Here is a 57,671-nt window from a genome sequence, read left to right on the forward strand (position 1 = left end):
CAGCAATAATTAACACATCTTGATGCGGAACAGCCACTACCATATCACCTGAAATTTTTTCACGCATAGATTGTAAGAACGATTCATTTAAAATACGACTCGCATCATAACCATCATTTGTGTTCAAGAAATAAAATGTGTTTCCAGCAACTTGATCTTGTTTAAACTCATAATTTAATGAACGAACATTAAATAATGCCATTTCACGCACTTGCTGTTCTGTTAGTCCTAATTTTTGTAACAAACGTTCATCTATTAAACGGTATGTTTTATTGGAATCTAATGCGTAATAAATGCGTGTTTCGGCTGTATGCTCTGTCATAATAAATGGATTTCCTTCTTCCGCTTCTTTCGGGAAAGAAGTGGACCGAATGACCGGAAATATTTTCCCTGATTGACTCTCTTCTTTATGCATAGCAAGCAACGCTTCTGTTACGTAATATACAACATCTTCAATTGCGGCTTCTTTTTTCACTTCCCATTTTGCGACAACTCCTGGAAGTGAAACGTTAATCCCTTTTTTCGTATCTTTTTGCTCAATTCGTAGCACATGTTTTTCACTATCATAATGAAAATCCCACTCTGGGCGAGCTAACCTTTCCATTAACTCTTCTTTCATCTTCTTATTTGTCATTTTCATTTCGCTTTCCTCCCTTCCAAAAAAATAACCTCCCCGCGAAGGTAGAGGTTATTTCACAATTTTATTAACAGATTGCTTTATTTTAACCCTTCAATAAACGCTTCGATTTGCTCTTGTGTTTTTCGATCTTTATTCACATAGCGACCAATCTCTTCGCCTTTATTGTACGCTACAAAGCTTGGAATGCCAAATACGTCTAATTTCACGCAAAGATCGATAAATTCATCACGATCTACATAATAAAATGAAAAGTTACTGTATGTCTCTTCTACTTCTGGCATAAATGGATCAATAAAACGGCAGTCTGGACACCAATCTGCTGAGAACATAAAAATAACGTTTTCCTCATTTTTTAACTCTTGAAATTGCTCCATACTTTCTAATGACTTCATCTATATTTCCTCCTCTAACGAAGTGTATCGTTTCATACTATAATCTTTCTTTTATACTACCATACATCGTGTGCTGTGCAAGGTTTATGCTTGCTTTTCATTATACTTATATTGTCCAATTAATAGCTTTACAACATGAACAAATAACGCTGTACGATCCACGTAATGGTCTGTAAAAATTCCGATTGCTCCTTCATGGCTTCGAATATCTTTTCGCTTCACAAATTCTTCCATCACTTCACTTAATTCTTTTCCTGCTTCAAGTGGTGCAAGGAAATCATCCGGCAGCTTAATCCGAGCGCCTCCTGCAACAAACACTTTCCCCGTACTCGTCGCTAAAGCACCCCAGTTACATAAAAACAATCCGTGCTCCGTTTTCATCACGCCGCCTTCTAATCCAAAGCCGATATCTGCTTGGACTACCTCTACTGCTCGCTTCGCTCTATTCATTGCCCCTTGCATCGTTTCCTCATCAGAAAAGGGCTGCGGCGCTACTCCCGACGGAACAGAAATGGCGATAATGTCCGCATCTTTCCATACTTCCTCTACAGCTCCTACTTTTGTTTGATTTTTCGATCCAACTGCTATTTTCATCTCTTCCACCTCTATCTCTATATACCCCTTTGCTCGAGTGAAACATCGTATGATTTGCCTTACAATTCATACTCCCATCTATGACGACATTCCGTCAGCATATATTGCCCTGTATCTCTTTCTAAATCCTGCTTATAATATATATATCCGCATTGCTCTGGTGAAGAAATCACATTAACGGGGTTATCCGCGGATTGTTTAAATTGGCTCAAATCAGGTATGACTTCAATCCAACTTTCCTTCGTTTTTTTATCATACTGCGCTTTCAAATGATAAATTACCAAGCTATCTGCTTCTTTAAGTGCATTGCTGGCTAAATAAGATTTCCCTCCATAATATCGATGAACTACAGTAATTTCACCATATTTTCCTTGCTTCATATCTTCCATAAATTGTACGATTTTATGAATATCTGCACCCTTTATTTCTTCTTCTTCAAAAATATTGAGATTCACTAAAAATAGTATACCGATAATGGATGCGACAATTCCAATTATTATCCATATTTTCGACATATAGTTCCTCCACTATTCATTTCTTATAGCACCTACCTTCCTTACTTCTCTCTGCATTTTGAGGCGGGAGTCTTACTACCTTAAAATAACAGGATAAAGTGAAACTTTAATCAGTGGGGGTTTTCTTCATCCCCCACTGATTATGAGCCCTCACCAATCGGGCTGTTACGGGCAGCCCTACTCCCACCTATCTTCCTTGCTTTTCTCTGCATCTTGAGGTGGGAGTCTTACTGCCCTAAAATAGCGGGATAAATTGTCCTCTATCACAAACTAGTTATATATTCATGTTATTTTTCAAACACCTGCGTCACGGTTATAAAAAATGAATGTATGTCAGTTTTTTCATTTGTATATATACGAAAAGAAAAGGCCAAAACTGGCCCTTTCTTTTAAGCATTATTTTTAATTGTTTCCAGCGTCATTTTATCTGTCGCTTTAACAAGCTTCGTCAATAATTCTTTTGCCGCCGCATAATCATCAACATGTAAAATGGAAGCATGTGTATGAATATAACGAGCACAAACACCGATTACTGCTGATGGAATACCGGAGTTGCTTGTATGTACACGTCCTGCATCTGTGCCACCTTGTGAAATAAAATATTGATACGGAATATTATGTGTTTCTGCTGTATCTAAAATAAATTCACGCATCCCGCGATGCGTTACCATTGTGCGGTCATAAATACGAAGAAGCGTCCCTTTTCCTAATTGACCGAACTGCTCTTTATCGCCAGATGCATCATTTGCTGGACTTGCATCAAGCGCATAGAAAATATCCGGCTGAATCATATTCGCAGCTGTTTGTGCACCACGAAGTCCTACTTCTTCTTGCACAGTTGCACCAGCATATAATGTATTTGGCAAAGTTTCATCTTTTAATTCTTTTAATAATTCAATAGCCAAACCACAACCATAACGGTTGTCCCAAGCTTTCGCCATAATTTTCTTTTCATTTGCCATCGGTGTAAACGGACAAATTGGAACAATTTGTTGCCCTGGTTTCACACCGATTTCAAGTGCTTCTTCATAGCTGTCAGCACCAATATCAATTAACATATTCTTAATATCCATTGGTTTTGCACGCTGCGCGTCACTTAATAAATGCGGTGGAATAGAGCCAATCACCCCAACAATAGGGCCATTTTTTGTCATAATCTGTACACGCTGAGCTAGTAATACTTGGCTCCACCAACCACCTAATGTTTGAAAACGAATCATCCCGTTTTTCGTAATTTGTGTTACCATGAAGCCAACTTCATCCATATGACCTGCTACCAGTACACGGGGACCATTCTCGTCTCCTTTTTTCAATCCAAATATACTACCTAAACCATCCTGAACAATCTCATCTGCATATTTGCTTAATTCTTGCTTCATAAAGCGACGTACATCATGCTCAAAGCCTGATGCTCCTTGTAATTCTGTTAATGTACGAAATAGCTCTAATGTCTCTTTATTCATGAAGTTCCCTTCTTTCAACCCTTAGTAGAATACCTTATTTATTGTAACGAAATTTTCAAAATGTTTCTAGTTTCTTCTTTTTTCATTAAAATTGAATTATAATTATCATTAATACACTATTTTATAGAATTGAGGTGAGCATATGAACTGGAAAGGTTTAATAGCTGGTCTTGGCGTTGGTTTTGCAGCTGGTTATCTTGTTGCAAACAAAGTTCAAGAACAATCCCATATCTCTTCCGAAAAAGCATTGAAAATGGTGAAGCAAGCATTACGTCATAAAGGTGAAGTTACTGGCTCTTGGGTACATATGGTTCCAGAGACGTTTGAAAAATATGATGTCGCATACGAAGTGTATCGCGGTGGTCTCACAACCATTTTAAACGATATACAAGAACGATTTGAATTTTTAGTAGATGCGAAAACGGGTACAATTTTAGAAGTCACTGCTGCCTAAGTATGTGATGAAATTCTATCATTTTTTCATGTATAAAAAAGAGAGGATTCAACGAAAAGACTTTGCCCCCTCTCTTTTCTACTATATTTATGCTTCAATACTCTCTTTTCTATCTAACTTTTGAACGATCTTTCCTTCCTCATCCCATTTCACAGCGCGATAATAGGCATCATGGTAAAAAGTAAACCACGCATTTCTCTCCGTTCCATACTTCATCCATTTTTGCTTCTGTTCAATCGACGTCATTGGGTAATCATCATACGCCATGACCCAAAGGACATTTTGATGCGCGTGAGTCGGTAATAAATCCGCTAAATGAAGCATCGTCTCTCCCATACTTTCTAAAACAATAACAGCATGACCATCACTATGTCCGCCAGTGTGAATCATTTGTATCTCACTTGTAATTTGGATTTCTTCTTTAAAAGTAACGACTTGCTTTGCAATTGGCTCCCAATTTTCCTTCCAATATGTATTTCGCGATCTTATATTTGGACTTCTCATTTCATTCCACTCTATATCCGACACATAAATTTTAGCGTTTGGAAACATTGGAACAAGCTGCCCGTTTTCCCACTTTGTCAGCCCAGACGCATGGTCAAAATGAAGGTGCGTCATTAAAATATAATGAATATCTTCCGGATAAAGCCCAGTACGTACTAACGACTCATGAACAGATGACTCTTCTGTTACCCCTTGATTTCGCTTCATTTTTTCACTCATTTTTTCGTTTCCAATTCCTGAATCAATAAGAATATTCCCTTCTTTCGTTTGTACAAGTAACGGATCCGTTCGCAAATAAATTTGGTTTGTTTCATTATGCTCATATTTGCGAGACCAAAGCACTTTCGGGACGACTCCAAACATTGCCCCGCCATCTAAATGAGTATTTCCACCACGCAACCAAGTTACTTTTATGTTTCCAATTCGTAAAACTTCCATTGCACTTCCTCCTTTTCTTATTTCATTTTAACATAAAATTCAGACTATTTCTCTTTCAAAAAAAACCTGTGCTTTACTGCACAGGCTCCGTACGATATTTTGCTTCTACTCGATAAATACGATGACCTTTACTAGAGAATTTTTCTTCATACTCTGTCATAATATTTCCTTCAAAGTCACTATTATGAAGGTCGAGACTTAAGAATGTAAATAACATGCCGTATTCAGCCATACTCATAAGAGAGTATTCGAATAAAGCTTGGTTATCTGTTTTAAAGTGAATTTCTCCATCCTTGACTAACACTTCTTCATAATTGCGTAAAAATGTTTTATATGTTAAACGACGCTTTGCATGACGTTTCTTCGGCCATGGGTCAGAGAAATTTAAATACACGCGATCAATTTCACCTTTTGTAAAGAAAACTGTTAAATCTTCCGCATCCTTATTAATTAACTTTAAATTTGGTAATTCTTCTTCAATTAACTTATCAAGCGCATCTACAATGACACTAGTAAACTTTTCAATTCCGATGTAGTTAATATCCGGATTCGCTTTTGCCATTTCATAAACAAAGCGTCCGCGTCCTGTCCCTACTTCAATATGAATCGGATGATCATTTCCAAACACTTCTTTCCAATTACCGCGATGCTCCTCAGGGTTTCCAATTACAAATTGTGAATATTCTTTAATGCGATCCATTGCATACGGTTTATGTCTTAAACGCATAGATGTTTCCCTCTCTTTATTAGACTATTTTTTTCCTTCTTTCTTTTTTCAGTAGACTGTCAAATAAAAAACCAAGTACGTACGAGCACTCGGTCCGTTTCTTTCAAGTATAAGATGTGCCATTTTGACAAAAACTATATAGAGCATAAACGAAACAGTGCTTTCTTTAATTTGTTCAAACAAGAACAACAATCGAAAGGATGGTCCGATCATGCCGATTAATCAACAACATCAGTTAGAAATTTTAAAAGATATTTTAATCAATCATCAAAGTGATTGCTGCGGAACAGTTGCAGAGTGTGAACAGTTAGAACGTCTCATTCAATCATTGCTTGCAAATGACAACATCAGCGCAGATGCAAAAGCAATGCTAAACGATGTATATTATTATAGTCAATCGGGTAAATATTCTTCTGATTTGGACAATCATATTTCCAATAATCAAGCACAACTTACGGAGTGGATTGCTGGAATGGACAATTTTTCTTAATTCTTTACTATTCAGCAAGTAGTTGCTGTAAATATTGATGCCAATATTCAGCTTCTGCTTGCTGTTTTTTTGCTATATGCCATTGAATAGATAAAATAGTTTGTGCTACTACATACCACTTCATACGTCGAAGTAACGAATCCGTCTTTTCAATGCCATAGTAGGCTAACCATTCCTCCCATTGTTCGCGCGGCACATACCAATATAATAGCATTCCAAGATCGAGAGCAGGATCTGCAATAACAGCCCCATCCCAATCAATTAAGAATAACTCATCTTCATCCGATAATAGCCAATTATTATGATTCACATCACAATGACATACGACAAACTCATCGTATTCAATGTCATATAATGAGACTTTCAAATATTGAAGCCCCGCTTTAATTGTTTGGCTTTCCTTTATATCTCCTCTTAAAACAAAATACAATTGCTGCAATAACTCCTGCGCATGAAGCGGCTGTTTCCCAAGCCGTTGGATCATCTGTACAAGCGCTTTGGAGGAATGTATTTTCTTTAAAAGCTTTGCAACACGTTCCAGTTTCATATCCTCTGGCTCTAACTTTTTCCCTGGTAGCCACTTTTGAGCTGAAATTACATCACCGTTCGTTATCCTTCTTGTCCAAAGTAATTTTGGAACAATTCCCTCTGCTGATAATACCGCTAAAAAGGGCGATGTATTCCGCTTTAAAAACAGCTTTTGTTGTCCATTTTGCGCAATATACGCATCGCCTGTTACTCCACCAGCCGGTATAAGACTCCACTCTTTTCCTAATAATTGTTCCAACCATTCCATATCCATTACCCGTTAACAAATCCTTATCTTTTATAATTATGAAAAGAAAAACCGCAACATTTTCACATGTTGTGGATTCATATATTGTACTGTAGTTGAATGCAAGAAAAAGAAAACTTGGCATGAGCCAAGATACGGACAAACCGTTTATTCTTTTACTTTATTTTACAAAACCTATATAAGAATGACAACTCATTCAAATCGTTACCTTTGTCAATTCTACATTTATTACATTCTCATCGTCAAGTAGCGATTTGTCACATTTTCACCAATATATACGTGCTAATAGGCGCCATTTGTAGTTCACTTCCTTCAAATGAAGAAATTGCTTGTACTTTTGCTTCATTCTCGTTTACGAATACGTGCCATCTTTCTTGTTTTGGGAGTATAACCTTTTCTGTTTGTAGACCATTATGAAATAAAACGATAATCTCTTCCCATGGCCCAAATGATTCTACTTTTTGTAACTGATAAGCAATGACAGAAGAAGGTGTTGGAAAGAATTTCATATGTTTTTGAATGAAGTCAGCTGATTGAAAACGAAATGCACCATGTTCTTTCCTGATTGCGATTAATCCTTTGATATAATCAACAGTCGCTAATTCTTTCTCTTTTTGAGCCCAATCTATTTGATTAATCTCGTCCGGAGCATTATAACTGTTTTCATTTCCTTCTTTCGAACGATAAAATTCTTGCCCTGCATGTAAAAACGGAATCCCTTGTGAGAAAAGAACCATTGCTGTGGCTAAACGATGGCGACGCTTTAAAATCACTTCCGCTTCTTGATTACTGCGTACGAGTTTATCCCACATCGTCATATTATCATGACATTCCACATAGTTTACAGTTTGAGTCGGTTCCAAAAAAAGCCCTTGTTCTTTTACACTGGACAGACTCCCTTGTAGTACATATTGCAAGTCCCTTTCTCCTACTTGTCCTCCAAATGCAAAACCTCTTTTCTTTACGTCGAAAGTGCTCCCTTTTATCCAATCACGAAATTGATCATTAAATTGTGCAATATGCGGAAGTTTACTAGCATTACGTAACATCGCTTTTTCTTCTACTGCAAGCGGTGTTTCTAAATCCCAACCCTCGCCTAACAAGATTGCATCTTGTTTCTTTTTTCGCACTTCCTGTTCAATTTGATTCATCGTTTCTACATCTAAAATTCCCATTAAATCAAAACGAAACCCGTCAACATTATATTCAGTTAACCAATATAAAACAGAATCTACAATAAATTTCCTCATCATTTTTCGCTCAGATGCTAAGTCATTTCCAACTCCAGTTCCATTTGACGGCATTCCATTTTTATCGTGCCGAAAATAATAACCTGGTACAAGCTTTTCAAACGATGATGTTTCCCTTTTATATACATGGTTGTATACAACATCAATAATTACGCGAATCCCATGCTTATGAAATGTTTCAATTAATTGTTTACACTCTAACATGCGATTATAGGGATCAGACGGATTTGTTGCATATACTCCTGTCGGAACATTGTAATAGAGAGGATTATATCCCCAATTATATGCAGCAAAAGGGGCCATCTCATCTACACCTGCAAAATGATGTAATGGCAATATTTCCACATGCGTAACACCTAAATCTTTCACATGAGCGAAAGCCGTTGGCGTTCCGTGTTTTCCTTTTGTATTTTCTTCCATAAGACCTTTATACATCCCTTTTCTCTTTACGCCACTATTTGGATGCATAGTCATATCGCGAATATGCATTTCGTATAGTATGGCATCTACAGAAGAAGGTAACTTAGGCAATGTATATTTTGTGACAGAGACTTTTTCCATATTAATAACAATTCCATATTGTCCATTTGCCGATACTGATTTTGCATACGGATCCACCGCTTCATTCCATACTAAGTTAATACAAACGAGAAATGTATACTGCGCTCCTTCTAAGTCTCCTTGAAGAATACAAGACCAAACTCCCTGATCTCCTCGGTTCATTTCATAATCTGTATACTCTGCATTCTCTTTATAAATTCGAACCTTAGCAAACCTCGCTGTTGGAGCCCATACTTTAAAAACTGTTTCTTCCTTTTTATAATTCGCTCCTAAATCTGTTCCTTCGTAAAAATATGTTTCATCAAAAGCAGCTGTGCGAATCACGGCTCCAATTTGCAAATCAGTTTCCGTATCCCGTTCATCCCGCACTGTATAATATTTTCCTACATCTAATACTTCTTCTGTATAACATTCATATTTCGTTGCATTAGGAAGCAAAGTTGTTTTAAAAATGGAGAGCTCTCTCATTTCATTTTCTTCCTTTAAAGAAAAAGTCTGGCTTGTTCCATATGTGTGCGGGAGTAAAATTGTAATCTTATTCATTTCATCTAAATAAGCTTCAAACGGACGTGCTACTCTCAACATAAAAAATCACCATCATTCTCCAAATTAAAGATTCATCTATTGAGTAATCATGCATACACCAATTCATTCATTTCTATAAGTATATTCACCTGCTAAAAAAACGTTTTCATACATTACATTTCTGTAATTTTATTTCTGTAATTTTATTTCTGTAACGGGATGATATTTAGGTGTATCTTTTACATTCGATCTGTATAGTGTCACAGTATCCACTGGAAATGATACCGGTTTTAATTCCTTTATATCCTCTATATGAAACATCGCCTCTCCTATCCATTTACGCGCAATCGTAATATGCGGGTGAAAGGGCCGCGTTTCAAGTGAAAAACCACTACGTTCACAAATGCTATGCACTTTCTTTTGTAAATGAAGCAACGCTTTACTTTCTTCTAATCCAGCCCAAAATATACGTGGACGTTCTGGAATACCAAAGGTAGAAAATCCTTGTAATAAAAGCGAAAATTCCTGTTCATTTTTAAGAAGATGCAATCCCTCTTTTATCTCTTGTAACTGCTCTTGCGTTGCACTGCCTAAAAAGGCCAGTGTAATATGATAGTCTTCTTTATGCACCCATGAGCGAAATGGTAACGTATCGTTCATTTCTTCCTTATAATTTGCCAATCGTTCTTTTATATCATGCGGTAACGTAACTGCTATAAAATAATGTGGTACCATATTATATCTTCTCCTTTTTATTATTGTTGCTCTTCTTTCCTATCTCATTCAATTATTAAAAAGAAGCCCGCCCTCCAAATGAAGGGCGGATACCTCGTAAGACTACAACTTGTTTTATTTTGCCAATTCATAAATAGCTTGTGCATAAATGGCTGTTGCTTTTAATAAATCTTCAATTTCAATATACTCATCTTTTTGATGGGCAAGATCTTCTTTTCCAGGGAATAGCGGTCCAAACGCTACACCAGCTTGCAATGCGCGGGCATATGTACCGCCACCAATCGCTAATAGTTCAGCCTTTTCACCTGTTTGTTCCTCATATACGCGCTGTAATGTACGAATTAATACATGATCTTTATCAACATGATGCGGATGAGAATTCGAATAGTTTGCTACTTTAAATCCTTTTGTACGTACATATTCTTTTAATCGATCAATTGTCTCTTCAAATTGGGTTGTGACAGGATAACGTATATTTATTCCTAAAGTCCCGCCCTCTTCTTCCGCAAACGAAAAACGACCGACGTTCACTGTTAAAGGTCCGCTAATTTCATCTTCATAGGCAATTCCTGCTTTTTCTCCCCGTGTATCATCGATAAATGTTTCTGCAATAAAAGAAATAAAAGAAGCTCCTTTTTCAGCAAGTTCTATCGTTTGTAAAAATTGAGCTAGTAACAGCCCTGCATTCTCTCCTTTTTCAGGAGTAGAACCGTGAGCTGATACACCCTCTATTTGTAATGTGACAATATTTCCTTCCATCGACTTCTTACCTATTTTTTGAACCGATTGTAAATATTGTTCATAATCTTCTACAAGTGTACTTCCTGTTTCAGTCTTAATTTTCGCTTCAGCAAAATCAGGTACCATATTTAAACGGCGACCAGCAGAGAATGAAATAAGCTCATACTCTCCCCCTTTTGCTTTCTCAACATTTTGTACAACTTGTATATCAGAAATTCCTTTTTCAGCATTAATAATTGGGAAATCCGCATCTGGAACAAAACTAATTGTCGGCATTTCTTCCTTCTTAAAATAATGATCTACACATTTCCAATCGCTTTCTTCATCTGTTCCTAAAATCATACGAACGCGCTTAGAAAGCGGTAATCCTAGCTCTTTCACAATTTTCATTGCATAGTAAGCTGCCATTGTTGGACCCTTATCATCAATGGCCCCGCGTGCAAAAATCTTGCCATCACGAATATCAGCGCTATACGCAGGAGTTGTCCAGCCATCTCCTTCCGGCACAACATCAACATGACATAGAATACCAACTAACTCTTTCCCTTGTCCCATTTCCAGATGACCTGCATATCCTTCTACATTTTTCGAAGTAAATCCTTCTTCTTCTCCCTTATGTAACATGAAAGATAGTGCCTTCGCTACACCTTCACCAAACGGCGCGCCTTCTCTCGCACTTTCTTCATCTAAAACACTTTTGATTTGCAAGAATTGCTGCGTATCACGAATTAAGTCATTCTTGCGTTTCTCAACTTCTTTCATCCAATGAATTGCTGACATTACGTCTTCACCTTCTTCTCTATTCTTTCTTTCATCATAGCAAACACAAATCTCTTATATCAATAAAGAGAGAATGAATAACGAACAATTGTAATATTTCAGATATTTCTCATTAGTTTTTCTTTTATTTTTCTAAAAAAATTTGCAGGAATTTGACGTTTTACGTAGAAAGTTATTGGTAGTTGACCATAGAGATATAGAATGTCAACTACCAATATTTTTCTATTTTATTATTTGTTAAACTTTTGTAAAATTTAAGTAAGTTAAAGCATGAATTTTGTCATGTGGAGTACAATGGTAGTAACGACCTTCTTTCCTGAATGGGGTCAAAAAAACTAGTAGAGGAGTGGTTTTCTCTTGAAACCTACAACTACTCGTATGCTAACACGCATTAAATCGATTTATATGTACATCAATGAAAATGGTACGGTAACGACGAAAGACCTTGTAGATGAGTTCGGGATTACACCGCGAACTATACAACGCGATCTGAACGTGTTGCAGTTTAATGAACTCGTGTATAGCCCTTGCCGCGGTAAGTGGACAACGACAGGAAAGAAAGTGAGAATGACCTCATAACGAAAACAATTATATGTAAAATAAATACATACCCCTTTCTATTCATTTAGAAAGGGGTTCTTTCTGCACCTTGAAATCGGTATCACTCTTGATTTTCGTGTTGCACTTGATACATTTTTAACATTTCAACCTCTTCATCTGTTAACTCACGGTATTGCCCAAGTTCTAATTCCTCATCTAGCATTAAAGGTCCCATCTCTACTCTCTTCAAGTAGACAACTTTTTTTCCAACAGCTTCAAACATGCGCTTTACTTGATGGAATTTACCTTCTGTAATTACAAGCTCAATTTCAGATATATCATCGCTGTTTAAAATTATTAGTTCGCCAGGCTTTGTTTCATAGCCATCATCTAAAATAACACCTTTTGCAAAGTCTTCCACATCTTTTTCTGTAACTACCCCTTCTATATGTGCATAATATTTTTTCGGCACATGCTTTTTCGGTGATAGGAGCTGATGCGTCAACTTTCCGTCATTTGTTAATAACAGCAAACCTTCTGTATCAATATCAAGTCTTCCAACTGGAAACGGATTAAAGATTGCATCTTCAAATTCCAGTAGATCAACAACCGTTTCATGATGGTCATCTTCTGTTGCAGAAATGACCCCTTGTGGTTTATGCATCATTAAATAAACAAACTCTTTATATTCAACAACTTCACCATAAATTGTAACTTCTTGCTTTTCTATATTCACATGAAACTTTGCATCTTTGACTGGTTTTCCGTCAATCTTTACGACGCCGTCTTTCAATAATTTTTTTACTTCTTTCCTACTCCCATATCCCATATTTGCTAATAATTTATCTAATCGCATTCAATCACCTTCTTTATTTATCATAGAAAAAGGACGCTACTTACGCCCCTTTTGATTTCATTTTTATTTTTAATTTACTGCCAAGTTTACGCTGAATCTTTTCTAATGCTTCCCCACCAAATACTCTTTCAAGTACACCTGTACGAATTGCTAAATATCCATAAACAAGTCCGCCAATGCACGCACAAATTATGGTAGTAACAAGCGCTCCCATACGACTTTCAGATGAAATGATAAAGGAGAGAATTCCTTGTGATAGTTTCACAACAACAACCATCACAAGTGTTAACACTGCAATTTGAAACGTTCTTTTATAAACAACGTCAAATGAGTAATGTGCATATCTTCGAATTTGTTTGTTTGTATACCAAATGGAAGCTAAGAATCCTACACCTGTTGCTAAAATAGCTCCAACGGTTCCGAAGTAGCGAATAAAAATGACATTGCATAAAAACTTCAAGATAACCCCCATCACAAGGGCAATAATTGCATGTTTTTGTTGGTTAATCCCTTGCAGAATCGCTGCCGTTACTGTAAATAAAGCAAAAAGTAATGCAACTGGTGCGTACCACATTAACACTTGTCCACCAAGCGGGTCTGCCTCATAAAATGCAGTGTAAATCGGATATGCCAGTATCGAAATTCCTACAACTGCCGGTAATGTCAAAAACATGTTTGCTTGAAATGTTTGTGTAATCTGTAATTTTAAATAGCGGAATTGTTTTTCTGTAAATGATTTCGTAATTGCCGGCACAAGCGTTAAGCTAAAAGCTGTCGCAAGTGAAACAGGGATCATAATTAATTTGTGCGTCCACATTGTAAAAATCCCAAGTGCTCGCTCTGCAATATCTCCTTGTCCAATTGCTTGCATAATCGCATTAAATGTCAACGTATCAATTTGTTGATATAAAGGAATTGTTAAACCAATGACGACATATGGAATTGCATAAGCAAATAACTCTTTAAACAATTGAACCGTACTTACCGTTGATTCCGGCACTGTTTGTTCGATTAAATATTGATCAAGATGCTTTTTACGTTTCAACCAGTACCATATGAGTACACCAAGCGCTCCAACAGCGGAAACAAATGCTGCAAAAGTCGCTACACCAACCGCTGTCGCCACAGATCCACCTATTATTTTAATAACAATGAAACTACCCACTAATAAGAAAACGATGCGGATAATTTGTTCAATAATTTGCGAAATTGTCGTTGGCCCCATTGATTGATGCCCTTGAAAATAACCACGAATTAAACTTGCTGCTGGTACAACAATGAGCGCAAAACTTACAAGACGAATAATCATTGTAACCTCTTCTACACTACTGTGTATACTTTGTTTACCAAGCATTGCTTCGGCAAATAAAGGTGCGCTTATATAGAGAACTAAGAACGAAAGCAGGCCTGTTACAATCATCATAACCATTCCCGAGCGGAACATTCGTCTACTTGTTTTATAATCGCCAAGCGCATTGTATTTGGAAACAAATTTTGAAACTGCAAGCGGCACCCCTGCCGTTGCGATACTTAAAAAGATTGTATATGGAATGTATCCATATGTATAGAGCGTTCCGCCTTCTGTGCCTACTAATGCATGAAATGGAAAGACATAAATCATGCCTAAGAACTTTACGAGAAATGTCCCTAACGTCACAATAAGCGTTCCGCGCAGAAATTTTGAATCGGACATAAATAAATCCTCCTACATATGATAACGCTGAACTCTAACCTTTGTATTGTACCACAATCTTCGTTGAAACATCATCTCACTGTATTTTTCTTTTCTTTAAAAACATGCTATTCTTTTAGGCAGGAAATGTAGAAAATGAGGTCGATTATTATGCATTATGATGTTATTGTCATCGGAGGAGGCCCTTCCGGACTGATGGCGGCAATTGGCGCTGCTGAAGAAGGCGCACGCGTCCTACTTCTTGATAAAGGAAATAAATTAGGGCGCAAACTTGCAATTTCTGGCGGTGGACGTTGCAATGTAACAAACCGTTTGCCACTTGATGAAATTGTTAAGCATATTCCAGGAAACGGACGCTTTTTATACAGTGCTTTTTCTATCTTTAATAATGAAGATATTATTACATTCTTCGAAAATCTTGGCGTCAAACTGAAAGAAGAAGATCACGGACGCATGTTCCCTGCCTCCAATAAAGCGCAGTCTGTTGTCGATGCTTTATTAGCACGATTAAAAGAATTAGGTGTGAAAACTCGTACAGATACACCTGTTGAAACCGTTGAATATGAAAATAGTCAAACGAAAGCTGTCGTTCTGAAAACAGGAGAAATTTTAGAAACAAATCATGTTGTTATTGCTGTGGGCGGAAAATCCGTTCCTCATACCGGCTCAACTGGAGATGGGTACGCTTGGGCCAATAAAGCAGGACATACTATTACCGAACTCTTTCCAACAGAAGTACCTATTCTTTCAAATGAACCATTCATTCAGGATCGTACGCTGCAAGGTCTTGCACTTCGCGATGTCAACCTTAGCGTTTTAAATCCGAAAGGAAAGACAATTATCTCTCATAAAATGGATATGTTATTTACACATTTCGGTATCTCTGGACCGGCCGCTCTTCGCTGTAGCCAGTTTGTTGTAAAAGCACTGAAAAAATTTAAAACAAATCACATTCAAATGAGCATCGATGCATTACCTGATGAAAATAATGAACAACTCTTCCAGCGCATGATGAAACAAATTAAGGAAGAACCGAAAAAGGGCATCAAAAATGTGCTAAAAGGTTTCGTACCAGAACGATACTTCTTATTTTTATTAGAGCGCAATGAAATTGATGGGAGTCAGCAAGCAGGGCAAGTATCTCACGAAAAAATCCGAGCACTTGCAAAAGAATTTAAAGAGTTCACCTTTACAGTAAATGGGACGCAACCTATTGAAAAAGCATTTGTGACAGGTGGTGGTGTTTCCGTTAAAGAAATTTATCCGAAAGAAATGGCTTCAAAATTAATGAACGGTCTTTATTTTTGCGGAGAAATTCTTGATATTCACGGATATACAGGTGGCTACAATATTACATCTGCCCTCGTTACCGGTCGAATTGCTGGAATGACAGCAGGACAACGCGCCATTCTAGAAAGAAACATGCATTAAGGAACGCCGTCTTTTATCATCAAGTACACGGATATTCTTTGTCAAATTACCGATAAGCTAGCTCTCTTCAGCAAAAAAGAAACAGACTTCCTGTTTCTTTTTTGTTGCTTTCTATAGCTTAGTACCTTTATATTTTATAATGTTGAATAATTGTAACAAAGGGGAAAACATATGAGAAAAAAAGTCATGATATCTTTAATGTTAATGACGTTTCTTTCCGCTGTGGAAGGAACGATTGTCAGTACAGCTATCCCCCGCATAACAAGCGACTTATCCGGCGTCGAACTTGTTAGCTGGGTATATGCCATTTATATGTTAGCAACAGCAGTTTCCACGCCAATTTACGGAAAGCTAGCAGACTTATTTGGTAGAAAGAAAGTACTTCTTATTGGTGCAACAATTTTCTTAATCGGTTCTGCGCTTTGCGGAATTGTTACATCAATGGAACAATTAATTATTTTTCGTGCGCTTCAAGGTATCGGAGCTGGCGCCGTTATGCCAATTACGATGACAATTATTGGAGACTTATATAGTGAGGCAAAAGAGCGTGCAAAAGCACAAGGTTGGATGAGTGCTGTTTGGGGCGTTTCTGGTGTTGTTGGGCCATTAGTGGGAGGCTTTTTAGTAGATTCCCTTTCTTGGCGCTATATTTTCTTCTTAAATGTGCCATTTGGAATTCTTGCCTGCTTCATGATTGTAATTTCCTACAAAGAATCTGTTCAATCAGCAAAACATCATATCGATTACGCTGGGGCAACGATTTTTTCACTAGGTACAATCGCTTTACTATACGCACTTTTAACAGGAAGTAGTAAGCAAAACTGGGGAGATATCACGATTATCGGCCTACTAATCGGTGCCGCTATTGCATTTATTCTTTTCTTATTTGTGGAAAAGAAATCTCCTGAACCATTAATTCCTTTAACACTTTTTTCGAACCGCACATTATCAACTGTAAACCTATTAACACTTATTGCAGGTGCAATGATTATTAGTATTACGATGTACCTTCCGATTTGGAGCCAAGGTGTATTAGGAAAAAATGCAACAGAAGCTGGACTTATTTTAATGCCAATTCCTGTTTTATGGACATTTGGCTCCATTTTTTCTGGCAATTTAGTTGGTAAGTTACAAACGAAACAAATCATTTTAATTGGAGCTAGCATCTTATCCGTTGCTACATTCCTATTATTTACGTTATCAACTCACTCACCATCATTTCTTATTTATATAGCAGTAGGGCTGTTCGGTTTAGGAATGGGACTTATTACACCGATTTATATGGTCACAATCCAAGCAGCAGTTCCTGCCCGTACACGAGGTACAGCAGTTGGTTTAAATACATTCATCAATACATTTAGCCAAACATTAGGAGCCGCTATCTTTGGAACTATTTTTAATACAATGATCCATAAACAAGGAATGCAAAGCGTTAATCTCGTCTCAGGTGGACACGGGGGAGCAACAAATATAATAACAAAGTCACAGGAAGCATTAGCTTCTAGTGTACACGTTATTTATATGGGCACTTTCATATTGGCGGTGTTTACATTCATTATTGGTTGGCTTCTATTAAAACCAGCTCCGCAAACAAGTGAATAATAAAGCGAGGATGACCTTCCGCGGTCATCCTCTTTTTTTACTCTTCATTTTCAACTATATATTTCAGCATGGACAATTTGTTATTCCAAAATTGTTCATAATACGAGAGCCATTCACGTATTTCAGCTAACGGTTCCGGATGCAAACAATATATTTTTTCTCGTCCGCTCTTCCTTCCACTTACTAAATTTGCCTCTGAAAGAATATGAAGATGCTTTACCACAGCTGTTCGGCTTATCGAAAAGTGAGCAGCTATTTTCGAAATTGACAACTCTTCTTCAGTTAGTAAACGAAGGACTTCTCGGCGTGTTGGGTCAGCAATTGCTTGAAATACATCATATTTTACCGCTGAGGAAGACATCTATCCCTCAACAACCTTTTTCAGTTTTTCATTTACAATCGCTACCCAGCCACCAGCCATTCTATCACGAATAACAGATACTTTTTCATTTGCTTTTGCAATTGTCTCCTCAGGTTGTTTCCATCCACTATGAATAAGAGTAAATTCTGTTTTATCTCCTAAGTCTTTCAAAATAAACGAAACAATCCAACCATCTGTATCCCATGAAAAAATGAAACGATTCGGTTCATCAATTTCTAATACTTTACACGGTGATGGTCCAAAAGGCGATTGTACATGAAATTCATGTTCTACCTTTGGTTCAAGGTTATTTGGCATAAACCAAGCGGCAACCCCTTCAGCAGTCGATACTTTATCCCATACTTTTTGAATTGGCGCATGAAAAATAGCGGTCTGTACAATATCTTGTACCATATCTTTTTGTTTCATTTTCTCTCTCCTTTATGTAACTCCAAAATGTAACACCTTTTGGTTTCATTTTATACAATATAACACTTTTTGGTTTCATGTCAACAATATGCATTTTAGACTGTTGAGAAACTCTCAACATTTTTTCAACAGGACAAACACACTCTCAACATTTCCTCATAATATGCTCACAAAGGTAAATAAAAAAGAAAAACCTCACGCATCATTTACGATGCGTGAATGATCAATCTACCTTACTTGCTTTTAGTCTCTCCTCCTTCCCATGGGATTAATAAGCAAACAAATATAATTGTGAAGGTACGCCCACAACTTATATTGCTCTATGAACAGGTAGTACTTCCTCAACATTTTGAACACGACAATTTGGCGAGAATCTGCATCTACTACTTGTTCTTTTTTTCAATCAGCTATAAAAATTCACTATAAAATAAAGGAGAGGAAAGTTATGTACTACTGCATTAGTTGTTCTGAAATCCATCTAAAAAAAAGTAACAATGATAAAATATTTAAAAATGGTTTTTACATCGATCCTTTTTTAGGTGAACGTTATCACCTAGGTATGTGTAAAAACGTACATGATGCCAAAACTGAGGAAGTTGTTTTACCAGAAGCAAACACTAAAGCAACTCCATCTATTATGAATACTTTACCCACACATGTCGTCCCTACTTAAAAACATAAAAAAGAGCTGGAAAACTCCAGCTCTTTTTTATGTTTTATAGACGATCATTGCAGAAAAACAATAAATTTGATTTTCATCATCATTAATTGAAACCCCAACTTGATATTTAATATCTATCAGTTGTTCATCATTCAATTTCTTTAAAAAAACATTCACAGCATCTTCTAAATCTTTTTCATGACTTTCATCAAATACTTTCACGCGAATCATTTGAACACCGTCCTAGATCGCAGCTCTCCGCCACTAAATGATTGCCACGGTGCGTATCTATGATGCGATAAAATTTTCCACCTTCATGTACATATCCGTCTTCTAACACATACTGTTTCTCTTCAGTATTGACATAAAATTTACCTATCATAAATTTATTTGTATATAATTCCAAGTAATCTGCTTTAAATTTAGCTACTACATGATTTGTAATATCGATTTTAATTGTGCGTCTCACCTTTTCTCCCTCCTTTAATAAAGAACGGATTTAGGTATATTGTATTAACGATTTTACATTTTATGCTTCCTTTTAAGTGGATATGCCTTGTATTTACTCCATCATATCCTCCCTCTATCTCTTCGTTCTTCCTCAAAAAAGCCACCTTCCTATTGACCAACAACTAATCAATATGGTATTATATAAAATTTGACTTTTTAAAAACATTTATGTTATACTAAAACTAGTTACAACATCTGGAGGTGGATGATTTGTTTCAAATTGGTGATAAAATTGTTTACCCTATGCATGGAGCTGGAATCATTGAGGCGATTGAAGATAAAGAAGTGTTAGGTACGACACGTCAATATTGCGTTATACACATGGTGATTAGCGATATGCAAGTAATGATTCCTATGGATAAAGTTCAAGATTCTGGCATACGTTATGTCGTGGATCAAACAACATTAAGTCACGCTTTAGTTGACGTTCATAACGGAGAACCAGACGAATCACTCTCATGGAAACAAAGATATACATTAAATATGGAAAAGATGAAGAGCGGTGATTTTGTAGACGGAGCTGAAGTCGTACGTGATTTACTCCACCGCAATAAAGAACGAACATTAAACGCGAGTGAAAAACAAATGTTAGACAATGCACGCAGAATCTTAATTAGTGAAGTCGCACTTGTTCAAGATGTTTCCGAAAATCAAGCAACCGATTTCTTACGAAATACGATTAATCATTAATAAAATACACATCTACAACGCAAACATAGTCAAACGCTTTTTTTTTTGCGCAAAAATTATTGCTAATCATAAATATCCTAAAGTTTCAACTTAGAAAAAAAGAAGAGACGCTCATCTAAGCGTCTCTTCTTTTTTTCTAAGTTTATACATGATTTACATTTCATAAGACGTTACGTTTCCAACCTAATAATTGATGAAAAATATTGAGCAGTTTCAGTATACCATCACGATCAATCATAGCCTTATGCAATGTTACATATAAAGCGAAACTTGAATCAGTGGGGGTTTGATCATGTTTACGTTTATTCCGATTTCATAATATTACCAATACACTTCTTACCCTTTTGCAATTCCTAGCATAATTCCAGCTGCAATAATGAAAAGAATCCCAATGATAATTGCAATAAATTGACGCTTTGTCTTCTTTTCACCTAATATAAAAATTCCACCTAAAGTTGAAATCACAATTCCCATTTGTGAAAGAGAAAAACTAGTTGCTACTCCTACGCGTGGTTGTGAAATAAATAAAAACATATTTCCAGCTGCCCAAATTAGGCCTGGAATGATATTTCGAATTGCATATTTATTAAATGGCTTATGCCGAAATGTTAGTAAAATACCGCCTATTACCATTCCAATTGCTTGCGGCAATAAAGCCGACCATCCATTTACATGAAATAAGCGTATAACTACGACATATACTAAGTAACCGAAAGTTGAAACGAGTAAAATTATAATTCCTTTTTTAAAATTTCCTGCATGCGCTTCATTCTTTTCTTCTTCACTTTGAAGTGATGTCAAAACAATCCCAACAATGATACAAATGATTGCAAGAATACCTAATACAATAGATACGGTTGTTGACCATTCACGAAAAATTAAAACTCCAAATAAAGTTGTCGCGACTAATTGCATCCCTGTTGAAATCGGCATTGTTTTCGAAACGCCCAGCAAATCAATACTTTTTAATTGATTCGCTTGCCCGAGCGCCCAAAATAATCCCGATACAATTCCTACACCAATCACTACCGGTGTTAGCACTGGTTGTACAAAGATATAAATACCTATCGAAAAAATAAGTGCGCCTAATGTTGTTCCGAGCGTTTGACTATATGGGCCTCCGCCAAGTTTCACATTAAAAAGTACAATACTTCCCCAAAATAACGCAGGTAAAATCGCTAAAAAGATATCCATTTTCCCAAACCTTTCTATGCTAAAATCTATAACATTTTGTATCCTTTATATTCCCCTCAATCTTTTAAAACAATACAAAAAACAGCAGGCTTCTAGTTTTTCAACTGAAACCATGCTGCTCTCTTTTTCAAACAATGGAATTATTTATGATTTAACATAAGCAATAACTTTTCTTGACTATACATCCAAACTGTAATAATGAGACAAGCAAGTGCTACTTCTGAAAGTGCCATAAATCCAATTGCATAATGACCTGTTAATTGGAACAGTACTGTTAAAATAAGCGGAGGGAAAAATCCACCTAATCCACCTAATGCTGCCACAAGTCCATTTACAACCCCTGCTTGCTTAGAAAAATACATCGGTACAAGTTTAAAGACTGTACCATTTCCAATTCCTGCACAAAATGCAACGAGTAAACAACCAAATGTATAGACATTCATGCTTGGCATAAATGATAAAATAATACCCGATAATGTCAATCCAATAAATACAAAGATTAAAATTTTAAATGGATTAAACTTATCACCAAGCCAACCACCTATCGGGCGCATAATTGTTGCTAATACAATAAATCCAGCTGTTCTCATACCTGCATCGACTTTTTCTAATCCAAAGTGAGACACTAAAAAGTTTGGTAAGTACACTGTAAAGGCAACAAATGATCCAAACGTTAAGAAATAGAAAATACATAAGAACCAAAGTTTCTCGTTTTTATACACACCTTTTAATTGTTCCAGTAATGGTGTATTCACTTTTCTTTCGTTGCGATCCCCTAATAAGAAATTTAATAACGCAAATAATGCTAATAAAATTAAAAATGACTGTACAGTTGCTCTCCAACCAAATGAACTTGCAATGACTGGTGCTAAAAAAGAAGTAACTGCTGTTCCTGCATTTCCTGCCCCATAAATACCATTTACAAAACCGTGACGTTCTTTCGGATAATATTTCGGTAATGACGTCACACCTACAGAAAATACAGCGCCACCAATCCCTACGAATAGGCCACCAATAATTAAGTCCATCATAGAGTTTGCAATACTAACATAAAAAACAGGGAATAGTAAAATAATAAAACTGATAAAGAATAATTTTCTTGCTCCATATCGGTTTGTCCAATACCCAATTGGTATTCGAAGCACCGATCCTAAAATAACAGGTACTGCTGTTACAAGGGAGATTTGTCCTGCCGTTAACGTAATATCTGTTTTAATAAATGGCATTAACGAAGATAAAATCACCCATACCATAAAACCAATAATAAGATTAGAAGTTTGTAATCCTAACTGAAAATTCGGACTTCTCATCTTTTCCGCCTCCTAATTTGTTCAATATTTCACAATTTTATATTCATTCCCTCCAGTCTAATCACGCAATCTCGTGATTAGACTGGAAAAAATCAACCTCCACTTACAGGTGGAATAAGTGCGACAACATCGCCCGCCTGAATTGTATCCGTATCATTTGCATATTCTTCATTAATTGCAACCATAATTTGCTGGTCAACTGATAAATGATACTCTTTTACAAGCAACTGTTTTAACTCTGTAACTGTTATATTGTCACATTCTATTTTCAGTTCACTTGTTCCAGCTTCTTCTTGCAAATTCGCGAACAATAATACTTGAATCATGATTCCAGCTCCTTTCCCGGTTCTCCATCTGGATACGATACTCTTTCTAATTGATCACCAATCCACGAATCGCCATCTTCCCAAAATTCTTTTTTCCAAATGGGTACAATTTGTTTGATTCGTTCCATAATATATTCATTCGCTTCATAAGCAGCTTTTCGATGCGGTGTTGACACCGCAACAACAACTGCGATATCAGAAATTTGAAGGGTACCAGTGCGATGCGTAATCGCAACATGTGTCCCCGGCCATTTTTCTTTCACTTCCGCACCAATTTTTGCAAGCATTTTTTCAGCCATTGTTTTATAAGCGACATACTCTAAATATAATGTACGGCGCCCTTTCGTAAATTCCCTAACGGTCCCAATAAAGGTTGTTACTGCGCCGCATTCTCGGCTAATCACTTTATTTGTTACTTCTTCAATTGAAATCGGTGTATCAATTACTTCATAATACGTATATATCATTTTGCACCCCTTACCATTTCTACAAGCCATTTCATATAAGAATCGGCATCTGTTATATGAAATATTTTATATGTTTTTTGTAACTGTAAAATCGCTTCATCCCAAGCAATCACAGCTTTTATGTTATCTACTTGTTCCAATAAAGACATATCATCTAGCGAACGAAGTAAGACAACTTTCGGATATGATTCTGTTTTATATCCTTCTATTAAAATGAGATCTACTGCAAAGAATTCATATAACTGAATTACATCCTTTAATACCCAATGATTACGAAGTGCTGAAATAGATAACAACCCAGCTCCTTCTACACCACTTACGACTGCACCAGCTTGTCTATGCCGTTCACTATCTTTTTGCGGAAGTTCAGGAAACCCACCATGACCATGATGCTTAATCGTAGCAACTTTCCTTCCTTCGTTTGAAAAAGCATGAACTAACTTCTCCATTAATGTTGTTTTCCCACTATTTTGATACCCTACTATTTGTAAGATTGGAGTGGCTCTGCCCATGGCCATTCACTTCCTTGACTCGAATCAAGCAGTAGAACAGAGACGGTCATACCTGTTTCGAACCCTCGCGTTCCTCCTGGTAATACAATGAATGCATTTGCCTCTGCAAGAGACGATACTGCACTCGACTTATCCACCCCTACCGGAGTTGCATGTAACATACCATTTGCAACACTTACTTTCCCCCTTACAAAACGTGTGAATGGATTTGCTTTTGGGAAATCTTTTTGCAAAACGGCATCCGCGCGATATACATGTGGTTCCTTTGCATAAAGATACGTTTGTATAACTGGGTAAACGAATAATTCGAATCCAACATAGCAAGCCGATGGATTACCTGATAATCCGAATAACAGCTTTCCTCCCACTTCCGCTACTGTTGTTACACTACCTGGTCTCATGGCAACCTTATTAAATAGTACATTCGCCTGTAATCGTTCATAAATAGCAGGTAAATAGTCATAATCCCCTACTGAAACACCGCCGGTTGTAATTAAAATATCAACTTCATCCAGCGCCGCTTTCATAGCTTCATAACAGGCATCCAATTTATCTGCAAGTTGCCCATAATACCGCACTTTTCCGCCTGCTTTCGCAATTTGAGCTGCGATCATATAGGAATTACTATTTCGAATTTTTCCCGGTTCAAGTGGTTCATGCACTTCTAACAGTTCACTTCCAGTCGTAATAATTCCCACAACTGGTTGTTTTACAACATGAACGGAACTGTATCCAAACGTTGCTAATAACGCTGCCACACCTGGATTTATTGTCGTTCCTTTTTTCACAAGCACATGATTTTTCTTTATATCTTCACCTTTAAATGACACATTATCTCCTGCTTGGAAAGAACGCTTTAACTTCATATATGTTTTGCCATCTCTTTTAAAGCTTTCTGTTAACTCTAACATAACAACAGTATTACATCCTTCTGGAATCGCTGCTCCTGTCATAATTCGAACAGCTTCAAATGCCTTCACTTCTCCTTGAAAAACAGAACCTGCTCCAATCTCTCCCACTACTTTAAATTCAATTGGATTACTTTGACTTGCCTCTTTCGTATCTTCTGCCCGAATTGCGAATCCATCATAAGGAGAACGATTGAAGTGAGGTACATCGTGATCAGCTACAACATCTTCTCCAAGTACTCTTCCATAACTCTCCATAAGAATCGTCTCTTCTATTTCACCGCGCTGAGCATATTTCATCACTCTCTTTACTGCTTCAGCAACTGGAATTGGTACTCGTTTTTCTAGCATTTTTTTCACCCCTGTTTGCAAAATATCACATCTTGATTACACTTTATATTGTACAATGCTAATCATACTAGCAATTACTTCAAGGAGGAATTCTATGTCTTCATTTACTCATTTTAATGATCAAGGCCGCGCTAAGATGGTCGATATTAGCGATAAAAAAGTAACAGTGCGCACTGCAATTGCTTGTTCTAGCATCCTTGTGACAAAAGAAATTTATGATAAAATCTCCCATCATGAAATTGGGAAAGGAGATGTACTAGGCGTCGCTCAAATCGCTGGTATTATGGCGGCGAAACGTACTTCCGATGTTATTCCAATGTGCCATCCCTTACTTTTAAAAGGAGTCGATGTTTCCTTTGATTGGAAACAAGAAAAAAAACAATATCGTTTACTTATTGAAGTAAAAGTAAAAACAGAAGGAAGTACAGGCGTTGAAATGGAAGCTTTAACAGCCGCTTCTATGACCGCTCTTACCGTGTATGATATGTGTAAAGCTGTCGATAAAGGAATGATTATCGGCGAAACATATCTTCTCGAAAAAACAGGAGGAAAAAGCGGCGACTATCTTCGACATTCATAAATACAATGCCATCCGCTAAACCTAAAGGTTGCCTTTAGGTTTAGCCTATATACCTCGTATATAATCGCTTCGCTTCTGCCTTATCATTTGTCCCATGAACAAATGCTCTACCGTCCTTAAAGAGAACAAAACGATACTCCTCAATGAAAAAAGATAGTAAGTACGGTGTTACTTGAATATCCACGCTTTTTTGTAAGCGCTTTTTAATGTCTTCTAGATTAAGAGATTTCGAAACGCCAGGACGGATTTGAACCGTATTTCGTCCACATAATACTTCGGTTTTCATTTGAGATTCAAATGCCAAACTTGGGTACGTACGTAACTTCCCACAGGACGGACAGCTGTCTTTTTTCTGCCTATTCACTTTAAATGCCATATGCTGATTATTCCAAACATCAAATGACAGCATTGTCTCCCGAAGCGCTCCAAAATCTTCTACTAATATTTTTAAAGCCTCGGTTACTTGATGTGCAACGACCATTTGTACTGCCGGCTGTATTATCCCGGCTGTATCGCATGTGGCACCACTTGTCGGATGCTCCATCAAACAGCGGAAGCACGGTGTTTTTCCTGGAATAATTGTATACGTTACGCCATAACTTCCAACACATCCTCCATATATCCAAGGTACATTATATTTTTGTGAAATATCATTAATAAGAAGACGCGTATCAAAATTATCTGTTGCATCTACTATTAAATCTACATCTTGTATGAATTCTTCCATTTCTTGTATCGCCACATCTGTCACAACTGGAATAATCTCAACTTCAGAATTAATCTTCTGTAAATGTTCTGCAGCTGCAATTGCCTTTGGCTTACATTGCTTTGCATCTTCTTCTGTATATAATTGCTGCCGCTGCAAATTGCTCCACTCGACATAATCTCGATCCGCAATGGTCAGTTTTCCGATTCCTGCCCTAACAAGTGCTTCAGCATTGGCAGCACCAAGAGCGCCAGCACCAATAAGCAATACATGCTTTTCTCTTATTTTCCTTTGTCCAGCTTCACCAATACTTGGAAATAATATTTGCCTTGAATAACGTTCCTGCAATGTTTTCCCCCCTTTTTATCCTCCAATATAAGACATTTCAATTTTTGCACGATTTTTCGCGCTTTCTTCCGTCCGCTCATCAGAATATCGGTCTTTTCGATATCTCCATACATCTTGCATAACTTGTAATAACTCATTATCAGAACAATTTGTTCTCAGCAACGCTCTTAAATCCGTACCTTCTGTCGCAAACAAACACGTATAAAACTTTCCATCAGCTGAAATTCGCGCTCTTGTACATGAAGAACAGAATGATTCAGAAACAGAAGTGATAAATCCAACTTCCACATCACTTCCTATATAACGATAACGCTTTGCGACCTCTCCGAAATATTGTGGTTCAGCGGGTTCAATCGGGTATACATTGCCAATCATCTCAATTAATTCTTGTTTTGTAACTACCTGTTCGAAATTCCATCCGTTCGTACTCCCAACATCCATAAATTCAATAAAACGAAGCGGTATTTCCTGTTCTTTAAAATAAGTAGCCATTGGAAGAACTTGACTATCATTCATTCCTTTTTTCACAACCATATTTACCTTTACTTCAAGACCAGCTTCTTTAGCAGCTATAATCCCTTTTAACACAGGTTTCGTACTAATATTCCGTCCATTTATTTTCTGAAATACATGATCTTCTATCGCATCCAAACTAACGTTTACTCGTTGTAAGCCCGCTTCCTTTAATGCTTTTGCTTGTTTTGTCAAATGGATACCATTTGTTGTTAGCCCAATATCCGTTATACCATCAAGACTTGCCAGACGCTTAATCAGCTTCGGTAAATCTTTTCGGAGTAATGGTTCTCCGCCTGTAAGTCTAATTTTCTTTACACCCATGCCAACAAATAATTTTGCTAATCTTTCAATCTCATCAAATGTAAGTAAAAATTCTTCTTGTAAAAAGGCATAATCTGGTCCAAATACTTCGGCCGGCATACAATATGTGCATCTAAAATTACAGCGATCTATAACTGAAATCCGTAAGTCTTGAAGCGGGCGCTCGAAAGAATCTCTCACCTTCTCGTGCATCGTCACCCCTCCTTTTTGCTTCATTCCTATCTTTCTTCATTCTATTATAATATATTTTTGAACTGCGATGTTTTAGCTCGTGTTCTTTGTTTGCTTTTCATATTTTATTTGCCTTCATCATAATCAAGTAATCTAATATTTGTTGTGATATTTCTCACATCATGTGCACCATTCAAAAATTCTTCACAAATCCGTTCGTAATTTGTTCACATTGAAAGAAAAATTCCCCACAAAAAAACCTTGAAACAAACTGTCTCAAGGTAAATACTGTCTATTTATTGAATGAAATCATAATTATAGTAATGCTCTTTATCAGTCATCCACTACTAAAAATTTTCGTGATTTTTTAAATAAGCATATAAAAAAACGAGTATCAAAAAAACAGATTAAATAATCAAGAACTTCCTATATTATTATACTTAACAGATGTTCGCATGAAACATCTACTTCTTTATATAAAAATGAACTTATTTCTTATACTATATAGGAAATATTACTTGCATTTTCATCATACTTACACTCACAATAAAGGATAGACTGCTTGAAAAAGAAAGGTGATTGCTGTGACAAATCGTACGGCATTATCAAATGATTTAAAAGAACTACTTGCATCTGTTGAATATAAAATGAAAGTCAGCAAAGGAAGCTATATTTTTCAAGAAGGTATAGAAGCAAAAGAACTCTATATCATTCGATCTGGAAAAGTACAAATTAGTAAAATTAGCGCTGATGGACAAGAGTTAACACTTCGCATTTGTTCAAAGGATGATATTATCGGTGAATTAACACTATTTGCAGATCATGCAAAGTATTTATTAAATGCAAAATGTCTCGAAGAAGTTGAGATTGGTGTAATAAAACGAGATGCCTTAGAAAAAGCACTGCTTCAAAAGCCAGCTCTTGCGTTTGAATTTATGAAATGGATTAGTGAACATCTAAGAAGAATGCAAACAAAATTTCGTGATTTAGTATTGCATGGAAAAAAAGGAGCTTTATATTCTACACTCATTCGTATGACAAATAGTTACGGTATTTTAAAAGAAAATGGTATCTTGATTGATTTACCTTTAACAAATCAAGAACTTGCTAACTTCTGTGCTACTTCACGCGAAAGTGTCAACCGTATGTTAAATGAATTAAAAAAACAAGGAATCCTTTCTATTCAGAAAGGAAAAATCACAATTCATAATTTACAATTTTTAAAATGTGAAATTTCTTGTGAAGATTGCCCCTCTTCTATTTGTAGTATTGAGTAGTCTCTCTATTTGAGAGGCTACTTTTTCTTTTCTCCTTCACTCTACACGAAAAACACATAATGAAATGTGAAAAACACCACATTTTTACGAAAAAGATTACATTTTGATTTTTGACAATCTGTTGAACTGTGATAGATATCACATCCCTATTTATGCCCTTCTCTTATAGTGAAGATAAGAAAACGAGAGGTATTAAAGGAGTGAGCAGTATGAAAAAGAAATCTTCAGCATTCATGAAACGTTTAAAATATTTTTCGCCAATAGATCGCTATAACGAGAACCATACACAAGAAACATATGAAGATCGTGAATGGGAAAACGTCTATCGCAAAAGATGGCAACATGATAAAGTCATCCGTTCTACACATGGAGTAAACTGTACTGGCTCTTGTAGTTGGAACATTTATGTAAAAGATGGAATTGTAACTTGGGAAGGACAAGAATTAAATTATCCAACTACTGGCCCTGATATGCCGGATTTTGAGCCTCGTGGTTGTCCGCGCGGTGCAAGCTTTTCTTGGTATATTTATAGTCCACTTCGCGTGAAATATCCATATGTACGCGGCGTCCTTTGGAATATGTGGAAAGAAGAACTTCAAAATCATGCATCACCATTAGACGCTTGGAAAAGCATTGTAGAAAATCCTGAAAAAGCTCGCACTTATAAAAGTGCACGCGGTAAAGGTGGATTCATTCGTGCGAACTGGGATGAAGTATTGCAGCTTGTTGCAACCTCCTTACTATATACAGTAATGAAATATGGTCCCGATCGAAACGTTGGTTTCTCACCAATTCCAGCCATGTCTATGTTAAGTCATGCTGCTGGTAGCCGCTTTATGCAGCTAATGGGCGGACCTATGCTTAGCTTCTATGATTGGTATGCTGACCTCCCACCCGCTTCTCCACAAATTTGGGGTGATCAAACGGATGTGCCAGAAAGTAGTGATTGGTACAACTCTGGTTACATTATGACATGGGGTTCAAATGTACCAATGACAAGAACGCCAGATGCTCACTTCTTAGCTGAAGTGCGTTATAAGGGAACAAAAGTCGTTTCCGTAAGTCCTGACTTTGCTGAATCTACAAAATTTGCTGATGACTGGATGAGCGTAAAACAAGGGACAGATGGCGCGCTTGCGATGGCAATGGGGCACGTCATTTTACAAGAATTTTATGTGGACAAACAAGTGGAATACTTCACAAATTATGCAAAACAATATACTGATTTCCCGTTCTTCGTCACATTAAAACAACAAGGAAACCAATTCATAGCAGATCGATTCTTACATGCAAGTGATATTGGCCGTGAAACAAAGCATGGCGAATGGAAGCCTGTTCTTTGGAATGATAACACGAATGATTTTGCTACTCCTCACGGCACAATGGGCTCCCGTTGGGATAACGAGAAGAAATGGAACTTGCGCTTAGAAGATGAGCAAACGGGAGAAAAAATTAATCCGCGCCTTTCTTTACTTGGCATGGAAGATGCCGTTGGTACTGTACAGATTCCATACTTCTCTGATGAAGGGAATCAAATACTAGAACGAACAATTCCAGTGAAGAAAATGAAAACACGAGATGGTGATGTTTTCGTTACAACTGTGTACGATTTAACATTAGCTAACTACGGCGTAAACCGTGGACTTGGCGGGCAAGAGCCAAAAGACTTTCATGATTCGATTCCATTTACACCAGCATGGCAAGAAAACATTACAGGTGTAAAACGAGACTTAGTCATTCAAATTGCTCGTGAGTTTGCTCAAAACGCTATCGATACAAATGGTCGCTCCATGATTATTGTCGGTGCTGGTATTAACCATTGGTTTAACTCTGATACGATTTATCGCGCTGTTTTAAACCTCGTTCTTCTCGTTGGAGCACAAGGCGTAAACGGCGGTGGTTGGGCACATTATGTCGGGCAAGAAAAATTGCGTCCAGCTGAAGGATGGCAAACCATTGCGATGGCAAGAGACTGGCAAGGTCCTCCAAAGCTGCAAAACGGGACATCATTCTTCTATTTTGTAACAGACCAGTGGCGTTATGAAGATACACCAGTCGGTCATTTAGCATCACCAGTTGTCAGCAACTCACGCTATCAACACCATGGTGATTACAATGTATTAGCAGCTCGTCTCGGCTGGCTTCCTTCTTATCCGACTTTCGAAAAGAATGGAATTGAAATTTATAAAGAAGCTGTGGCTAATGGAGCAACGACAAAAGAAGAAATTGGAAAATATGTAGCGCAGAAATTAAAAGAAAAAGAACTGAAATTTGCCATTGAAGACCCAGATAACAAAAACAACTTCCCACGCAACTTATTTGTATGGCGTGCAAACTTAATTTCAAGTTCAGGTAAAGGTCACGAATATTTCTTAAAACATTTACTCGGTACAACAAATGGATTAATGAACGATGATAGCGATTCATTGCGACCAGAAGAAATAAAATGGCATGAAAAAGCCCCTGAAGGCAAACTAGATTTACTTGTTAACTTAGATTTCCGTATGGCTGGGACAGCACTTTATTCCGATATTGTTCTACCGGCTTCAACATGGTATGAAAAACACGATTTAAGTAGTACAGATATGCATCCATTTGTACATCCATTTAATCCAGCTATCGGTTCACCGTGGGAAGCTCGTTCCGACTGGGACATTTTCTGCTCTCTAGCAAAAGCGGTCTCTAAATTAGCAACAGAACTTGATTTTGATCCAATAAAAGAAGTGGTTGCAACTCCGCTTCTTCACGATACACCGCAAGAATTAGCACAGCCGCTTGGCAAGATTAAAGACTGGAGCAAAGGGGAATGTGAACCAATTCCAGGTAAAACGATGCCGCAAATTCATGTTGTCGAGCGTGATTATAAAACACTTTATGACAAAATGACTGCGCTTGGACCAAATACTGGTAAACAACCAATTGGGACAAAAGGTATTTCTTGGTCCGCAGAAAAAGAGTATGAACAGTTAAAGAGTCGCTTAGGAGTCATCCGCACTGATTCTATCGCAAAAGGATGCCCTAATATAACAGAAGCAATCCAGGCGGCAGAAGCAGTCCTTACTCTTTCTTCAACAACTAATGGTCATATGGCTGTAAAAGCGTGGGAGGCTCTTGAAAAACAAACAGATTTAAAATTACGCGATTTAGCAGAAGAACGCGAAGAAGAATGTTTCACATTCGAACAAATTACAGCACAACCAAAAACAGTCATTACTTCTCCTGCCTTTACTGGTTCAGAAAAAGGGGGGCGCCGCTATTCACCATTTACAACAAATGTAGAACGTCTGATTCCTTGGAGAACGATTACAGGACGACAATCATTCTACTTAGATCACGAAATGATGAAAGAATTTGGCGAAACAATGGCAACATTTAAACCAATCTTGCAACATAAACCGTTCCAAAAATCACGTCCGGAAGTAGAAGGAAAAGAAATTACGCTAAACTATTTAACGCCGCATAATAAGTGGTCTATTCATAGCATGTACTTCGATTCCTTACCAATGTTAACACTATTCCGCGGTGGTCCAACTGTTTGGATGAATAAAGATGACGCCGCTGAAGCTAGTATAGCTGATAATGACTGGATTGAATGTTTCAATCGAAATGGGGTTGTTGTAGCGCGCGCAGTTGTTACACATCGCATACCGAGAGGAATGGCCTTTATGCATCACGCACAAGACCGTCATATTAACGTGCCTGGTACAAAATTAACAAGTAACCGTGGTGGAACGCATAATAGTCCGACGCGCATCCATGTGAAACCAACTCATATGATTGGCGGATATGGTCAATTAAGCTATGGCTTTAACTATTATGGTCCAACGGGTAACCAGCGGGACTTAAACGTCGTCATCCGCAAACTGAAGGAGGTAGATTGGCTTGAAGATTAAAGCACAAGTCGGAATGGTAATGAACTTAGATAAATGTATCGGCTGCCATACTTGTAGTGTAACGTGCAAAAACACCTGGACAAATCGTCCAGGTGCTGAATATATGTATTTCAACAATGTGGAAACAAAGCCTGGTATCGGTTATCCAAAACAATGGGAAAATCAAGAAATATATAAAGGCGGCTGGGAATTAAAGAACGGTGAACTTCAGCTTAAATCTGGTTCTAAAATGAAACGTCTACTAAATATTTTTCATAATCCAGATCAACCGACAATCGATGATTATTTCGAGCCATGGAATTATGATTATGAAACGTTAACAAACAGCCCGCAGCGCAAACATCAACCAGTAGCTCGTCCAAAATCGGCAATTACAGGCGAATTTATCGATAAAATTGAATGGGGACCAAACTGGGAAGATGACTTAGCTGGTGGACATATCACTGCCTTACAAGACCCGAATGTAAAGAAAATGGAAGAAGATATTAAGACGGACTTTGAAAACGTCTTTATGATGTATTTGCCTCGCATTTGCGAACATTGTATGAATCCGTCTTGCGTTTCTTCTTGTCCATCCGGTGCGATGTATAAACGTGAAGAAGATGGAATTGTTCTTGTCGACCAAAATGCATGCCGTGCTTGGAGATTCTGTGTATCTTCTTGTCCCTATAAAAAAGTGTATTTCAACTGGCAAACGAATAAAGCGGAAAAATGTACAATGTGCTTCCCACGTATTGAGGCAGGTATGCCTACCATTTGTTCTGAAACATGCGTAGGGCGCATACGCTACATTGGCGTTATGTTATATGACGCTAATAAGGTAAAAGAAGCCGCTTCCGTAGAAAATGAAAAAGACTTATATGAATCCCAACTTACTGTTTTCTTAGATCCAAATGATCCGGAAGTAGCTGCTGAAGCAAAAAAACAAGGAATACCTGAAGAATGGATAAAAGCAGCGCAACATTCACCAATTTACAAAATGATTATCGATTGGAAAATCGCGCTTCCGCTTCATCCTGAATATAGAACAATGCCAATGGTTTGGTATATTCCACCGCTCAGCCCAATTATGAATATGGTCGAAGGGAAAGGAAGCAACTGGAAAGCAGCAGATATTTTCCCTGCAATTGATAATATGCGAATTCCAATTCAATATTTAGCGAATTTACTTACCGCTGGAGATGAATCCCATATTCGACTTACATTGAAAAAAATGGCTGTGATGCGCGCACATATGAGAGCACTACAAATTCAGAAAGAGCCAGATGAAATGGTATTAAAAGAACTTGGATTAACAAAAGAAGATGTAGAAGATATGTACCGCCTATTAGCAATCGCTAAATATAAAGATCGCTTTGTTATTCCAACATCTCACCACGAGCAAGTTGCTGATTTATATCGTGAACAAGGAAGCTGTGGTCTTTCTTTTGCTGGTGGTCCTGGCTCTTGCATGACGCTTTCTTAACTAAAGGAGGTAACAACGATGAAACAAAGTTTACAAACCGCTTTTTCTTGTACTTCCTTCCTTCTCTCCTATCCTGAAGCAGGATGGAGAGAAGCTTTACCCGAACTACAAGAAACAATCCATACGATTACAAATGAAGAAATTCGCACATTACTTACAAGATTCATAAAACAAGTACAGAACAAAACAGATGAGCAACTAATCGACTCTTATGTGTATACATTCGACTTCGGTAAAAAGACAAATTTGTACTTAACTTATATGAATACAGGTGAACAAAGAGAACGCGGAATTGAATTACTAGAATTAAAACAACATTATCAAAAAGCTGGCTTTATGGTAACGGATAAGGAGCTTCCTGATTACTTACCACTTCTTCTTGAATTTCTAGCAAACGCAACTGAAGAAGATTGTGATCCGCTTATAAGTAAGTACATGAAAAATATACAAGCTTTGCATAAGCAATTAAAAGAAGCAAATTGTCTATATGAACCAATCATCGCTTCCGTTCTACTTGCTATTGATGCATGGGATGTACAAACAAATGAGGAAGGAGCGCTCTAAACATGCTGGATCAATTTTTCTGGGTACTATTTCCTTATATCATTTTCGCAATCTTTATAGGCGGACACATTTTTCGATATAACTATGACCAATTTGGTTGGACATCAAAATCTAGTGAACTGCTCGAAAAGAAAATACTTCGAATCGGAAGTCTTCTTTTTCACTTTGGAATTATGTTTGTAATCGGCGGGCATATTATGGGAATTTTAATTCCGGAATCTGTCTATCGCTCACTCGGTATTTCAGAGCATACTTATCATATCATTGCTATTAGCTTCGGACTTCCTGCTGGAATTGCTTCTATTGTTGGATTAGTAATCTTAATGTACCGTCGTTTTACGGTAAAACGCATTATCGCAACAAGTACAAAGGGAGATTATATAGCTCTCATTCTACTGTTCATTGTTATGTTAGCCGGTCTTTCTTCTACCTTTTTCAATATTGATTCAAAGGGCTTTGATTACCGTACAACAATTGGCCCATGGTTCCGCAGTCTGTTCATTTTCAGTCCGAAAGCAGAATATATGGTAGACGTACCGATTTGGTTTAAAATTCATATTATTGCAGCGCTAGGCCTTTTTGCAACTTGGCCGTTCACAAGACTCGTACATGTATTTAGTGTTCCCGTCAAATATTTACGCCGCAGCTACGTAATTTATCGAAAACGCATGCCAATGCAACTTAAGAAATAATCCCCTACAATCAGGGGATTATTTCTTATAAAGTGAAACTTTAATCAGTGGGGGTTTTTTTCATCCCCCACTGATTATGAGCCCTCACCAATCGGGCTGTTACGGGCAGTTAATCTCCCACCTATCTTCCTTGCTTCTCTCTGCATCTTGAGGTGGGAGTCTTACTGCCCTAAAATAGCGGGATAAATCAGGTGCGGAATCAAAAGCATCTGTATTTGGCAATGCTTGCAAAGTTCCAGGGGAATTCTCCCCTTGTAATCCTGTATTTTGACTTTCAGATGTTTGTGTTCCTCTGGTATACGTTGTTGTCACTGTGTCACCTGGTTGTAAGCAAAGATTTGATGTTGTACCAACTACTGTTACAACATCGATGCACGTCGGTCCCACTGCCCCACTATATGTTTTAGAAGCAACAAATGAAGTATCACTTAAATGATCGCCTGTAAATATATTTCCATACTGATTTACAATGACAAATTTTTGAATATGAGCAGACATATTTATTCCTCCTTTCCTTTATGATCCTAATGTTAATTCACTCGTTTCTAATGGCGGGAAAAACTCTGGCGTTCTTGGCGTTTCAGGTTGCATACGTTTGCCATTTAAAAAAGTAGCGATGCTTGCCCCGCCAGCACCAGCATATACTTTTTGGACCCCTAAAGGTGAAAGGTTACAATAATCGCCTACATTCACGTTGCCTCTATTATTGATAATTTTCATCTTGCAAATTCGTGCACCCAAATGATCCCCTCCTTTGTACACTGTATGCATAAGAAAAAAACTTGAAACAGACACGTTTCAAGTTTTTATAAATTCATTATTTAATTTCTCCTTCATATTGCAGCATGCCGCCAACCATATTTACTGTTTTAAATCCTTGCTCATTTAAATAGTGGCATACATTTTCACTGCGCATTCCTGATCTACAAATAAAAATATATTCATTTTCCTTATCAAAGAATTCCAATTTATTTGGAATATCACCCATTTTTATATGTACAGCTTCTGGAATTTTTCCTTGCTCCACTTCTTCATCTTCACGTACATCTACTAGAAATAATGTCTCTCCATTTTCGAGACGCTTTTGTACTTCTTCTGTTGTAATTGTTTTTACTTCTGTCATCGATTGTTCCTCCTTATATACAATAAAACTTTGAAACAGTAGATTTCCTCTTTACTCACCAATTTTAGCATGCTGATGGCTGAACGCAAAGAAATGAAACTGCACCTCTTCTTATTTCTTTCTCAACTTTTTATCAATATTTATACTTTACAAAGCTAATATTCACATTGTATTCTCATAATACTTGTTTTAAGAAAGGAGCGAAGTGATATGACACTTTCATTTCTCTTTATGGGCCTTATTTTCCTTATTCTTGCTATCATTATATTAAATATGAAGAAAAATTATACTAAGCTATCATTTCAAGAAATCTCATTCCTACTTTTATTGCTTAGCATCGCTTTTTTCGGCGCATGCATTGCCACGTATATTTTCCGTTTAAAGTTTGTATAAAGAAAGGTGCTACTTGCTAAATGTGCACCTTTCTTTATACAAAACTAGATATTTTGCGATTCAAAAACTCATACAGTTTCTTCTCAAATAGATGGACCTCCATCACTCCAGCCATATGTCCGTTTGTACTTTCAATCTCATATACTTCTGCAAATTTCCCTTGTTTTTTCAGGCTATCAACCATTTTATAATTATAATGTGCTGGTTGTAATACGTCTTGCTTACATGGAATCATCAGTACATTTGCCTCAATTTGTGAAAGTGCCTCATCCATAGAGGAAAATCCATATGCAATATCATGTAATAATGTTGCCTTTGCAGTATACATCCATGAATTCGCATCTACAAAGTGAATACTTTGAAGCGTTAAACGATCAATCTCTTTCTCAAATGATGTCGGTGAATCAAAGTTTTCATATGGTTTTGTTTCAGTACTATTACGCGGAAATTCCTTTTCATAATACTTAGCATCAAACGCATTGATAAACATCATTTTACTTGCTACATGCAATCCCTTAATTGGTTGTTCTTCCCCATAAGCCCCATCCTGCCATTTCGGATCCAACTGAATGGCGTCAATTGCATTCCGCAAAACATTCACAGATGTTACAACTGGATTTTGCGGATTCGTAATTACACCTATCATTCGTTCGACCATATGTGGATAATGAACCGCCCATTGCTGCGCAATCATCCCACCTGCCGATGGTCCAATTACAGCGTGTAACCTGTTAATCCCTAGTTCTTTTATTAATTCATATTGAATGCGAGCAACATCTAAAAAAGTGAATACTGGAAAATCCATCCCATATTCCAAACCAGTTTCTGGATTCATTGACTTTGGCCCTGTCGTTATAACATACGGATTTTTCACTTGAACATTACAAAGATTATCCGTACATATAACAAAGTATTGATCCGTATCAATTGCTTTTCCTGGTCCAATTAATCCATCCCACCATCCAGGCAGTAAATCATTCTTCGTATACTTTCCTGCTGCATGACTCGTTGCACTAAAATAATGACAAACTAAAATCGCATTGGATTTCTCCTTATTTAACTTCCCATATGTTTCGTATCCCATTTGAATAGGAATTTTCTTTTTATTTGCAAATGTAAATTGTTTCAAAGAAAAACACTCTTTTTTCACATACACGTTCCATTTCCCCTTTCAAACATCTTATTCTTCCAATCTATCTACTAAACACCTCAATTTCTTCATTTACAATGGCAGTTGCTCTTACATATTTGATTATTTTTCATACTCTATCTCAAGCCCCATCATTTTTATAACAAATCTATTTTGCTTATAAAAATGATTACACGTCTCTAAAAGAAAACCTTCTTTTTCATATAACAGTTTTCTTTCCAGACATATGTATAAGAAACAAAATACACCATAAACTAACATCATCTTACATAAGGTAAAGAGGGAGAAAGCAATGATTTGGAACTGGTTACGAAAGAAAAAAACAGCAAAGATCAAAAAAGAAACTGCTAAGCAGGGCAAGCAGCAGCATCTTGTTCCAGCTTCTCAACAAGAAGAACAAAAGCAACAGCCTGTTCAAGAAGCAATCCATACACATACTAGTGACAATAGCATTTATGATTTCAGTCAACCGAAGAAAGAAAAGGTTCACACTCTTCAAGATTTGTTGGAGAAATTGAAAGCATCTAGCGACTTTGTCAATTATCACACATCGGATGATGAAACAATGCCATATTGGATTTCTTACTATCGGCCATCACTTGACGGTGAAAAGTTACAAAAATATTTAATGCCAACATTATTAGAGCGCACATGCTCTACATTAGAAGAGTTGAAAGAGCACATTCCAATGAGTGGAATTACAATTACAAATGATTTGCAAAAAATAGAAGATATGGTCCTAAAGGGGCACGCAATTGTTCAGTTACATGAAAAAGATCAAAAATGTCTGCTTGCAAATATCGCAATTGATAATTATCGAGCACCAACTGCACCATTAAATGAATCAACAGTAGTTGGTCCACAAGAGGGTTTCGTCGAAGATATTGATACAAATATAAATTTAGTCCGAAAACGCCTCCCAGTATTAGCATTACAAACGAAAGAAATTATCGTTGGAGCTTTTTCAAAAACAAAGGTTGTGATGATGTACTTAGACAACCTTGCTGAAAAAGAAAATGTTGCTTTCTTAGAAGAGTCCCTTCGAACAATTAAATATGATCAAATTAATGACAGTTCTTATATTCAAGAATTAATGGGTGAAAAGTCAATTTTCCCTCTCTATATTAATACAGAGCGCACTGATAGAGTAACAAAGGCTTTAATCGATGGAAAAATCGCGATTTTTGTCGACGGCTCACCTAGCGTTTTACTTACGCCCGTCTCTTATTTTGATTTCTTCGTTTCACCTGAAGATTACAACGTCTCTTGGATGTATGCTACATTTTCGAGAATTTTACGTCTGATTGCCGTTCTATTTTCGATTTGTGCAACCCCGTTATATGTTGCGATTTTAAGTTATCATTATGAATTAATTCCAAGCGACTTATTGGAAACATTGATTTTATCCAGAGCACAAGTTCCATTCCCCCCTTTAATAGAAGCGCTATTTTTAGAACTTGCAATTGATTTATTAAGAGAAGCAGGCGCCAGACTCCCAATGAAAGTAGGGCAAACGCTCGGTATTGTAGGGGGGATTGTAATTGGTCAAGCCTCTGTTGAAGCTGGTTTAACAAGTAATATTCTCTTAATTATTGTTGCTTTATCTGCACTTGCTTCCTTTATTACACCTATTTATAAAATGGGAAATGCTGTGCGATTATTACGATTTCCATTTCTGATCAGTGCAGAATTAGGCGGACTTTTAGGCATTGTACTTGGATTTCTTTTTTTATTTACCCATTTATTCCGCCTATCATCTTTACGCAAACCATATGCCCTCTTTTATCCAGCAAGGAAACAATCCTTTAAGGACTCTTGGGTGCGATTTCCTCTGTCTGTAATTGATACAAGAGATGTACAAGCAAGACCACAGCACGTAAAAAAGACTGCAAAAGGTATTCCAATAAAACATAAATCTGATTTTGATGAATAAAGCGAGGTGCATCTTATGAGTAAAGTTAAAACAAAATATCAAATATCACCTATCTTTGTTTTCTTCTTAATTCATGGTGCACAATTTGGAGCGGGGGTTTTAGGCTTTGCACGCATCAACGCAAAGCACGCAGGATACGATGGTTGGATAGGAGTTCTCATTATCGGAATGACCATCCACATTCTCATCTGGATGATGCATTTCTTATTAAAAGAAAATGAGGGGAATTTAATTGATTTACATCAAGAACTGTTCGGAAAGTGGGTGGGAACAGGAATAAACTTACTCTTTATGGCTTACTTTTTCATTGTAAGCATTTCCGTTATCCGAACATATGTCGAAATTGTTCAAGTATGGATGTTTCCTACCGCTTCTACATGGACATTAACCTTTTTCTTCTGCTTACTCAGCTATTACATTATCTCATCGGGATTTCGCGTTATGACTGGCATATGCGTAATTTCTATCGCCGGAATTTTCGGGTATATTTTCCTTAGTTTATTTGTTCTAAAATATGCACATTGGGAAAATTTACTTCCCATATTTTCTCATTCTGTTCAGGATATATTAAAAGCATCACAATCCTCTATTTACACGATGACTGGATTTGAAGTATACCTTATGATTTATCCATTTGTAAAAGGGGCACAAAAGTCTCATAAATTTGCACAATATGGCGCACTATTTTCTAACCTTTTATACGTATTCAGTACTATGCTAGCCTTTGCTTTTTTTAGTGAAAAGCAGTTATTACAAACAATATGGCCGCAGCTTTCTATGACGCAAGTTATTAAACTTCCCTTTATTGAGCGCTTAGAATACATTGCAATCTCTGCTTACGCTCTTGTCATTATGCCAAGCTTCTTACTTCCATTATGGGCTGCAACAAGAGGTACATATGAAGTCTTTCGTGTGAAACAAAAACAGATTTTAATTGCTCTTTTGTTCATTACAATCATTATTTCACAACTATTAACAAATCGACACGATATTAATGATTTTATTAGCATGATATCTCATACGAGCTTTTTTGTTCTTTATATGTACATCCCGATTTTATTTCTTATTATGTGGGTGAAAAGAAAATGGAAAAAATCAAAACAAAAGTAATTCTTCTTTCCTGTTTCTGCATGTTTAGTATGACTGGTTGCTTACAAAAAACAATTATTGATGATATTCAGCTCATTCAGGGAGCGGTTTTTGATACAGCGAAAGATGATAAAGTAAAAGTAACATTTGTTTGTCCTGTGCAGGAAAAAGGAAATAAAGTTCAAGTTTTTGAAGGAGTAGGGAATGCCGTAAAACAAGTAAAAGCCGATACTGCTTTAACATCTTCTCAACCGTTTGCAAGCGGCCAAATGCGCGTTGCTCTGTTCACAATGAACATTGCTAAAAAAGGATTGTCCACTTCATTTGACACGCTCATTCGTGATGTAAATGTCGGAAACGCCTTATATGTTGCCTTATTAGATGGGAATGGGCGTGAACTATTTGAAGAAAAGTATACAACGTCATCAAATGTTGCAATTTATATAAAAAAATTATTGGAACATAATATGCAAACTGGTCCTTTGCCAACTGACAATGTATATTTAGGTGCATTCCGTTATTACCGCGTAGGTCAAGACTACTATATTCCTATCTTAAAAAAAGCAAAGACAAAATAAAAATTACTGGTATTGCTCTTTTCAAGAAAGATAAATATGTCGGAAAAATCAATCACCGAGATCTGTTTGTATTTAAAGGATTAGTTGAAAAACATCGATTAGATTCACAGGAATTCAAAACAAACCCTGGATACACAATCATTAATAATATTCGCTCCGCCCCTACGTACCAAGTACATGTAAAAAACGGTAGACCTTCTTTTCTCATTACAGTGAAACTTGACGCACGTATTCAAGAATTATCCAGAAAATTCAGTTTGGAAAATAAGAAGAATACACAAAAAATTGCTAGATCTATCGAAAAACAACTCAATACAAGAGCAGCAAAACTCATTAAACATTTTCAATCTTTGGATGTCGATCCCATCGGCCTTGGGGCAAGATTTAGGCAGCACTATCGACCATTCAAATTAGAGAAATGGAAAGCAATGTATAAAGATGTACCTATTAAAGTGCAATATAAAGTAAATATTACAAATTCAGGGGTTATTGAATAATAGAATATAACATAAAGATTGAACTCCTCCTTCTAGCATGGTACAACGGAGAAGGGGAGTTTTTTATGCCTTACATAGAGAAAAAGGAGTTACGGGGGAGCTTATGTTAAAAAAATCGATAAAACCTATTTTAAATGGGGTTCTATTTCTCGTGGTCTTTTTATTTGCCCATACATATTTAAAAAACGTTTCTTTCATCCGTTATTTACTCATTGTCATTCCATCACTTCTTATCGGAATATTCGGAATCGATCTCGCTGTATCATTTTTCATAAAGAAAGAAGAATAACAAAGATCTTATGTTACAATGGAATTCGGCACATAGTAAGAAAGGATGAAACAACATGTCTAACGAAAAAGGTCTAGATAAAGGATATGAACTTGTCGCAAAAATGCATGAAGTATTCGGACACCCCGTTACAGATGTACCAACAAAATTAACGGAAGAACGTGCAAAAATTCGTGCAAGCTTTATGCAAGAGGAGTTAGAAGAGTTTTTAGAAGCAACAACTCTAGAAGATCAATATGATGCATTAATCGATCTTATTTATTTTGCATTTGGAACATTTGCAGAAATGGGCGTACGTCCAGATAAAGGATTTGAAATTGTGAACAATGCCAATATGGCAAAGTTATTCCCTGATGGAAAACCACGTTTCCGCGAAGGAGACGGTAAAATTTTAAAACCAGAAGGTTGGCAAGCACCTGAACCACAACTTCGCGCAGAAATCGAGCGTCAACGCCAAGAGGCATTAGCAAAATCATCGAAATAAAATCATATAAAAAGGAGCTATCCAAACGAGATAGCTCCTTTTCACTATTTCTTCTTTTTCTCTGTCGGTTGACTTTGCTTAGCAAAGTTAGATGAATCATCAAAATTCGGCTGTTTTTTACCAGCATTATTACTTCTTCCTTTTCCCATATGTAACACCTCCTCACCTTACTATGCCCAATAAAAAAATCCCCTTGCGCACAAGAGAATTTTTTATATGTGATAGATTCCAATCATTAATATCCGTTATGTCCCGCATGAACATCTGTGCCTTTAGAATCCCTTGTTGCTCCGCCGTACCAAGTTTGATGATGCTGCCCTTGGTGATGGTGTTGACCTTGATGATGATACGTGTGATATGCTGCAGCTTGTGGATATACTTGATGATGTCCATGATGTCCATGGTGTCCATGATGTCCGTGATGTCCGTGGTGTCCATGATGTCCGTGGTGTCCATGATGTCCGTGGTGTCCATGATGTCCGTGGTGTCCATGATGTCCGTAAACACCATATGGATTCACTCCTCCTGTACCTGCTACAACACCAATGCCTGGTGCTGGAAATGCAGTTGGTATACCTAATTGGCTACCCATTACAGCCCCTGGAGAGAATCCTCCTGGAAAACCTGGTGCTCCCCCTGGTATTCCTGTTTGCACACCAGCTACAGATGTCGGGAATCCTCCTGCTCCTCCGCCAATTAACATCGGAGCATAGTGATGGTCTCCACTAATCATAAATCCATGTGGTGCGTTATTATCCATCCCTTTCATTTCTTTCACCTCTTCTTCTCAAGTTTAGTCTACCTTTTTTATCATATTGCACACAATTGAATAGGTGTTTGTCTGTATAGGAATTCATCTTTTTTCCACTAAAAAAGAGCAGCCTTCTTATAAAGGACTGCTCTTTTCCATTAGTTTGCAACAATATTAACAAGTTTTCCAGGAACGACAATTACTTTGCGAACTGTTTTCCCTTCAATTTGTTCTTTAATTTCTTCAAGTGCAAGTTGTTCCATTTCTTCTTTTGATGCGTCTTTTTTCATTTTCAATTTTGCACGAACTTTGCCCATTACTTGAACAACAATTTCCACTTCATCTTCTACAAGTTTAGACTCATCAAATGTTGGCCAGCTTGCATATGTGATTGTTTCATTGTGGCCAAGCTTGTTCCAAAGTTCCTCTGTAATGTGCGGTGCAACTGGTGCAAGTAACTTCACGAAACCTTCTACATATTCTTTCGGAAGCGTTTCTGCTTTATATGCATCATTAATAAACATCATCATTTGAGAAATTGCAGTATTAAAATGAAGCTCTTCATAGTCTTCTGTTACTTTCTTCACTGTTTGATGATATGCTTTTTCAAGTTCTTTATTCGGTGCATCTGTAATTTTCTCGCTTAATTCACCGTTTTCTTGAACGAATAGACGCCATACGCGATCTAAGAAACGACGAGCTCCATCAAGACCGTTTTCAGACCAAGCAATGGAAGCATCTAATGGTCCCATGAACATTTCGTAAAGACGAAGTGTATCAGCACCATGACTTGCAACGATGTCATCAGGGTTTACAACGTTGCCTTTTGACTTACTCATTTTCTCGTTATTTTCCCCTAAAATCATACCTTGGTTAAATAATTGTTGGAATGGCTCTTTCGTTGGAACAACACCGATATCATATAATACTTTATGCCAGAAACGAGCATATAGTAAATGAAGTACAGCATGCTCTGCCCCACCAATATAAATATCAACAGGAAGCCATTGTTTTGCTTTTTCAGGATCTACAAGTGCTTCGTTGTTGTTTGGATCGATATAACGTAAATAGTACCAGCAGCTACCAGCCCATTGCGGCATTGTGTTTGTTTCACGACGGCCTTTTTTACCAGTCTCTGGATCTACAACATTTACCCACTCATCGATGTTTGCAAGTGGTGATTCACCTGTTCCAGATGGACGAATATTATCTGTTTTTGGAAGAACTAACGGTAATTCTTCTTCTTTCACCGCTGTCATTGTACCATCTTCCCAATGAATAACTGGAATTGGCTCACCCCAATAACGTTGACGACTAAATAACCAGTCACGAAGACGGTATGTTACTTTTTGATTTCCTGCGCTTGTTACTTCAAGCCATTCGATCATTTTTGCAATTGCTTCTTCCTTATTTAAACCATTAAGGAATGCAGAATCGATGTGTTCACCATCAGCTGTATATGCTTCTTTCGTAATGTCTCCGCCTTTTACAACTTCTTTCATTGGAAGATCAAAAGTTTTTGCAAACTCATAATCACGTTCATCATGAGCTGGAACTGCCATTACAGCACCTGTTCCATAGCTAGCAAGCACATAATCAGCAATCCAAATTGGTAATTTCTCTCCATTTACAGGATTGATTGCATACGCACCAGTGAATACACCTGTTTTTTCTTTCGCAAGCTCTGTACGTTCTAAATCACTTTTCGATTTTACAACATCAATGTAAGCCTCTACAGCTTCTTTTTGATCTTCTGTTGTAATTTCTGCAACAAGTGCATGCTCTGGAGCAAGTACGCAGTAAGTTGCTCCAAATAATGTATCAGGACGCGTTGTAAAGATTGTGAACTTCTTATCTGTACCGTCGATATTGAAATGTACTTCCGCACCTTCAGAACGTCCGATCCAGTTGCGTTGCATATCTTTTAAACTTTCTGGCCAATCAAGCTCATCTAAGTCTTCTAGTAAACGATCTGCATATGCAGTAATTTTTAACATCCATTGTTTCATCGGACGACGCTCAACAGGATGTCCACCGCGCTCACTCTTACCGTCAATTACTTCTTCATTCGCAAGCACTGTACCAAGTGCTGGACACCAGTTTACAGGAATTTCATCGACGTAAGCTAAACCTTTTTCAAATAGCTTTAAGAAAATCCATTGTGTCCATTTGTAGTAATTCGGATTTGTTGTATTTACTTCGCGATCCCAATCGTATGAGAAGCCAAGTGCCTTAATTTGATTACGGAATGTGTTAATATTTTTCTCTGTAAATTCTGCTGGACTATTCCCCGTATCAAGTGCATATTGCTCTGCTGGAAGACCGAATGCATCCCATCCCATTGGATGAAGAACATTATACCCTTGCATACGTTTCATACGTGATAAAATATCTGTTGCTGTATATCCCTCTGGATGTCCTACGTGAAGACCGGCACCTGATGGATATGGGAACATATCTAATGCATAAAATTTTGGTTTATCTGTCTCATCCGGCGTACGGAATGTTTTATTCTCTTCCCAATACGCTTGCCACTTCTTCTCAATTTCTTGATGATTAAAGCTCATGAGATTCCCTCCTTAAAATACAATTTATTTTCACCGCCTAAAATACAAAAAACCTCTCATCCCTAAAAAGGGACGAGAGGTTATAGATTCCCGCGGTACCACCCTAAATTAATGTAAATACTTACATTCACTTAAATCCGTAACGTGGATGAACGGCCATTGCTACTTAAGTTCACAATCGCAACTCAAAGGCGAGTTCATAATGAAACATGGATTGACTTGCACCAACCGTCAACTCTCTAAACCCGTTTCGCTTACTACTACTCCTTCTCGCTGTTATTAAAAATATGAGTGAATTTAAATATATTCTAAAACATGTTAAATGTTCCGTCAAACTAAACTGCAATTTTTTCGTCTGCTGTTTCTTCCACTTTTACTCTCTTATCAAAAATGCTTGTGGCAAAAAACGCTATTACAAGCATTACCATAATTGCTATAAACAATACTTCCATATTGTATAAATCAACAATCGCTCCACCAACAACTGGTCCAAACATTTTCCCTACAGTTGCTGCGCTATTGACAACGCCTTGATAAAAACCAAGTTTATCATTTGGCGCCAGTATATTTGCAATTGTTGGAACAGCCGGCCATACAAATAATTCTCCAATTGTTAATGTTACCATCGCGACAAGAAACATTGTAAATTGCTCCGCCTGACTTAATACAAGAAATGAGGCTACAAAAATACCAATTCCGATCATAATTTGTTGCTTTAAAGAACGCTTCATCGTACGAATCATCATACTTACAAGCGGCTGTGCACAAACAATCATCGCTCCATTGATTGTCCATAATAAACTGTAATGACGCAAACTAATATTTAACTCTTGCATATGCGTTGCAATGGCACCTTGCCACTGTACATACGTAACCCAACATAACGCATATGCTACACAAACAATAAGAAGTGCTTTAAATCCCGGTGTAAGCGACCATCCTTTGTTCGTTTTCACTTCTGCTTGTAGACTTTGCTCTTTTTGATCCTCCATACCGCGAAAACCGATAAAAGCAATTAAAAAGAAAATGAAGTATAAAATAAAGTTTGCTAAGAAAATATAATCAAAACGATAAGAAGCAACTAAGCCACCGCATGCTGTTCCAACAGCAATTCCGACGTTTTGTCCAACATACATCGCATTAAATGCACGTCTTCCACCTTCTGGCCAAACTGCACCAACCATTGCATACATCGATGGAAAGACCATTCCCGAACCGAAACCAATTAACGCAAGCCAAATGACATACAATGGCCAACCATGGAAAAATACAAGACCTAAAATGGCAACAAGTGTAATCACAATTCCAAGTAACGTCGATTTATATCCGCCCCACTTATCAAACAATGTACCACCAAGCAAATTTCCAATTACACCCGTAAGTGAGTTAATCATTAATACCATTCCGGCCACTGACAAAGATTTCCCTAAATGATCATGTAAATAAATTGTATTAAAAGGCCATAAAAAAGAAGCACCCGTGACATTAATAATCATCCCAGCTACTAATAGCCATACTTTTCTTGGCATAGTGTCCCCTCCTATTCTATTTTTTTCGTTCTTATATAACAGTAAAATTGTAGTCGTTTTTAAATAGGAAGGCAACTGATTAATAGTTGGTGAAATTCAGATAATAGTAGAAAAAATACCGAGCATTCTCTGCTCGGTATTTTTTTCCTTATTCTTCTTTCGGAAGAACAATTCCTTTATACAATTGAACTGTAATCAAGTAGTAAATTGCATAAATGACTACGAAAATAACAATTGGAATCCAAATGCGGAAGTACGGATCAATTAAAATAAACCCGAAGATATTCATCCCAACTAATACATGGACAATACCGACAATCGCCGGAAATAAGAATACGAAAAATAACTCTTTATAAATGGATTTTGTTAATAACTCACGGCGCACTCCAATTTTACGAAGCATTTGATAACGTGTAATATCTTTAGATGCACCAGAGAGAATTTTAAACATTAAGCAACTTGCCATCATTGCTAAGAAAGCAATTCCAAGGAAGAACCCCATAAATACTGTCCCGCTAGCAATCGTGTAAAATCCTGTATACAGTGTATATTTACTTTGCAAACCTTCTTCTTTTACATTTTTATATTTCGCTACTTGCAATTCGTCAAGTTTTTTCCATTCTTTTGTGTATGTGATAAAATCATCTGTTTTTCCAAGAAATACAATACCTTCTGTACCTTGTATATCATTATACATCTTTTTATCAACAATTTTTACGGTATGATCAGGATGGACATAGAAACGTTCTATTTTATAGAATACTTCATTCCAATCTTCTGGTAGTACCTTTGCGTTAGGATCTTTTTCATTTCTACCTGAAATTGCTCCAACTGGAAGTTCTTCAGACACTTTTTTAAACTTGGCAACATCTTTTAAACTTGTCGCATTTTCACGATTAGATGTATCCATTATAAGCGGACGATTTCTTTCTAAATCTTCGTTTAAATAGTAAACAAATTTATCGTCTACTTTATAGCGATATTCGCTCTTCTCTTGAAATGAAATCCCGTCTAAAATTTTCTTTTGTTCAGCTGTTGGATTATGAATTACCGCATCATACACTTCAAAAAGATCCACTGTCTTCATTACATTATTTTTAAACGCCATCCCGCCAGAAATGGCTCCTGCACCAAGTGCAATTAACATCGCTACTGTTGCAAGTACTCTTGTTAAACTATTAATACGGAAATTTAATTGTGCAAATGTAAAGGCATTCAATCCTTTTTCATTCCGTTTTTTGTTACTCTTTAGCTTTTTAATAATAACCGGAAGAAGTGCTCCAAACAGCATGTAAGTTCCTGATGTTACTGTAATTAGCGCAATAATAATGCCCATTTGCTTTAACTTATCCATATAAATCATGGAAGCATATCCGATTCCTAATAAAATAACTGCAAGTAACGCAATAATACCAGTTAGTTTTCCTTTCACTTTAAAGCGCTCTGCTTGTGCATCTGCATGAACAAGTTGTAAAACGGAAATGCGTGATAACTTAATACTGTTCATAATTGCTGATAATACAAATAGTACAAAAAAGAAAATACAAGTAACAGTCATCGATGGCATATAAAACGCTTGATAGCCACTTCCAGTAAACTCTAATTGTTTCATTAGTAATTGACCGATTCCTTGTGCAAGCCCTGCACCAACTATAATCCCAATTACTAGAGAGGCAACTCCAATAATGATTGTTTCCATAAACATAAGCAAAGTAATTTTATGTTTCTTTGCTCCTAACATCATATACATGCCAAATTCTTTTTGGCGAAGCGATAATAAGAAAGAATTCGCATATAAAATATAAAAGAACGTAATAATTGCTAGTAAAAACGAACCAGCTTGAAAGACGAAAGTAATAGATTGAATGACCGAGTTAGATTGAAGAAATGCTTTATTCAACGCTAACGTCTGGAACATATAAAAAATTGAAATAGACATGACAAGACCAATCAATAAGACGATATAATCTTTCAGCTTACTTTTTAATCCTGACATGGACAGCTTAAATAACATCCTGCTGCCTCCTTTCTTACGCTTTTTTTGTGCCTAAATCTGCAAGCACATCTAATATTTCTTTATAAAAATCTTCACGTGTCCCATTTCGACGAATCTCTTTATATAACTCACCATCTTGAATGAATAAAATACGCTCACAGTAACTTGCACTGTATGGATCGTGCGTTACCATCATAATGGATACACCTTGTTCTTCATTTAGATTCTTCATGGCTTCTAAAAGGCTTGTTGCATTTTTAGAATCAAGCGCTCCAGTTGGCTCGTCCCCTAAAATAATAGCTGGCTCATGCACAAGAGCACGTGCTGCTGCTGAACGTTGCTTTTGTCCGCCTGATACTTCAGATGGATATTTTTGAAGTATCGCTGAAATTCCTAACATTTCTGCTACCTTTTCTACTTTCGGTCCAATCTTACGCGATGGAACACCTTGCAGTGATAGCGGAAGAGCAATGTTTTCATAAATCGTTAAGTTCTCCAGTAAATTGAAGTCTTGAAAGATAAATCCTAATGTTTGAGAACGGAAATCAGATAGCTCTCCTTGCTTCATCTTTGTAATATCCGTTCCTGCAATTTCAACAACACCACCTGTTGCTTTATCTAACGTTGAAATAACATTTAGTAATGTTGTTTTCCCAGAACCAGATGGCCCCATAATCCCAACAAATTCTCCCTCTTGAATCGAGAACGATACACCTTTTAAAGCATAAGATTGATTTTCACCTTTTTTACCGTACACTTTTTGGACGTTTTTTACGTCTACAACTGATTTGCTCATATACATCCTCCTACATATTTTCTGTTTCCTATTTTGCCTCTTTTCCAGAATATCTGCCATTGCTTAATATTACATTTACCTTACATTTTTGTAATATATAAAAACATAAGGACGTCCCCATGCCTACCAAACTAAGATGATATACGTTTCATTTCATCTGTTTCAGCAGACTGTAACTGCTCGATATCCAATCGAATGTACTCAAAATCCTTTGTTATTGTTCCGTTTTTTATTCTCCTATATATACGTGTATGGAGCGTTAACCTCGAAATAAGCATAGACACATTTCCAGTCTTTTCGAGATAACATTCTCCAAAGTAAAAGAAGTTAAAAAAGAGAGAAAAGTAACAATAAAACAGTCCACCACTTCGTTAAGTGGTGGACTGTTTTATTGTTTTTTATTTCAGCGGGAATGCTTTTTGAATAGATGAATTGCTTTTTCAGGTACATAGAATTTTCCGTTGCTTTCTACAACGACGCTTCCTAATTCATAATCTTTTCCATCAATACGAATCATATTTTTATTAACAAATAATTGAGCCTCCGCTTTATTTCGTTTTACTACAAGCACCGGATTTGTTACATCTGTTTTATCAATCGTTACAGTTGCACCAATTTGTTTAAAGGCTGATTCAGCATCTAAGAATAATTTGTTTGTTAATTCTTCTAAGTTAAAGCCCATTACTTTAGCCATTGTCTTCGCAATATCTGTATTTTGGACTAAACCGTATGGCTTTTGTGGACCGTAAGAGTATAAAAATACATCTTCACCTGTATGACCACCTGTTGTAAAACCGATATTTGCACGATTAGCCAATAGTTTAGTAAGAATTGGCCCTACATCAGCTTTCTTTTGTGCAGCTTTTAACTTTTCTTTTTCATCATCAGTTAAGTTATCTAAACCGTAAAGCGTAGCTACCTCTTCTACATTAGATAAATCATCTTTTAGTTTATTTGTAGCACCTTCAAGTGTCATTGTTGCCTTTTTCAGTGGATCAATGTAGGCAGACACTGGTGTGGTATCATATCCTTTAGTAGTATTGCTATTACCAATGGAAATCCCGCTGTTACCATGATCAGCTACAGCAATCACCATAGTGTTCCCATCTTTTTTCGCAAACTCTAATGCTTCTGCAACCGCAGCATCAAATGCTAATATGTCACTAATCATCCCAATTGGGTCATTGGCATGTGCTGCCCAATCTGGCTTACTGCCTTCTACAAACAAGAAGAAACCATCTTTATCTTTTGATAATGTTTGAATTGCTTTACCCGTCATTTGAGAAAGTGTTGGCTGTTCAGGATTGGTTGCTTCACGATCCATATCAAATGCAAGTGCAGTATTGGAGAAAGAGCCCCAAATTTTATCTGATTTAGATTTTAATAACGCATCTTTTGTTTCAACAAAGTCGTACCCTTTATCTTGAATCACTTTTACTAAATCTTCGTTATCTTTTCGGATTCCATTACTTGTCGAAGGTTGCAGTGCCGCCTTTCCTCCACCTAATACAACCTCCATATTTTGGTAAACCTGTTGTTCACCAAGCACTTCAAAATTATTGCGATTAGCATGATGAGCAGAGAAACCGGCCGGAGTAGCATGCTGAATTTCCGCCGTAGCAACGATTCCTGTTGCACGCCCTGAACGTTTTGCACCTTCTAAGACGTTAGCAACTGGACGAAACTTCTCTTCTTCTTTGATTGGTTCTAGGCCAGGTGAATTCACCGTAGAAGGTAATACACCCACATACCTTGAGTTTGATTTATTTCCTGTCGCCAAAGCAGTTGCTGCTGGTGCAGAATCAGTAATAGCCGATTCTGCCGAATAAGTACGAACACCCCCGGATACGATTTGATCCAATGCAAGAGGTGCACCTTTATACCATCTAGCTAATGTTGTAGCTGAAGAGCTTGTCCCATCCATTACCATCATAATTACATTTGTAGGGTGCTCCCCTGTTTTTTTATCCTTAGCTTTTACTTGATGATCCTTCATCATGTTCCCTACACCTAATGAACCTAATGTTACCATTCCTACTAATGCAAATCCCATCATTCTCTTACGAAGATTAGTCATTGTTGCCCCTCCATATATCGTTTTCGACATAACCAATCTAACATTCGTCTGTAAATAAAGTTTGGATTTTTTATTAACTTTATGTAAATTTATAAACTTTCTTTTGCTTTTGATTGTAGTATCCCATATTCATCGAGCTAATATTTTCACAATGGATATACCATATATTCCCCTGAACACCATATAAAAAGCCGAGCTTACATAAGCTCAGCTTTTCATTCTATTAACCTTTTAACACAAACTCATTTCCTTCATTATCTTGAAAGATTGCGAAAGTTCCCCAAGGCATTTCATTGGGCTCTTGTTTAAACTCCACACCGTTTTTCTTCATTGTCTCATACGTCTCTGTCATATTGTCTGTTACAAATACAATTGATGCTTTTAACTCATTTGCATTTGGCATCATTGTTTTTGGATAAATAACTAAGTGTGACCGAGTTCCTTTTGGTCCTACTTCAATCCAGCTTGCATTTGGCCCCATTGGGTCATTACGATATACTTCAAATCCAGCTTTCTCTGTCCAAAATTCAAGTGCCTTTTGTTGATCATCTACGTAGAGCGCTACTGTGCCAATATGTGCAATCATTATTGTTTCCTCCCAATCTTTTCTCGGTTATCAAGTATAATATATTTCCCTATAAAAAAGCGACTTTCATCATGCTTTATAAGCCACAAGACAAACAGCTCCATTTCTGAAGCTGTTTGTCGCATCGTTGATTTCTTTAAATTTGTAATCGTCCAGTACGTAAGATTACAAAATAAAGCCAGGTCATACTTCGACCTGACTTACTCGGATTGCTTCGATTTTTGAGGTTGTCCTTTTTTACGATTACGTTGTTTCGCCTGAACAACTGGGTCAAGTTCATTTGAAAACTCAGCGTTATGCCCATTTTGTGTTTTTTGCTCTGGATTATTTTGATCAGAACGTTTTGCCACTTTCATTCACTCCTTATTAGTGCGGCGTAATAATCATTTGATGTTGCAATTGTCTAATTGCCATACGTGCACGATTTAACTGCTCACGCTGTTCATCATTCGCATATTGCTGCATCACTTGTAAATCATTATAAGCTTGTTCTAACTTTAACTGCGCATCTGAATACTCCATTGTATTGTAATGCTCTTGTCTACTTCCAATATCTAACTGCTCTTTTGCATATTCCATCGCTTGTTCAGCTTGTGTAATGTATGCTTCAAGTGATTGACGCTCTGCCATAACAAATTCCTCCTTGCCGTTACTTCCCCTTTAGTGTGTCCCTTCCATATCGACCTTATGAGTATGTTATAATGGATTTTGTTTTTACTGCACGCTCTTAAATGTAGGAGGAATATAAGTATGAAGGTTCAAAACCCTTTTCCATATACAAATGACAACAAACGTTACCACACGTGGAACTATCATTTACGAAAAGAATTTGGTGAAAAAATCTTTAAAGTTTCATTAGATGCCGGCTTTGACTGTCCGAACCGTGATGGCACAGTTGCATACGGTGGTTGTACGTTTTGTAGCGCTGCTGGTTCTGGTGACTTTGCTGGTGATCGCCGTGATGATGTTGTAACGCAATATTATGAAATGAAGGAAAAAATGCACACAAAGTGGAAAGATGGAAAATGTATCGCCTATTTCCAAGCATATACAAATACCCACGCTCCAGTTGAAGTATTAAAAGAAAAATTCGAACCTCTTTTAGCAGAAAAAGACGTAGTCGGTCTTTCCATCGCAACTCGCCCAGACTGCTTACCTGACGATGTTGTAGAATATTTAGCTGAATTAAATAAACGCACATATCTTTGGGTTGAACTTGGCTTACAAACTGTTCACGAGCGCACTGCGAACTTGATTAACCGTGCTCATGATTATCCAACATATGTAGAAGGCGTAAATAAACTTCGTAAACATGGCATTCGCGTATGTTCTCACATTATTAACGGCCTTCCACTTGAAGACTACGATATGATGATGGAAACTACACGCGAAGTCGCAAAGCTTGATGTACAAGGGATTAAAATCCATCTGCTTCATTTACTAAAAGGGACACCTATGGTGAAGCAATATGAAAAAGGACAATTAGAATTTCTTTCCTTAAAAGATTACGTCAATCTCGTTGTTGACCAACTTGAAATCATTCCTGCAGACATGATTGTGCATCGCATCACAGGTGACGGCCCTCCTGACTTAATGATTGGTCCAATGTGGAGCTTAAATAAATGGGAAGTATTAAATTCCATCGATGCAGAATTTGTACGCCGCGGAAGTTGGCAAGGAAAATATGCAAACGAGGTGAAACAAGTATGAAATTAGAACGTGTACTACCATTTGCGCGCACACTTTTGCAAACAGCTGTCAAAGAGGGCGATTATGCTGTTGATGCAACCCTTGGTAATGGTCATGATACTTGTTTTTTAGCAGAGATTGTTGGAGAAAATGGGAAAGTATTTGGATTTGATATTCAAAAAGAAGCCATTGAAAATTCGGCGGCTCGTCTAAAAGAAAAAGGATTAGAAGAACGAACAGTTCTCATTCATAATAGCCACGATACGCTATTATCCGTCTTGCCAGCAGAAGCAAAAGAAAAAGTAACGGGAGCAATTTTCAATCTTGGTTACCTGCCTGGTGGCGACAAGCATATCGTTACAAAGCCGAACTCGACAATTGCTGCTATTGAGCAATTGTTAGAAATTATGGCACCGGAAGGAATCATCGTTCTTGTCATTTATCACGGACATCCAGAAGGAAAAATAGAGCGTGATGCGGTTTTACAATTTGCTGAAAGTTTGGATCAAAAACAAGCACATGTCCTTCGCTACGGATTCATCAATCAACAAAATAACCCACCATTTATTGTGGCCATTGAGAAACGTTAAATATATCGGCGATTTTTTTGATATATCGAACGTAACTCTACTTATATCGGCGCAAATTGAAATATATCGGCGTTTCGACATAACATATCGATCGCTCGACAAAAATCAACAAAAAGACGTGTGGTATGCGCACGTCTTTTTGTATTGTATCACCCCAACATATACCATATAATGGATACACATGTATTATAGAAAAGGGAGGATACACTATTTTGTTGCTAGAACTAAAAGAAATTCAAAAGAAATATGACAAACAACTTATATTAGAAAACATCCATCTATCCATTCCAAAAGGACAAGCCGTTGCTATAGTTGGTGGCAATGGTACCGGAAAAAGCACTTTGCTCAAAATCATCGCTGGATTTATTCATCCTACAGCAGGCACAATTTACAAAGAATCGAATATAAAGATTGGATATGTACCTGAACAGTTTCCAGAAGATATTCGTTTTACCCTCGAAGATTATTTATATCACCTCGGCCGTATTCATGGCCTCTCAAAAGAGCATTTACAAAGTAAAATCCCTTCATTGTTAGGGATTTTTCATTTACAACATGCCAATCATTCCGTTATAAGAAACTTTTCAAAAGGAATGAAGCAAAGAACAAATATTATGCAAGCGCTCCTTAGCGATGTTGATATATTAATTTTAGATGAGCCTCTTTCCGGACTTGATCCAAAATCTCAGCAAAAACTGGAACATATATTGCTTACATTGAAGGAACAAGGTATCACGATTCTCTTCACTTGCCATGAAAAACAACTCTTAGTAAGCTTTGCCGATCGAATTGTGACAATTGCCAATCATACAATTGCAGAGGACAAACTATTGGTCACTGATATCATTCAACAAGAACATATTTATATAGAAGCGACCGTCCCACATACATTTTCCATCCCAGAATTACAGAAACAACCTGGCTACGTCCATGTTATGTATGTCGTAAAGCTGCATCTTATTCAATTGCAAATCAAAAAAACTTACACAAATGACATACTTCACTATTTATTACATAACAATGCATCCATTACATTATTACAACCTACATCGTTAAAACGAAAGGAAGATTTCTATGATTGCACTCATTCGTTACAACATTCTTGATTATACAAAGTCATATAAATACGTACCTCCAATTGCGATATATATCGTAAGTTTACTTTTTGTTTATACTTACAAACCAAATCCAATTGTTTCCACGTATTTAGAAACTGCTCTTATGCTCTACTTACTTGCAGCGTGGATTACCATTACACTGTTTCATACGGAAGACCCTGTTCAAGAACAAATTACTCTTTCACATACTAAAAATATACAGACCTTATACCTTGGCAAATATGGAACAGCTCTTCTTATTTGCAGTATTCTTTCTCTTATTTCTGTTATATATCCTATTGCCTTTCAAATGTTTAAAGAAAAAATGACGCTTTCCTTATTTATCACAGGATTTCTTGCCCACTTTTCTTTATCTATACTCGGCGTTTCCATTGCAACACTATTTACACGAAACATCATAAAAAAAGCAAGCACAGCTTGGCTTAGCCTTTCATTTGTATTACTGATTACCATCGCA

General features: G+C 37.0%; 59 protein-coding genes, 2 pseudogenes and 1 other annotated feature (2 of these 62 cut by a window edge). Of the genes and pseudogenes, 23 read left to right on the top strand and 38 right to left on the bottom strand.

Going from position 1 to position 57,671, the window contains the following annotated elements:
- From MR063_RS04630 to MR063_RS04650, 5 genes are all read right to left on the bottom strand, one after another.
- Positions 1–640 carry the 5' portion of a DUF1444 domain-containing protein gene (locus MR063_RS04630; RefSeq protein WP_242194208.1) on the bottom strand. 173 nt of this gene lie to the left of the window's left edge, so 640 of the gene's 813 nt are visible here — the first part of the coding sequence; it begins with the start codon at positions 638–640; the stop codon falls past the left edge of the window.
- A 77-nt stretch (positions 641–717) separates the two neighbouring features.
- Positions 718–1,032 carry a thioredoxin family protein gene (locus MR063_RS04635; RefSeq protein WP_242144172.1) on the bottom strand — a complete coding sequence of 105 codons (315 nt, stop codon included), beginning with the start codon at positions 1,030–1,032 and terminating at the stop codon, positions 718–720.
- Between the two features lie 84 nt (positions 1,033–1,116).
- Positions 1,117–1,626 (bottom strand): DUF84 family protein, encoded by a 510-nt coding sequence (locus tag MR063_RS04640; protein ID WP_242194212.1) that lies wholly within the window; start codon positions 1,624–1,626, stop codon positions 1,117–1,119.
- A 59-nt stretch (positions 1,627–1,685) separates the two neighbouring features.
- Positions 1,686–2,141, bottom strand: a complete 456-nt coding sequence (locus MR063_RS04645) for a hypothetical protein (RefSeq protein WP_242194229.1) — start codon at positions 2,139–2,141, stop codon at positions 1,686–1,688.
- 389 nt (positions 2,142–2,530) lie between these two features.
- Positions 2,531–3,604, bottom strand: coding sequence for a M42 family metallopeptidase (locus MR063_RS04650; protein WP_242194232.1), 1,074 nt, complete (start codon positions 3,602–3,604; stop codon positions 2,531–2,533).
- A 142-nt stretch (positions 3,605–3,746) separates the two neighbouring features.
- Here MR063_RS04650 and MR063_RS04655 point away from each other — a divergent pair, with 142 nt between their 5' ends.
- Complete coding sequence (locus MR063_RS04655; protein WP_012095819.1) at positions 3,747–4,058, top strand: PepSY domain-containing protein; 312 nt, start codon at positions 3,747–3,749, stop codon at positions 4,056–4,058.
- 87 nt (positions 4,059–4,145) lie between these two features.
- On the opposite strand, the gene MR063_RS04660 is transcribed toward MR063_RS04655, so the two are convergent.
- Together MR063_RS04660 and trmB are read right to left on the bottom strand one after the other, a co-directional pair.
- Positions 4,146–5,000, bottom strand: coding sequence for a YtnP family quorum-quenching lactonase (locus MR063_RS04660; protein ID WP_242194235.1), 855 nt, complete (start codon positions 4,998–5,000; stop codon positions 4,146–4,148).
- Positions 5,001–5,073: 73 nt separating this feature from the next.
- Positions 5,074–5,727, bottom strand: coding sequence for a tRNA (guanosine(46)-N7)-methyltransferase TrmB (gene trmB, locus MR063_RS04665; RefSeq protein WP_242194239.1), 654 nt, complete (start codon positions 5,725–5,727; stop codon positions 5,074–5,076).
- 211 nt (positions 5,728–5,938) lie between these two features.
- Here trmB and MR063_RS04670 point away from each other — a divergent pair, with 211 nt between their 5' ends.
- The gene (locus MR063_RS04670; protein WP_242144178.1) at positions 5,939–6,217 is read left to right on the top strand and encodes a YtzH-like family protein; all 279 of its coding nucleotides are present in this window, start codon (positions 5,939–5,941) and stop codon (positions 6,215–6,217) included.
- Between the two features lie 7 nt (positions 6,218–6,224).
- On the opposite strand, the gene MR063_RS04675 is transcribed toward MR063_RS04670, so the two are convergent.
- The 4 genes from MR063_RS04675 to pepV form a co-directional block, all read right to left on the bottom strand.
- Entirely contained in the window at positions 6,225–7,019 is a 795-nt protein-coding gene (locus MR063_RS04675; protein ID WP_242194244.1) for a phosphotransferase family protein, read from the bottom strand.
- Positions 7,020–7,270: 251 nt separating this feature from the next.
- A complete protein-coding gene (pulA, locus tag MR063_RS04680; RefSeq protein ID WP_242194264.1) occupies positions 7,271–9,409 on the bottom strand; it encodes a type I pullulanase in 2,139 nt (712 codons plus the stop codon).
- A gap of 129 nt (positions 9,410–9,538) precedes the next feature.
- Entirely contained in the window at positions 9,539–10,084 is a 546-nt protein-coding gene (gene thpR, locus MR063_RS04685; protein WP_242194286.1) for an RNA 2',3'-cyclic phosphodiesterase, read from the bottom strand.
- Positions 10,085–10,198: 114 nt separating this feature from the next.
- Complete coding sequence (gene pepV, locus MR063_RS04690; protein WP_242194305.1) at positions 10,199–11,605, bottom strand: dipeptidase PepV; 1,407 nt, start codon at positions 11,603–11,605, stop codon at positions 10,199–10,201.
- 357 nt (positions 11,606–11,962) lie between these two features.
- On the opposite strand from pepV, the gene MR063_RS04695 reads away from it, so the two are divergent.
- Positions 11,963–12,184, top strand: a complete 222-nt coding sequence (locus tag MR063_RS04695) for a DeoR family transcriptional regulator (RefSeq protein ID WP_000805512.1) — start codon at positions 11,963–11,965, stop codon at positions 12,182–12,184.
- Between the two features lie 82 nt (positions 12,185–12,266).
- On the opposite strand, the gene MR063_RS04700 is transcribed toward MR063_RS04695, so the two are convergent.
- Positions 12,267–13,001 carry a pseudouridine synthase gene (locus MR063_RS04700; RefSeq protein WP_242194308.1) on the bottom strand — a complete coding sequence of 245 codons (735 nt, stop codon included), beginning with the start codon at positions 12,999–13,001 and terminating at the stop codon, positions 12,267–12,269.
- A gap of 40 nt (positions 13,002–13,041) precedes the next feature.
- Positions 13,042–14,694: a putative polysaccharide biosynthesis protein gene (locus MR063_RS04705; RefSeq protein WP_242194323.1), complete on the bottom strand. Its 1,653-nt coding sequence runs from the start codon at positions 14,692–14,694 to the stop codon at positions 13,042–13,044.
- Positions 14,695–14,844: 150 nt separating this feature from the next.
- Between MR063_RS04705 and MR063_RS04710 the strand changes: the two genes are divergently transcribed.
- Both MR063_RS04710 and MR063_RS04715 read left to right on the top strand, forming a co-directional pair.
- Positions 14,845–16,125, top strand: a complete 1,281-nt coding sequence (locus MR063_RS04710; protein ID WP_242194900.1) for a BaiN/RdsA family NAD(P)/FAD-dependent oxidoreductase — start codon at positions 14,845–14,847, stop codon at positions 16,123–16,125.
- A 171-nt stretch (positions 16,126–16,296) separates the two neighbouring features.
- The gene (locus MR063_RS04715) at positions 16,297–17,727 is read left to right on the top strand and encodes an MDR family MFS transporter (protein ID WP_242144185.1); all 1,431 of its coding nucleotides are present in this window, start codon (positions 16,297–16,299) and stop codon (positions 17,725–17,727) included.
- 37 nt (positions 17,728–17,764) lie between these two features.
- Here the strand turns inward: MR063_RS04715 and MR063_RS04720 are convergent, their stop codons facing one another.
- Both MR063_RS04720 and MR063_RS04725 read right to left on the bottom strand, forming a co-directional pair.
- Positions 17,765–18,088, bottom strand: a complete 324-nt coding sequence (locus tag MR063_RS04720; RefSeq protein WP_242194326.1) for an ArsR/SmtB family transcription factor — start codon at positions 18,086–18,088, stop codon at positions 17,765–17,767.
- Complete coding sequence (locus MR063_RS04725; RefSeq protein ID WP_242194360.1) at positions 18,089–18,517, bottom strand: SRPBCC family protein; 429 nt, start codon at positions 18,515–18,517, stop codon at positions 18,089–18,091. It abuts the gene before it with no gap.
- 445 nt (positions 18,518–18,962) lie between these two features.
- Here MR063_RS04725 and MR063_RS04730 point away from each other — a divergent pair, with 445 nt between their 5' ends.
- On the top strand, positions 18,963–19,190 hold the full coding sequence (locus tag MR063_RS04730; RefSeq protein ID WP_242144188.1) for a DUF3973 domain-containing protein: 228 nt from the start codon (positions 18,963–18,965) through the stop codon (positions 19,188–19,190).
- 36 nt (positions 19,191–19,226) lie between these two features.
- Here the strand turns inward: MR063_RS04730 and MR063_RS04735 are convergent, their stop codons facing one another.
- Together MR063_RS04735 and MR063_RS04740 are read right to left on the bottom strand one after the other, a co-directional pair.
- Positions 19,227–19,409, bottom strand: a complete 183-nt coding sequence (locus MR063_RS04735) for a sporulation protein Cse60 (protein WP_012095843.1) — start codon at positions 19,407–19,409, stop codon at positions 19,227–19,229.
- A complete protein-coding gene (locus tag MR063_RS04740) occupies positions 19,387–19,647 on the bottom strand; it encodes a DUF2553 family protein (protein ID WP_242144189.1) in 261 nt (86 codons plus the stop codon). The genes MR063_RS04735 and MR063_RS04740 overlap by 23 nt, the downstream gene beginning before the upstream one ends.
- A gap of 251 nt (positions 19,648–19,898) precedes the next feature.
- Between MR063_RS04740 and MR063_RS04745 the strand changes: the two genes are divergently transcribed.
- The gene (locus tag MR063_RS04745; protein ID WP_242144190.1) at positions 19,899–20,378 is read left to right on the top strand and encodes a CarD family transcriptional regulator; all 480 of its coding nucleotides are present in this window, start codon (positions 19,899–19,901) and stop codon (positions 20,376–20,378) included.
- Between the two features lie 336 nt (positions 20,379–20,714).
- On the opposite strand, the gene MR063_RS04750 is transcribed toward MR063_RS04745, so the two are convergent.
- From MR063_RS04750 to MR063_RS04775, 6 genes are all read right to left on the bottom strand, one after another.
- The gene (locus MR063_RS04750; protein WP_242144191.1) at positions 20,715–21,572 is read right to left on the bottom strand and encodes a RhaT/GlcU family sugar-proton symporter; all 858 of its coding nucleotides are present in this window, start codon (positions 21,570–21,572) and stop codon (positions 20,715–20,717) included.
- A 140-nt stretch (positions 21,573–21,712) separates the two neighbouring features.
- A complete protein-coding gene (locus MR063_RS04755; protein WP_242194380.1) occupies positions 21,713–22,882 on the bottom strand; it encodes a nitrate/nitrite transporter in 1,170 nt (389 codons plus the stop codon).
- 92 nt (positions 22,883–22,974) lie between these two features.
- On the bottom strand, positions 22,975–23,208 hold the full coding sequence (gene moaD / locus MR063_RS04760) for a molybdopterin converting factor subunit 1 (protein WP_242194400.1): 234 nt from the start codon (positions 23,206–23,208) through the stop codon (positions 22,975–22,977).
- Positions 23,205–23,675 (bottom strand): molybdenum cofactor biosynthesis protein MoaE, encoded by a 471-nt coding sequence (locus MR063_RS04765; protein ID WP_242194421.1) that lies wholly within the window; start codon positions 23,673–23,675, stop codon positions 23,205–23,207. Before MR063_RS04765 ends, moaD begins: the two co-directional genes overlap by 4 nt.
- Positions 23,672–24,193 carry a molybdopterin-guanine dinucleotide biosynthesis protein B gene (gene mobB, locus MR063_RS04770; RefSeq protein WP_242194440.1) on the bottom strand — a complete coding sequence of 174 codons (522 nt, stop codon included), beginning with the start codon at positions 24,191–24,193 and terminating at the stop codon, positions 23,672–23,674. Before mobB ends, MR063_RS04765 begins: the two co-directional genes overlap by 4 nt.
- Positions 24,157–25,446: a molybdopterin molybdotransferase MoeA gene (locus MR063_RS04775; protein WP_242194443.1), complete on the bottom strand. Its 1,290-nt coding sequence runs from the start codon at positions 25,444–25,446 to the stop codon at positions 24,157–24,159. The genes mobB and MR063_RS04775 overlap by 37 nt, the downstream gene beginning before the upstream one ends.
- Before the next feature lie 94 nt (positions 25,447–25,540).
- On the opposite strand from MR063_RS04775, the gene moaC reads away from it, so the two are divergent.
- Positions 25,541–26,026, top strand: a complete 486-nt coding sequence (gene moaC, locus MR063_RS04780; protein ID WP_242194447.1) for a cyclic pyranopterin monophosphate synthase MoaC — start codon at positions 25,541–25,543, stop codon at positions 26,024–26,026.
- Positions 26,027–26,066: 40 nt separating this feature from the next.
- Here moaC and MR063_RS04785 read toward each other — a convergent pair whose 3' ends face one another.
- Complete coding sequence (locus MR063_RS04785) at positions 26,067–27,080, bottom strand: molybdopterin-synthase adenylyltransferase MoeB (protein ID WP_242194463.1); 1,014 nt, start codon at positions 27,078–27,080, stop codon at positions 26,067–26,069.
- A 15-nt stretch (positions 27,081–27,095) separates the two neighbouring features.
- Positions 27,096–28,109 (bottom strand): GTP 3',8-cyclase MoaA, encoded by a 1,014-nt coding sequence (gene moaA, locus MR063_RS04790; protein ID WP_242194467.1) that lies wholly within the window; start codon positions 28,107–28,109, stop codon positions 27,096–27,098.
- A gap of 563 nt (positions 28,110–28,672) precedes the next feature.
- On the opposite strand from moaA, the gene MR063_RS04795 reads away from it, so the two are divergent.
- From MR063_RS04795 to narI, 5 genes are all read left to right on the top strand, one after another.
- Complete coding sequence (locus MR063_RS04795; protein WP_242144200.1) at positions 28,673–29,365, top strand: Crp/Fnr family transcriptional regulator; 693 nt, start codon at positions 28,673–28,675, stop codon at positions 29,363–29,365.
- A 209-nt stretch (positions 29,366–29,574) separates the two neighbouring features.
- Complete coding sequence (locus tag MR063_RS04800) at positions 29,575–33,258, top strand: nitrate reductase subunit alpha (RefSeq protein WP_242194469.1); 3,684 nt, start codon at positions 29,575–29,577, stop codon at positions 33,256–33,258.
- Positions 33,248–34,723, top strand: a complete 1,476-nt coding sequence (narH, locus tag MR063_RS04805) for a nitrate reductase subunit beta (protein ID WP_242194473.1) — start codon at positions 33,248–33,250, stop codon at positions 34,721–34,723. The genes MR063_RS04800 and narH overlap by 11 nt, the downstream gene beginning before the upstream one ends.
- An 18-nt stretch (positions 34,724–34,741) precedes the next feature.
- Positions 34,742–35,287 (top strand): nitrate reductase molybdenum cofactor assembly chaperone, encoded by a 546-nt coding sequence (narJ, locus tag MR063_RS04810; RefSeq protein WP_242194489.1) that lies wholly within the window; start codon positions 34,742–34,744, stop codon positions 35,285–35,287.
- Between the two features lie 2 nt (positions 35,288–35,289).
- Positions 35,290–35,979, top strand: a complete 690-nt coding sequence (gene narI / locus MR063_RS04815; RefSeq protein ID WP_242194492.1) for a respiratory nitrate reductase subunit gamma — start codon at positions 35,290–35,292, stop codon at positions 35,977–35,979.
- A 183-nt stretch (positions 35,980–36,162) separates the two neighbouring features.
- Here narI and MR063_RS04820 read toward each other — a convergent pair.
- The 3 genes and pseudogenes from MR063_RS04820 to MR063_RS04830 all read right to left on the bottom strand — a co-directional run.
- Positions 36,163–36,477, bottom strand: a pseudogene (locus tag MR063_RS04820) (hypothetical protein); the annotation flags it as partial.
- Positions 36,478–36,495: 18 nt separating this feature from the next.
- Positions 36,496–36,699: a spore germination protein gene (locus tag MR063_RS04825; RefSeq protein ID WP_396021815.1), complete on the bottom strand. Its 204-nt coding sequence runs from the start codon at positions 36,697–36,699 to the stop codon at positions 36,496–36,498.
- A 97-nt stretch (positions 36,700–36,796) separates the two neighbouring features.
- Positions 36,797–37,102 (bottom strand): rhodanese-like domain-containing protein, encoded by a 306-nt coding sequence (locus tag MR063_RS04830; protein WP_242194498.1) that lies wholly within the window; start codon positions 37,100–37,102, stop codon positions 36,797–36,799.
- A 210-nt stretch (positions 37,103–37,312) separates the two neighbouring features.
- On the opposite strand from MR063_RS04830, the gene MR063_RS04835 reads away from it, so the two are divergent.
- Positions 37,313–37,495 (top strand): hypothetical protein, encoded by a 183-nt coding sequence (locus MR063_RS04835; protein WP_242194501.1) that lies wholly within the window; start codon positions 37,313–37,315, stop codon positions 37,493–37,495.
- A 34-nt stretch (positions 37,496–37,529) separates the two neighbouring features.
- Here the strand turns inward: MR063_RS04835 and MR063_RS04840 are convergent, their stop codons facing one another.
- Complete coding sequence (locus MR063_RS04840; RefSeq protein WP_242194503.1) at positions 37,530–38,651, bottom strand: homoserine O-acetyltransferase family protein; 1,122 nt, start codon at positions 38,649–38,651, stop codon at positions 37,530–37,532.
- Between the two features lie 286 nt (positions 38,652–38,937).
- On the opposite strand from MR063_RS04840, the gene MR063_RS04845 reads away from it, so the two are divergent.
- From MR063_RS04845 to MR063_RS04865, 5 genes and pseudogenes are all read left to right on the top strand, one after another.
- On the top strand, positions 38,938–40,578 hold the full coding sequence (locus tag MR063_RS04845; RefSeq protein ID WP_242194511.1) for a spore germination protein: 1,641 nt from the start codon (positions 38,938–38,940) through the stop codon (positions 40,576–40,578).
- 15 nt (positions 40,579–40,593) lie between these two features.
- On the top strand, positions 40,594–41,688 hold the full coding sequence (locus MR063_RS04850) for a spore germination protein (RefSeq protein ID WP_242194514.1): 1,095 nt from the start codon (positions 40,594–40,596) through the stop codon (positions 41,686–41,688).
- Positions 41,664–42,742 (top strand): annotated as a pseudogene (locus MR063_RS04855) (Ger(x)C family spore germination protein). Before MR063_RS04850 ends, MR063_RS04855 begins: the two are co-directional and overlap by 25 nt.
- Before the next feature lie 103 nt (positions 42,743–42,845).
- Entirely contained in the window at positions 42,846–43,031 is a 186-nt protein-coding gene (locus tag MR063_RS04860; RefSeq protein ID WP_242194517.1) for a hypothetical protein, read from the top strand.
- A gap of 55 nt (positions 43,032–43,086) precedes the next feature.
- On the top strand, positions 43,087–43,515 hold the full coding sequence (locus MR063_RS04865) for a pyrophosphohydrolase domain-containing protein (RefSeq protein WP_242194520.1): 429 nt from the start codon (positions 43,087–43,089) through the stop codon (positions 43,513–43,515).
- Between the two features lie 235 nt (positions 43,516–43,750).
- Here the strand turns inward: MR063_RS04865 and MR063_RS04870 are convergent, their stop codons facing one another.
- The 9 genes from MR063_RS04870 to MR063_RS04910 all read right to left on the bottom strand — a co-directional run bounded on the left by MR063_RS04870 (position 43,751) and on the right by MR063_RS04910 (position 54,447).
- Complete coding sequence (locus tag MR063_RS04870; protein WP_396021816.1) at positions 43,751–44,284, bottom strand: hypothetical protein; 534 nt, start codon at positions 44,282–44,284, stop codon at positions 43,751–43,753.
- Positions 44,285–44,424: 140 nt separating this feature from the next.
- Positions 44,425–46,833: a leucine--tRNA ligase gene (leuS, locus tag MR063_RS04875; RefSeq protein ID WP_242194574.1), complete on the bottom strand. Its 2,409-nt coding sequence runs from the start codon at positions 46,831–46,833 to the stop codon at positions 44,425–44,427.
- Between the two features lie 65 nt (positions 46,834–46,898).
- Positions 46,899–47,116 (bottom strand) — a binding site (T-box leader).
- Between the two features lie 52 nt (positions 47,117–47,168).
- Entirely contained in the window at positions 47,169–48,362 is a 1,194-nt protein-coding gene (locus MR063_RS04880) for an MDR family MFS transporter (RefSeq protein ID WP_242194577.1), read from the bottom strand.
- Positions 48,363–48,510: 148 nt separating this feature from the next.
- Positions 48,511–50,376: an FtsX-like permease family protein gene (locus MR063_RS04885; protein WP_242194622.1), complete on the bottom strand. Its 1,866-nt coding sequence runs from the start codon at positions 50,374–50,376 to the stop codon at positions 48,511–48,513.
- 16 nt (positions 50,377–50,392) lie between these two features.
- Positions 50,393–51,154, bottom strand: a complete 762-nt coding sequence (locus tag MR063_RS04890; RefSeq protein WP_242194624.1) for an ABC transporter ATP-binding protein — start codon at positions 51,152–51,154, stop codon at positions 50,393–50,395.
- Positions 51,155–51,557: 403 nt separating this feature from the next.
- Positions 51,558–53,231, bottom strand: coding sequence for an alkaline phosphatase (locus tag MR063_RS04895; RefSeq protein WP_242194638.1), 1,674 nt, complete (start codon positions 53,229–53,231; stop codon positions 51,558–51,560).
- Positions 53,232–53,454: 223 nt separating this feature from the next.
- Positions 53,455–53,817: a VOC family protein gene (locus MR063_RS04900; RefSeq protein ID WP_242194641.1), complete on the bottom strand. Its 363-nt coding sequence runs from the start codon at positions 53,815–53,817 to the stop codon at positions 53,455–53,457.
- Between the two features lie 200 nt (positions 53,818–54,017).
- Entirely contained in the window at positions 54,018–54,167 is a 150-nt protein-coding gene (locus tag MR063_RS04905) for a hypothetical protein (protein WP_003208774.1), read from the bottom strand.
- A gap of 16 nt (positions 54,168–54,183) precedes the next feature.
- On the bottom strand, positions 54,184–54,447 hold the full coding sequence (locus MR063_RS04910) for a YtzC family protein (RefSeq protein ID WP_242144203.1): 264 nt from the start codon (positions 54,445–54,447) through the stop codon (positions 54,184–54,186).
- A gap of 120 nt (positions 54,448–54,567) precedes the next feature.
- Here MR063_RS04910 and mnmL point away from each other — a divergent pair, with 120 nt between their 5' ends.
- From mnmL to MR063_RS04930, 4 genes are all read left to right on the top strand, one after another.
- Positions 54,568–55,527: a tRNA modification radical SAM protein MnmL/YtqA gene (gene mnmL, locus MR063_RS04915; RefSeq protein ID WP_242194644.1), complete on the top strand. Its 960-nt coding sequence runs from the start codon at positions 54,568–54,570 to the stop codon at positions 55,525–55,527.
- The gene (mnmM, locus tag MR063_RS04920) at positions 55,524–56,096 is read left to right on the top strand and encodes a tRNA 5-(aminomethyl)-2-thiouridylate-methyltransferase MnmM (protein WP_242194662.1); all 573 of its coding nucleotides are present in this window, start codon (positions 55,524–55,526) and stop codon (positions 56,094–56,096) included. Before mnmL ends, mnmM begins: the two co-directional genes overlap by 4 nt.
- Positions 56,097–56,308: 212 nt before the next feature.
- Complete coding sequence (locus tag MR063_RS04925) at positions 56,309–57,202, top strand: ABC transporter ATP-binding protein (RefSeq protein ID WP_242194665.1); 894 nt, start codon at positions 56,309–56,311, stop codon at positions 57,200–57,202.
- A protein-coding gene (locus tag MR063_RS04930) for an ABC transporter permease (RefSeq protein WP_242144207.1) crosses the window boundary here: on the top strand, positions 57,171–57,671 show its 5' portion. Its footprint extends 189 nt past the window's final position; the window shows 501 of its 690 coding nt (coding positions 1–501); it begins with the start codon at positions 57,171–57,173; its stop codon lies beyond the right edge, outside the window. The genes MR063_RS04925 and MR063_RS04930 overlap by 32 nt, the downstream gene beginning before the upstream one ends.

It is taken from the genome of Bacillus cereus group sp. BfR-BA-01492 (genome assembly GCF_022662815.1).
GTDB lineage: Bacteria > Bacillota > Bacilli > Bacillales > Bacillaceae_G > Bacillus_A > Bacillus_A cereus_BD.

Bases quoted from the DNA above. Each gene is read 5' to 3' on its own strand.
- MR063_RS04735 (WP_012095843.1), bottom strand. From the start codon at position 19,409: ATGATTCGCGTGAAAGTATTTGATGAAAGTCATGAAAAAGATTTAGAA.
- MR063_RS04660 (WP_242194235.1), bottom strand. From the start codon at position 5,000: ATGGAAGTTTTACGAATTGGAAACATAAAAGTAACTTGGTTGCGTGGT.
- MR063_RS04650 (WP_242194232.1), bottom strand. From the start codon at position 3,604: ATGAATAAAGAGACATTAGAGCTATTTCGTACATTAACAGAATTACAA.
- MR063_RS04860 (WP_242194517.1), top strand. From the start codon at position 42,846: ATGTTAAAAAAATCGATAAAACCTATTTTAAATGGGGTTCTATTTCTC.
- MR063_RS04850 (WP_242194514.1), top strand. From the start codon at position 40,594: ATGAGTAAAGTTAAAACAAAATATCAAATATCACCTATCTTTGTTTTC.
- MR063_RS04705 (WP_242194323.1), bottom strand. From the start codon at position 14,694: ATGTCCGATTCAAAATTTCTGCGCGGAACGCTTATTGTGACGTTAGGG.
- MR063_RS04720 (WP_242194326.1), bottom strand. From the start codon at position 18,088: ATGTCTTCCTCAGCGGTAAAATATGATGTATTTCAAGCAATTGCTGAC.
- pulA (WP_242194264.1), bottom strand. From the start codon at position 9,409: ATGTTGAGAGTAGCACGTCCGTTTGAAGCTTATTTAGATGAAATGAAT.
- trmB (WP_242194239.1), bottom strand. From the start codon at position 5,727: ATGCGTTTAAGACATAAACCGTATGCAATGGATCGCATTAAAGAATAT.
- MR063_RS04910 (WP_242144203.1), bottom strand. From the start codon at position 54,447: ATGGCAGAGCGTCAATCACTTGAAGCATACATTACACAAGCTGAACAA.
- MR063_RS04885 (WP_242194622.1), bottom strand. From the start codon at position 50,376: ATGTTATTTAAGCTGTCCATGTCAGGATTAAAAAGTAAGCTGAAAGAT.
- MR063_RS04715 (WP_242144185.1), top strand. From the start codon at position 16,297: ATGAGAAAAAAAGTCATGATATCTTTAATGTTAATGACGTTTCTTTCC.
- MR063_RS04895 (WP_242194638.1), bottom strand. From the start codon at position 53,231: ATGACTAATCTTCGTAAGAGAATGATGGGATTTGCATTAGTAGGAATG.
- MR063_RS04750 (WP_242144191.1), bottom strand. From the start codon at position 21,572: ATGGATATCTTTTTAGCGATTTTACCTGCGTTATTTTGGGGAAGTATT.
- MR063_RS04870 (WP_396021816.1), bottom strand. From the start codon at position 44,284: ATGAAAGGGATGGATAATAACGCACCACATGGATTTATGATTAGTGGA.
- MR063_RS04655 (WP_012095819.1), top strand. From the start codon at position 3,747: ATGAACTGGAAAGGTTTAATAGCTGGTCTTGGCGTTGGTTTTGCAGCT.
- leuS (WP_242194574.1), bottom strand. From the start codon at position 46,833: ATGAGCTTTAATCATCAAGAAATTGAGAAGAAGTGGCAAGCGTATTGG.
- pepV (WP_242194305.1), bottom strand. From the start codon at position 11,605: ATGTCAGCAATTCATTGGATGAAAGAAGTTGAGAAACGCAAGAATGAC.
- MR063_RS04880 (WP_242194577.1), bottom strand. From the start codon at position 48,362: ATGCCAAGAAAAGTATGGCTATTAGTAGCTGGGATGATTATTAATGTC.
- mnmM (WP_242194662.1), top strand. From the start codon at position 55,524: ATGAAATTAGAACGTGTACTACCATTTGCGCGCACACTTTTGCAAACA.
- MR063_RS04845 (WP_242194511.1), top strand. From the start codon at position 38,938: ATGATTTGGAACTGGTTACGAAAGAAAAAAACAGCAAAGATCAAAAAA.
- MR063_RS04700 (WP_242194308.1), bottom strand. From the start codon at position 13,001: ATGCGATTAGATAAATTATTAGCAAATATGGGATATGGGAGTAGGAAA.
- MR063_RS04800 (WP_242194469.1), top strand. From the start codon at position 29,575: ATGAAAAAGAAATCTTCAGCATTCATGAAACGTTTAAAATATTTTTCG.
- moaC (WP_242194447.1), top strand. From the start codon at position 25,541: ATGTCTTCATTTACTCATTTTAATGATCAAGGCCGCGCTAAGATGGTC.
- narJ (WP_242194489.1), top strand. From the start codon at position 34,742: ATGAAACAAAGTTTACAAACCGCTTTTTCTTGTACTTCCTTCCTTCTC.
- MR063_RS04825 (WP_396021815.1), bottom strand. From the start codon at position 36,699: ATGAAAATTATCAATAATAGAGGCAACGTGAATGTAGGCGATTATTGT.
- MR063_RS04640 (WP_242194212.1), bottom strand. From the start codon at position 1,626: ATGAAAATAGCAGTTGGATCGAAAAATCAAACAAAAGTAGGAGCTGTA.
- MR063_RS04830 (WP_242194498.1), bottom strand. From the start codon at position 37,102: ATGACAGAAGTAAAAACAATTACAACAGAAGAAGTACAAAAGCGTCTC.
- narI (WP_242194492.1), top strand. From the start codon at position 35,290: ATGCTGGATCAATTTTTCTGGGTACTATTTCCTTATATCATTTTCGCA.
- MR063_RS04865 (WP_242194520.1), top strand. From the start codon at position 43,087: ATGTCTAACGAAAAAGGTCTAGATAAAGGATATGAACTTGTCGCAAAA.
- MR063_RS04635 (WP_242144172.1), bottom strand. From the start codon at position 1,032: ATGAAGTCATTAGAAAGTATGGAGCAATTTCAAGAGTTAAAAAATGAG.
- moaA (WP_242194467.1), bottom strand. From the start codon at position 28,109: ATGCACGAGAAGGTGAGAGATTCTTTCGAGCGCCCGCTTCAAGACTTA.
- moaD (WP_242194400.1), bottom strand. From the start codon at position 23,208: ATGATTCAAGTATTATTGTTCGCGAATTTGCAAGAAGAAGCTGGAACA.
- thpR (WP_242194286.1), bottom strand. From the start codon at position 10,084: ATGGTACCACATTATTTTATAGCAGTTACGTTACCGCATGATATAAAA.
- MR063_RS04675 (WP_242194244.1), bottom strand. From the start codon at position 7,019: ATGGATATGGAATGGTTGGAACAATTATTAGGAAAAGAGTGGAGTCTT.
- MR063_RS04645 (WP_242194229.1), bottom strand. From the start codon at position 2,141: ATGTCGAAAATATGGATAATAATTGGAATTGTCGCATCCATTATCGGT.
- MR063_RS04775 (WP_242194443.1), bottom strand. From the start codon at position 25,446: ATGCTAGAAAAACGAGTACCAATTCCAGTTGCTGAAGCAGTAAAGAGA.
- MR063_RS04725 (WP_242194360.1), bottom strand. From the start codon at position 18,517: ATGAAACAAAAAGATATGGTACAAGATATTGTACAGACCGCTATTTTT.
- MR063_RS04755 (WP_242194380.1), bottom strand. From the start codon at position 22,882: ATGAGAAGTCCGAATTTTCAGTTAGGATTACAAACTTCTAATCTTATT.
- MR063_RS04730 (WP_242144188.1), top strand. From the start codon at position 18,963: ATGTACTACTGCATTAGTTGTTCTGAAATCCATCTAAAAAAAAGTAAC.
- MR063_RS04900 (WP_242194641.1), bottom strand. From the start codon at position 53,817: ATGATTGCACATATTGGCACAGTAGCGCTCTACGTAGATGATCAACAA.
- MR063_RS04890 (WP_242194624.1), bottom strand. From the start codon at position 51,154: ATGAGCAAATCAGTTGTAGACGTAAAAAACGTCCAAAAAGTGTACGGT.
- mobB (WP_242194440.1), bottom strand. From the start codon at position 24,193: ATGGCCATGGGCAGAGCCACTCCAATCTTACAAATAGTAGGGTATCAA.
- mnmL (WP_242194644.1), top strand. From the start codon at position 54,568: ATGAAGGTTCAAAACCCTTTTCCATATACAAATGACAACAAACGTTAC.
- MR063_RS04765 (WP_242194421.1), bottom strand. From the start codon at position 23,675: ATGATATATACGTATTATGAAGTAATTGATACACCGATTTCAATTGAA.
- MR063_RS04835 (WP_242194501.1), top strand. From the start codon at position 37,313: ATGACACTTTCATTTCTCTTTATGGGCCTTATTTTCCTTATTCTTGCT.
- MR063_RS04710 (WP_242194900.1), top strand. From the start codon at position 14,845: ATGCATTATGATGTTATTGTCATCGGAGGAGGCCCTTCCGGACTGATG.
- MR063_RS04670 (WP_242144178.1), top strand. From the start codon at position 5,939: ATGCCGATTAATCAACAACATCAGTTAGAAATTTTAAAAGATATTTTA.